Here is a 57,671-nt window from a genome sequence, read left to right as displayed (position 1 = left end):
TGACACCGGAGCGTTTTTTAAGACAGATGCTGGACTCTCTCCTTGCACAGACATATGAGAACTGGGAGCTGTGTCTGGCAAACGGAAGCCCGGAGGATCCGGACATGCAGACTGTGCTGAGATCCTATGCAGAGATGGACAGGAGGATCCGCTATCAGGATCTGAAAGAGAATCTTGGCATTGCAGAAAATACAAACGCAGCTTTTGCCATGGCAGAGGGTGATTTTATCGCACTTCTGGATCATGATGATCTGCTGGCACCTAATGCATTGTATGAGATCGCGGCGGCACTGGAGGAGCATCCGGAGGCGGATGTGATCTATACAGATGAGGATAAGGTCACGACAGATCTTTCTGAACATTTTCAGCCCCATCTGAAACCGGACTTTAACCTGGATCTTTTAAGATCCAATAATTATATCTGCCATTTTCTGGTGGTAAGACGTTCCGTAGTGCAGACAGTGGGCGGATTTCGCCGGGAATTTGACGGCGCCCAGGATTATGATTTCATTTTCCGCTGTGTGGAGCAGGCAAGGAAAGTGGTCCATGTACCGGAGATCCTTTATCACTGGAGGACCCACAAATCCTCCACAGCAGATAATCCGGCAAGCAAGATGTATGCTTTTGAAGCCGGCAGACGTGCCATTGAGGGGAATCTCAAACGGACCGGAACTCCGGGAACCGTGGAGCATACTCCGGATTTTGGATTTTACCGTGTGAAGTATCCGGTGCAGGGAGAACCTCTGGTTTCTGTTATCATTCCGAACCGTGAGGAGAAAGAAACGCTTCAGGCCTGCGTGGAATCCATTTTTGAAAAAACTGCCTACAAAAATTACGAGATCATCATTGTGGAGAATAACAGCAGCTCCGAAGAGATCTTCCGGTATTACAGAAAGCTTTCGGAGGATCCCAGGGTCCATCTGATCCGCTGGAAAAAAGGCTTCAACTATTCTGCCATCAACAATTTCGGGGTGCGCCATGCCAAGGGAGATTATCTGCTTTTTCTGAATAATGACGTAAAGGTCATCGATCCGGACTGGATGTCAGAGATGCTGAGCGTGTGCCAGCGTAAGGAAACAGGTGCAGTTGGCGTCAAGCTGATCTATCCGGATAACACCATTCAGCATGCAGGCTGCGTGGTGGGAATGGGCGGAATTGCCGGGAACATGTTTGTGAATATGCCGGCAGAGCGTACCGGATATCTCCATAAGGCCTCTCTTCTGCAGGATATGAGCTGTGTGACTGCAGCATGTATGATGATGAAGAAGGAAGTTTTTCTGGAGGCAGGAGGCTTTACGGAAGAGCTTGCAGTTGCGTTTAATGATGTGGATCTCTGTCTGAAGGTGCGAAGCCACGGCCATCTGATCGTCTATGATCCGTATGTGAAGCTCTATCATTACGAATCCAAGTCAAGAGGCACTGAGGACAGCGAGGAAAAGGTCCGCCGTTTCCAGACGGAGATCGAATACATGCGCTGTCACTGGCTGGATATCCTGAAAAAAGGAGATCCATACTATAACAAAAATCTTTCTTTAACCAAATGGAATTATTCCCTGAAGCCCCTTCCGGGAATGGGAAAGAAGAAGGGATAAAGCAATGCAGGAAGTATCAGTAGTCATACCAAACTTTAACGGAATGGCATATCTGGATGGTGTTCTTTCCAGTCTTGAAAGACAGACTATCCGTAATTTTGAGGTTATACTAGTGGATAATGGTTCCACTGATGGCAGCTGTGCATTTGTTTCAGCGGAATATCCATGGGTACACATGATACAGCTTCCGGAGAATTACGGTTTCAGCAGAGCCGTCAATGAAGGGATCCATGCGGCACGTTCCCCATATGTGTTGCTTCTGAACAATGATACGGAAGCGGAACCGGATTTCCTGGAGGAGATGGTTGCTGCCCTGCGCAGACATAAGAAGGCATTTTCCTGTCAGGCAAAGATGATCCAGCTTCATGACAGGGACAAGATGGATGATGCCGGAAATTATTACTGTGCCCTTGGCTGGGCTTTTGCCAGGGGAAAAGGCAAGGACATCCGCCATTATGACCGAGAGCAGAAGATTTTTTCCACCTGTGCGGGAGCTGCGATCTACCGGAAGAAATTTATTGACAGGATCGGAGATTTTGATGAGGAGCATTTTGCTTATCTGGAGGATCTGGATATCGGTTATCGGGCCAGAATCTGCGGTTATCAGAACTGGTATGCTCCAAAAGCGAAAGTTTATCATGTAGGAAGCGGTACTAGCGGATCCAGATATAATCAGTTTAAGATCCGGTATTCTTCCAGAAACAATATTTATCTTATCTATAAGAATATGCCGTTTCTCCAGATCGTGCTGAACCTTCCGTTTTTTCTGGTGGGATTCGGTGCGAAGATCCTGTTTTTTGCGTCCAAGGGATTCGGACGTGAGTACCTTGCAGGCATCAAAAACGGCTTTCAGATCAGCCGCAAAAACAAAAAAGTCAGATTTTCCATGAGGAATCTTCCGCGTTATATACAGCTCCAGTTTGAACTCTGGATCAACATTTTTAGGCGTTTTGCCGGTTAAGACACCATATTTTCACAGAATTTTTATATTTCGGAGGGAAGATTTTATTGCTTTTGGTTTTCATCTATTATAAGATAAAAGCAATGAACTTAAATGAGGTGGCGGAAATTGATTAAAGACAACCAGAAAAATTTCAGTCGTCTCCATATGCTGATCGATGTATTTGTGATCGCGGCCTCCTATGCCCTGGCCTGGCTGATCCGTTTTCAGGGAATTTTTGAGCATTCGGCGGTCCAGTCCAAGACCGTCCAGGAATATATGTTTATGCTGATATTCATTATTCCGGGATATTTACTTCTTTATCAGGCCTTTGATCTTTATACACCGATGCGAATGCAGGGGCGTCGTCTCGTACTTGCCGGAATTGTGAAGGCAAATGCGTTAGGGCTCCTTATCATCATGTTTGCACTTTACAATTTTAAAGAGCTGGACTATTCCCGTCTTACTCTGGTTTCTTTCTGTGTGATCAATATCGTCCTGGAATGGTTTGTGCGTATGGTTATATTTTACATTCTCCGGGATATGCGCAAAAAAGGAATGAACCAGAAACAGGTGCTGCTGGTAGGATACAGCCGTGCTGCCGAGGAATATGTAGACAGGATCCTGCAGAATCCGCAATGGGGATACGTGATCAGGGGCATACTGGATGACAATGTGCCGGCAGGCACTACTTATAAGGGCGTTAAGGTGATCGGTCGAATCGCCAATCTGATGATCATCCTTCCATCCAGTCGTCTGGATGAGATAGCCATTACCCTGGGCTTAAGTGAGTATTATCGTCTGGAAGAGATCGTTGCACTCTGTGAAAAATCCGGCGTGCACACAAAATTTATTCCGGATTATAATAATATTATTCCGACCAAACCATATACAGAAGATATTCTCGGGCTTCCGGTGATCAATATCCGGTATGTGCCCCTGAGCAACACGTTTAATGCACTGATCAAGAGATCTATGGATATTGCAGGCGCGATCGTTGCGATCATTGTGTCCTCACCAGTGATGCTGGTGTTGTGTATGCTGATCAAGCTGACTTCGCCGGGCCCGCTGATCTATAAGCAGGAACGTGTCGGGCTTCACAATCAGACTTTCCGGATGTATAAATTCCGTTCCATGGAGATCCAGAAAGAATCAGAAGAAAAAAAGGCGTGGACAGTAAAGAACGATCCAAGAGTTACCGGAATCGGTAAATTTATGCGTCATACCAGTCTGGATGAGCTTCCACAGCTTTTTAACATTCTGAAGGGTGAGATGAGTCTTGTGGGACCAAGACCGGAGCGGCCGTTTTTTGTAGAAAAGTTTAGGGAGGAGATACCACGTTATATGGTCAAGCATCAGGTGCGGCCGGGTCTTACCGGGTGGGCACAGGTAAATGGCTATCGTGGAGATACTTCTATCAGAAAAAGGATAGAGTGTGATCTGTATTATATCGAAAACTGGTCTGTGGGATTTGATATAAAGATCATGTTTCTTACCATATTCAAAGGATTTATTAATAAGAACGCATACTAAAAAGGGGAAAAGGAAAAGATGTCAAAACCTCGGAAAAAAAGCAAGAAGATTTTATTTATCCTGGAGATCGTCGTACTGCTCCTGTTTATCGGAGGTCTGTTCGTTTATGGTCAGATCTCAGCCAAACTGGATAAGATCGACATCCAGGAAACAGATCTTGCAGACCAGGATATTGTAACTAATGATCAGGCACCGCAGATGACGGGATATACCACCTATGCACTGTTCGGACTGGACCACAGAAGCAAGAATGAGAAGCTGAATACAGAGAACAGTGATACCATCATCATTGCGAGTATCAACAATGATACGAAGGCAGTCAAACTTGTGTCTGTCTATAGAGATACCCTTCTCAATGTAAAGGATGATACCTATTCCAAAGCCAATTCGGCATATGCATTTGGCGGACCGACCAACGCGGTTTCCATGCTGAATACGAATCTGGATCTGAATATCACAGATTATGTTGCCATTGATTTTAATGCGCTGGTAACTGTGGTAGACTGCCTCGGAGGATTGGACATCCCTCTTTCCTATGCGGAGATCGTTCATATGAACAATTACTGTGTGGAGACATCAGAGGAAACCGGAAAGAGCTACACACCGATCGAACTGCCGGATCCGAAGCCGGAGGATGAGGAAGCAATCGTAGATACCTATCATCTTAATGGTGTACAGGCTACCTCCTACTGCCGTATCCGTTATACTGCAAGTCTTGATATGGGACGTACCGAGAGACAGAGACGAGTGATCCAGATGATCGTAGATAAGGCGAAAAAGGCAGGACTTTCCACTATCTTTGATATTATGGATCAAGTATTCCCGATGGTCAAAACTTCTGTTTCCAAAACAGAGATCCTGAAGATGATCCCGGCTATGATCGGCTACAGTATTGATGAAACTACAGGCTTCCCCAATGATTATAAATTTGCCCAGGTAAAGGGCAGCGTTATCGTACCTACCACACTGGAATCCAATGTTCTGAAGATGCATCAGTTTCTGTATGGAGACACCAGTTACACTCCGACGCAGGATGTACTCAACAGAAGTGCCCAGATCACAAATATCGCAGGCGGAGGCGACGTGCAGGACACTGCACCTGCGGTGACAGATACACCGAATGACGCAACGGATGATTCGTACACGTGGCAGGGAGATACATCCACAGATTACAGCAGTACGGACACAAGTGATGATGCTGATTACAGCACAGACACAGATTATGATTCGGATTACTCCGGAGACGATTACAGCACAGATACGGATTATTCCGGAGACGATTACAGCACAGATACGGACGATTCCGATACGGATTATAGCGATTATACCGACGGAGAAGATTATTCGGAGAATGAATAAAACATCAAAATAAGCAACCAGCAGAAGGGACCATCCAGTAACGGGTGGTCCTTTCTGGACAGGAGACAAATATGAAAACATTAAAAACAGACGTGATCATCCCGGCATACCGTCCGGGAGAAGAATTTGAAAAACTGCTGGAAAGACTCAGCGCACAGAAATATCCTATCAATAAGATCCTTGTCATGAATACAGAAAAGAAATTCTGGAAAGAGACCTGGGAACAGGAATATCCGCTTGTGGAAGTCCGGCATCTTACAAAAGAAGAATTTGACCATGGCGGTACCAGAAGGCAGGCGGCAGAGCTTTCGGATGCGGAGATCCTTGTATTTATGACACAGGATGCAATGCCGGCAGACAGGGAACTGATCGGAGCACTGGTAGGAGCTCTTGCAGAGAATCCACAGGCAGGAGCCGCTTATGCGCGTCAGCTTCCAAAAAAGGACTGCAGATTTCTGGAAAAATATACCCGTTCCTTTAATTATCCGGAACAGTCCTGTCTGAAAACGGAAAAAGATGTACAGACCTACGGGATCAAAACATATTTCTGCTCCAACGTCTGTGCTGCTTATGATCACAGGATCTATGATGAGATTGGTGGATTTCCGGAGCATGCTATTTTTAATGAAGATATGATCTATGCAGGCTGGATGGTAAAAAAAGGCTATGGAGTTGCCTATGTATCAGAAGCGCGTGTATATCATTCTCACAATTACACCTGTATGCAGCAGTTCCACAGGAATTTTGATCTGGGAGTTTCCCAGGCGGAGCATCCGGAGGTTTTTGAAGGAGTGCCTTCCGAAGGTGAGGGCATCCGGCTGGTAAAAAAAAGCATGGCATATCTTCTGAAAACAGGCCACATATGGCTGATCCCCGGACTGTTTTTGCAGAGCGCTTCCAAATACGCCGGATATTTTCTCGGAAAACGATACAAAAAGCTCCCTGAAAAAATGATCCGATCCTGCACCATGAATCCGGAATACTGGAAAAAGAACAAATAAGAGCAGGTCACGGTTTTTTAAAAGAGATATCACAGTTTAAACACAATTCCCTGTTAAACTGTCTTTTATAAGAGAAATAAATGTTACTGAGAACGGAGTGAGCAGTAACAGATACATGCATCAGATAACATAGAAGGGAGCACCAGAGGCATGAGTGAAGAGAATAAATGGGGGACAGGCTTGCCGGATGAGGATAAGAATGCTTCGGCAGAACAGAAACCGCTGACGCATCCTTATTCTGAGGGACGCAGGATGCAGGAGAGCGGACAGGACAGTTATGCAGGTGCCGGACAGAGTGAAGGCACTTCGCAGGAGAAACCAAAATACGGACATTATGAGGTGCATCAGCCTCAGGCCGGTAATTATGCCGGTGGAAATATACCGCCCAAAAAGCCGCGGAAAAAGAGAGATTTTTCAGGCAACAACAGCTTTGGAAAGAAAGCAGCCACTGCGGTGGCACTGGCTGTGATCTTTGGGCTGGTAGCCGGAGTGGTTTTTCAGGGCGTGAATATTGCAGCAGATAAATACAGAGGAAATGACAGCAGTACAACAATCGGAAAGACAGAAACAGTTACCGGGACAGAGGACAGTACTGACAGTAGCTCTGCGGATTCTACTGTGAAGGATATTGTGGCAGAGAGTGGTACAGTGGCCGGTGTAGCCCAGGCAACCATGTCTTCTATCGTTGCCATTACATCTGTCAGTGTGCAGGAGATCCCAAGCTTTTTCGGATATGGAACGAGGCAGTATCAGAGTGCAGGAAGTGGTTCCGGTATTATTGTAGGAGAAAATGACAGCGAGCTTCTCATTGCGACTAACAACCATGTGGTATCTGGAGCGACTACACTTACTGTGTGCTTTGCAGGCAGTGATGTGGTAGGAGCGGAAGAAGAAACCCAGGCTATGGCAAGCAGCTCCGATGGAGATGCGGATGTGGATAACGCAGTTTCTGCCAAGATCAAAGGTACCGATGAAGAGAATGATCTGGCAGTGGTGGCAGTGGAGAAATCCGATATTCCGGATGAGACCATGGATGAGATCAAGATCGCACAGATGGGAAGCTCGGACGATCTTGTAGTCGGTGAGCAGGTGGTTGCCATTGGCAATGCACTGGGCTATGGACAGTCAGTTACCTCCGGATGGATAAGTGCCCTTAACAGAAGCATCGGTACAGAGGACGGAGAAGCCAGCGGACTGATCCAGACTGATGCAGCGATCAATCCCGGAAACAGTGGCGGTGCACTTCTGAACATGAACGGTGAAGTGATCGGTATCAATGCGGCCAAGTATGCAGACAGTCAGGTGGAAGGCATGGGATATGCCATTCCGATCTCCAAGGCAGAGCCGATCCTGGAAGAACTGATGAACCGCGAAACCAGAGATAAGGTGGAAGATTCTTCCAAGGTAGGATATATGGGAGTCAAGGCTGCCGATCTTACAACAGAAGCCATCCAGATGTATAATATGCCGGCAGGTGCTTTTATTACTGAGGTAACGGAAGGCGGCGCAGCAGATAATGCAGGGATCAAAAAAGGCGATATCATTGTGAAGCTGGATGGACAGAAGGTAAGCGGCAAGGATGACCTTGTTGATAAGCTGCAGTATTATGAGGCAGGAGAAACCATCGAAGTGGTGATCTCCAGAGCGAACAGCGGAGAGTACAAGGAACAGACGGTTGAAGTGACCCTCGGAAGCAAACCCTCTTCTGACAAATAAAAGAAAATACAGGATAACCATTTATAAACCGGGGAGCTGCATAAGAACATGCAGCTCCCCGGTTTATAAAAACTTAATTTGATACAGCCGGATTATGTGCTATAATATGCATAATAAAAACCAGAAAGGAAATGTTATGGCAGATCAGTTTGATAATAATAAAGACAATGACCAGGAGCAGAAATACGAGAAATTCTGTTTTTTATGTCGCAGACCGGAGAGTCAGGCAGGGAAGATGATCGACCTTCCTAATCATATACATATCTGTGCGGATTGCATGCAGAAAAGCTTTGATACTATGAACACCCAGATGAACAATGGAAATTATTCCGATCTTTTTAACATGCCGAATGTGAGCATGATCGATCTCAGCAGTTTCCAGAATCCCGGAAACCAGGCGAAGAAGATCAAGAAAAAATCAGAGACTCCGAAGCCGGTGATCGATCTCAAAGATATTCCTGCACCACATAAGATCAAAGCAACTCTGGATGAATATGTGATCGGACAGGAATATGCCAAGAAGGTAATGTCTGTAGGTGTATACAACCATTATAAAAGAGTTGCCACAGATACCATGGATGATATTGAGATCGAGAAATCCAATATGCTGATGATCGGACCTACAGGCTGCGGTAAGACTTATCTGGTGAAGATGCTTGCCAGACTTCTTCAGGTACCGCTTGCCATTGCAGATGCCACATCTCTTACAGAGGCTGGTTATATCGGTGATGATATCGAGAGCGTAGTATCCAAGCTCCTTGCGGCTGCAGATAATGATGTGGAGAAGGCAGAGCACGGGATCATTTTCATCGATGAGATCGATAAGATCGCAAAGAAGAAGAATACCAACCAGAGAGATGTCAGCGGAGAGGCTGTCCAGCAGGGACTTCTGAAACTTCTGGAGGGAAGTGAAGTGGAAGTTCCGGTGGGTGCTACCAGCAAGAATGCCATGGTACCTATGGTGACTGTAAATACAAGGAACATTCTGTTTATCTGTGGCGGTGCGTTCCCGGATCTTGAGAATATCATCAAAGAAAGACTGAATAAACAGGCGTCTATCGGATTTTATGCAGATCTGAAGGACAAATATGATGATGATCCGCATGTGCTGGAGAAAGTAACGGTAGATGATCTCCGTGCATTTGGAATGATTCCGGAATTTATCGGTCGTCTTCCGATCATCTTTACCCTGAACGGGCTGACGGAAGATATGCTTGTGAAGATCCTCAAGGAGCCGAAGAACGCCATTCTGAAACAGTACAAGAAGCTTTTGGCACTGGATGAAGTAAAACTGGAGTTTGAGGACGGTGCCTTACATGCCATTGCCCGTAAGGCATTGGAACGCCATACAGGAGCCAGAGCTCTCCGGGCTATCCTGGAGGAATATATGCTGGATATCATGTATGAGATCCCGAAGGACGACAATATCGGTGAGGTCGTGATCACAGAGGGATACATTCAGGGCAACGGAGGTCCGAAGATCCTTATGCGTGGACAGGAGATCCCGGCACTGGAAGGATAAGAAACAAGAAGATTCTTTAATATATAAAGGAGCGTGACAGATATGGCAAAAAGCAGTTTTTGGGATGATCTGGGAAACACACTGACAAGAAAGGCAAAGGGCTTAAGTTCCAGAGCAGAGAATCTCTATGAGATCCAGAAGATCCGTAACAAGCTCTCTGCACAGGAGCGTATGACCGAAAAGCTGATGATGGATATCGGAAAGATGATCTATACACGTTATGAGCAGGGAGAAGCCGTTGACGGTGAGACGGGAGCTATCTGCGAGGAAATCAGCCAGCACATGCTGGAGGCGGATCACTACAGAGATGCGATCGCTGCCAGTAAAGGGGAGAAGTTCTGCCCGGCCTGCCATAAGGCGGTGATGCGGGAGGCCAGCTTCTGTCCGTATTGCGGAGCGGCGTGTCCTACAGCGGAGCTGGAAGAGAAAGCTGCCGATGTGATCGAGCAGGCAGATGAGGAGCTTGAAGAGGCTGCTGAGGCAGAGGTGACAGAAGTACCGGAGACAGAAGCGGAAGAAAACGCAGAAGCTACAGAAGCGGCAGCAGATCCGGAAGAGACAGTAGAAGCGTCAGAAGTAGTAGAAACAGAAGAAGCTACAGAAGTGGCAGCAAAAACCGCAGAAGCGTCAGAAACAGAAACATCAGGATCAGATCCGGAATTGGAAGAGGAAAGAACGGAAGTGGGATCTGCAGAAACAGAGGAGCCTGCGGCTGATCCGGAAAATACAGAAACAATAGAAGAAAAAACAGAATAACCATAAGCATATAAGGCAGGCTTTCCCCAGTGGGAGCCTGCCTGAATATTATGCAGACCACAGAAATAAGGAGGGGGAATAATGTTGTGGAATTTACTGACGGCGGGAATCTTTGGTACAGACTATTATATAAAGAAAAAAATCAACACATCGGAAAAGAAAGATCTGAAGGAAAAGTGCCTGGGAGGCAGACTGATCGTAAGAAATTGCCATAATCATGGGATGATGCTTGGAATATTAAAAAACAAAGATAAAGAATTCCTGAGAGATCTTGCATCTATGGTGCTGGGCGGTGCAATCTGGGAGTATATACGTACTTTCGGAGAAAAAGGCACACGCATATCCAAGCTTGGGCTTTCCATGATCCTGGGCGGCGGTCTGAATAATTATACGGAACGTCGCAGAAAGGGATACGTCACGGATTATGTGAGCCTGAATGTGGAAAATCCGAAGCTTAAGAAGGTCGTATTTAATATTTCGGATCTTTTCATATTTACAGGTGCGCTTCTCTGGGGCGGGAGCGAGATCTTTTCTGAAAAAGAAAAATAAATAAAAAAACAGAAGTGCCGGTGTTGGGCGCTTCTGTTTTTTTGATTTTGGATAAAATAAAAAAGAATGCAGGAAATGGGACTTGAACCCACACGATCTTGCGACCACAGGCACCTGAAGCCTGCGCGTCTGCCAATTCCGCCATTCCTGCATTTTTTCAACCGGCTTGCTTCGCTTTGTTTGCTCCGCTCGTCGACTGCTCACTTATAATAACTCAGGAATGGGATAATGTCAATAGAAAAATTCAAAAAAATTAAAAAAATTCAAAAAAAATATTTTAAGTTAGTTTTATACATTTTTTTTGCATATGGTGTTGAAAAATGACGATTCCTGTGATACAATCTTGAAGATTTAGGATAAAATAAGAGAACAAAGAAAGGGAGATTGTATGAAAGCATTTCTGATATTGGAAGATGGCCATGTATTTACAGGAACCAGCATTGGTTCTGCAAGGGAAGTCATCAGTGAAATTGTCTTTAACACTTCCATGACCGGTTATCTGGAAGTAATGACAGATCCTTCTTACGCAGGACAGGCGGTGTGTATGACATATCCGCTGATCGGAAACTACGGAATCTGTTATGATGACCAGGAATCAAGGAAGCCGTGGATTGACGGATTTATTGTACGCGAATTATCACGAGTTCCCAGCAACTTCAGAAGCGTAGACACCATTCAGCATTTTCTGAGCAAAAACGACATTCCGGGAATCGCAGGAATTGATACCAGAGCACTGACTAAGATCCTTCGTGAGAAGGGAACCATGAACGGAATGATCACAGTTGATGAGAACTATGACCTGGATACAATCATCCCCAGATTAAAAGCATATACAACAGGAAAAGTGGTAGAGAAGGTTTCCTGCCGCGAAAAGGAAGTGCTTAAGGGGAACGGACCGAAGGTTGCCCTTCTTGATCTGGGCGCCAAGAAAAACATTGCACGCTCACTGAATGAGAGAGGATGCCAGGTTACTATTTACCCGGCTCTGACATCTGCAGAAGAAATCCTTGGAGACAATCCGGACGGCATCATGCTCAGCAACGGACCTGGAGATCCGAAGGAATGTACTTCTATTATTAAAGAAATCAAAAAACTTTACGACTCTGATGTACCGATCTTTGCCATCTGTCTTGGACATCAGCTTATGGCTCTTGCAACGGGCGGAGACACCCATAAGATGAAATACGGTCACAGAGGCGGAAATCATCCGGTTAAAGACCTTGAGACAGGAAGAGTATATATTTCCTCCCAGAACCATGGCTACGTTGTAGACGCAGAGGGACTTGAGGAGAAAAATATCGCACATCCTGCATTTGTAAACGTCAACGACGGAACAAACGAGGGTATGGCATATAACGGAAAGAACATCTTTACTGTACAGTTCCATCCGGAAGCATGCCCGGGACCACAGGATTCCAGTTACCTTTTTGACAGATTCATGAAGATGATGGGAGGAGAGAAATAATGCCAAGGAATAAGGACATAAAAAAAGTACTTGTAATCGGCTCAGGCCCGATCATAATCGGCCAGGCAGCAGAGTTTGACTATGCAGGAACCCAGGCATGCCGCTCCCTGAAGGAAGAGGGCATGGAGGTTGTACTTTTAAACTCCAATCCTGCTACCATCATGACAGATAAAGACATCGCAGACAGAGTTTACATCGAGCCTCTGACTGTTGAAGTCGTAGAGCAGCTGATCCTCAAAGAGAAACCGGACAGTGTACTTCCTACACTGGGCGGACAGGCAGGTCTGAACCTTGCCATGGAGCTTGAGGAAAAGGGCTTCCTGAAAGAGCACAATGTACGTCTCATCGGTACCACAGCAGCAACGATCCGTAAAGCTGAGGACCGTCAGGAATTTAAGGATACAATGGAAAAGATCGGCGAGCCGGTTGCAGCATCCAAGGTCGTAACAACTGTAGAAGACGGTGTTGCGTTTACTCAGACTATCGGTTATCCGGTTGTTCTCCGTCCTGCATATACACTTGGCGGAAGCGGCGGCGGTATCGCGCATAATGAGCCGGAGCTTCGTGAGATCCTTGAGAATGGTCTCCGTCTTTCCCGTGTAGGCGAGGTTCTTGTAGAGAGATGTATCGCCGGATGGAAAGAGATCGAGTACGAGGTAATGCGAGACAGCGCAGGAAACTGCATCACAGTCTGCAACATGGAGAACATTGACCCGGTTGGTGTCCATACCGGTGACTCCATCGTAGTTGCTCCTTCCCAGACCTTAGGAGATAAAGAGTATCAGATGCTCCGTACATCTGCACTTAACATCATCACAGAGCTTGGCATCACAGGTGGATGTAACGTACAGTACGCTCTTCATCCGGAGAGCTTTGAGTACTGCGTTATCGAGGTTAACCCTCGTGTAAGCCGTTCCTCCGCACTTGCAAGTAAGGCTACCGGTTATCCGATCGCCAAGGTTGCAGCCAAGATCGCACTGGGTTACACACTGGATGAGATCCCGAACGCCATCACAGGCAAAACATACGCAAGCTTCGAGCCGATGTTGGATTACTGTGTTGTTAAGATCCCGCGTCTGCCATTTGACAAATTCATCACAGCAAAACGTACACTGACTACACAGATGAAGGCTACCGGTGAGGTTATGAGTATCTGCCATAACTTTGAGGGTGCTTTAATGAAGGCTATCCGTTCCCTGGAGCAGCATGTAGACAGTCTGATGTCCTATGATTTCTCACATCTTTCTGATGAAGAACTGATGGACGAGCTGAACATTGTGGATGACCGCCGTATCTGGAAAATCGCAGAAGCCCTGAGACGAAATGTTTCCCAGGAGAAGCTTCATGATATCACAAAGATCGACATCTGGTTCATCGATAAGCTGGCTATCCTTGTTGAGATGGAGCAGGCTCTGAAAACTCAGAAGCTGGACAAAGACCTTCTTCTGGAAGCAAAACGTCTGGAGTTCCCGGACTACATCATCGCAGACCTGACAGGAAAGACAGAAGCTGAGATCAAAGACCTGCGTAAAGAGTACGGCATCCGTGCAGCATACAAGATGGTTGATACCTGTGCAGCAGAGTTTGCGGCAGCGACACCATATTACTATTCTGTATACGGCGATGAGCAGACAGAGAATGAAGCTGTAGAAACAAAAGATAAGAAAAAGATCCTGGTACTTGGTTCCGGCCCGATCCGTATCGGTCAGGGTATCGAGTTCGACTTCTGCTCTGTACACTGTACATGGGCATTTGCGAAAGAAGGATATGAGACGATCATCATCAACAATAACCCGGAGACAGTAAGTACAGACTTCGATATTGCAGATAAGCTGTATTTTGAGCCGCTGACACCGGAAGATGTTGAGAATGTTGTAAATATCGAGAAACCGGACGGAGCTGTTGTTCAGTTCGGTGGACAGACAGCTATCAAGCTTACAGAGGCACTGATCAAGATGGGCGTTAAGATCCTCGGAACATCTGCTGAGAACGTAGATGCTGCAGAGGATAGAGAGCTCTTTGATGCCATCCTTGAGAAATGTGAGATCCCGAGACCGAAGGGACATACCGTATTCACAGCAGAAGAGGCGAAAAAAGCAGCCAATGAGCTGGGTTATCCGGTACTTGTCCGCCCGTCCTATGTACTTGGAGGACAGGGAATGCGTATCGCTGTCAGCGATGAGGACGTGGAAGAGTACATCGGAATCATCAACCAGATCGCACAGGAGCATCCGATCCTTGTTGATAAGTACCTGATGGGTAAAGAAATCGAGGTCGATGCAGTATGCGACGGTGAGGACATCCTGATCCCTGGAATCATGGAGCACATCGAGCGTGCAGGTATCCATTCCGGAGACAGTATTTCCGTATATCCGGCACAGACCATCAGCCAGAAAGCAAAAGATACCATCGCCGAGTACACACGCCGTCTTGCACAGGCACTTCATGTAATCGGTATGATCAATATTCAGTTCATCGTTGTAGGCGAGGATGTATATGTCATCGAGGTTAACCCGCGTTCCAGCCGTACAGTACCGTACATCAGCAAGGTAACAGGAATCCCGATCGTTCCGCTTGCAACAAGAGTTATCCTTGGACATAAGATCAAAGAGCTTGGTTACACACCGGGACTTCAGAAAGAAGCAGAGTACTTCGCAATCAAGATGCCGGTATTCTCCTTCGAGAAGATCAGAGGCGCAGATATCAGCCTCGGACCTGAGATGAAATCCACAGGTGAGTGCCTTGGTATTGCAAAAACCTTTAACGAGGCTCTTTACAAAGCCTTCATCGGAGCCGGAATCCGTCTTCCGAAGCACAAACAGATGATCATCACTGTAAAAGATGAGGATAAGAAGGACATCATTCCGATCGCAAAACGTTTCGAAGCTCAGGGATACCGTATCTTTGCAACAAGAGGTACTGCAAGCGTACTGACTGAAAACGGAATCAAGGTAACACGTACCAACAAGCTGGAGCAGCCGTCTCCGAACCTGATGGACCTGATCCTTGGCCACAAGATCGATGTTGTTATCGACACACCGCCACAGGGTGTTGAGCACCAGAAGGATGGTTTCGTGATCCGTCGTAATGCTATCGAGACAGGTGTCAATGTGCTTACAAGTCTTGATACTGCAGAGGCTCTGGTCACAAGTCTTGAGAATACAGACCTGAACCACCTGACTCTGGTAGATATCGCCACCATCGACAATCGATAAAAAATTGTAAATTTTGTGAAATAAAAAATTAAAAGTTTACGAATTGTCAAATATGTAATATACTGATAAGGACGGGGCCGTCGTTCACATACCGGCCCTGTCCTTATCTTGCTTTTAGAAAGGAGTTAACATGATTTTTATAGAATTACTGAAGGTTATCCTTCTCGGTATTGTGGAGGGAATCACCGAGTGGCTTCCGATCAGTAGTACCGGACATATGATCCTTGTGGATGAGTTTATCAAGCTGAATGTATCCGAGGCATTTATGGAATTTTTCCTGGTGGTGATCCAGCTTGGCGCGATCCTGGCAGTTGTTGTACTGTACTGGAACAAGCTGTGGCCTTTTTACATAAGAAAAATCCCGAAGAAAACACAGATGGCACTGCGTAAACAGCCGGCAGTACCCAGAACTGTCCTTACTTTTGTAGAAAAATACTGTGATAAGGATAAGTGGATCCTCTGGTTTAAGATCCTGGTAGCATGTCTGCCGACGATCATCATCGCTCTTCCTTTTAATGACATTATTGAAAAGAAATTTTACAACTATGTGGTCGTTGCCATCATGCTGATCGTTTATGGTGTGCTTTTTATCGTTATCGAGAACTACAACAAACGCCGCAGACCAACCTGCACCAGACTGGATGAGCTTTCCTTTAAGACAGCGCTGATCATCGGCTGCTTCCAGGTGCTTTCCGTGATTCCGGGAACATCCCGTTCCGGATCTACCATTATCGGAGGAATCCTTGCAGGAACATCCCGTACAGTTGCAGCAGAATTTACCTTTTTCCTGGCAATTCCGGTTATGTTCGGAGCAAGTCTTCTGAAACTGGTCAAATTCGGTTTTGCCTTCAGCTCCACAGAGCTGATCATCCTGATCGTAGGTGTTGTGGTATCCTTTGTGGTATCTGTTCTTGCCATCAAATTCCTGATGGGATATATCAAGAAACACGATTTTAAAGTATTCGGCTGGTACAGGATCATTCTTGGTATCCTGGTGCTCGGATACTTCGTTGGAAAAACATTTTTAGCATAAAACTGCAATCTGGAGGTAATCATTATGAAATATAAGAAGCTTTTGATCGTACTGACAGCAGTGACGGCGCTTGGTATTGCCGGCTGTGGAAAATCATCAAAGGAAACAGCAGAGGTGACACCAACACCGGTTCCTACAGCCGCACCTACGGCTGCACCGGCTACATCCACACCGCTTCCCACATCTACACCTGCACCGAAGCTGATCGGTGTAAAGACCAGTACTGCAAAATTTGTTTATCTTACCAACAGCACGAAGGGAGAGATCCGTGAGATCTATCTCCGCGCGGCAGGAGGGGAAGAATGGGGCAAAAGTCTTGTTCCTGCAGAAGCTACCATCAAAGATGCGGAGCAGGTGCAGATGTATTACACCCCGGATTCTGCAAGAGATGCCATCTATGATATGAAGATCGTAGACGGAGACGGAAATGCCTATGAGATCTACAGTGTACAGCTGAGCGATATGGAAAAGGCAAAACTGATGATCGATAACGGAGAAGCATACCTGACCTATACAAGCCTCAGTGACAAGAGTGAGAAGAGCACTATTGGCAATGTGGAAACGGATAACAGTGAGGCGGACAGCAGTGATTCCGCAGACAGCACAGATGCTTCAGATCTGACAGACAGTTCTTCCGGTATCACGGATACTTCTTCTGACAGCAGCGATGGAAGCTATGACAACAGTGATGATGGAAGCTATGATAACAGTGATGACGGAAACTATGACAGCAGTAATGACGGAAGCTACGACGGCAGCGATGACGGAAGCTACGACAACAGCAGTGATGATGGAAACTATGACAGCAGTGATGATAGCGGCGACTATGTAGATGACAGCAGCAACAGTGGAAGCGGTGACGATTCTCTTGACAACAGTACAGATACAGATGACAGCGGAGACGGAGAGATTGTCTGGGATGATAACGGAGACTGGTCAGAGGAATAAACCGGGATCCTGTAAACAGAGGGAAACATGGAACAGACATTTCTTGAAAAACTGAAACGAGTAAAACCTGGGGATCTGCTTCACATCATCAAGTTTATCCTGGCATTTCCCATTGCGATGGTCTACAGACTTTTTCGCAGGGATCTCTGGCTTCTCTGTGATACAGAGAATGAATGCCGGGATAACGGATTCTGGCTGTACAAATATCTGAGAGAAAATACCAGTGAGGATGCAGTGTACGCCATCAATAGAAAATCTCCGGATTATGCCCGGGTAAAAAATCTGGGACCTGTGATCCAGTATGGAAGCTTCCGCCACTGGATCTACTATCTGGCTGCATCAAAAAATATCAGCTCCCAGAAAATGGGAAAACCAAACGCAGCCATCTGCTATGTGCTGGAGGTTTACGGAATCCTACGGAACAAGCGGGCGTTCCTGCAGCATGGGATCATTACGGCAGATCTTAGTTTTCTGTATTATCCCCATACAAAAATGAGTCTTTTTGTTACCAGTACCTATGATGAGTGGAAATATGTCAATGACCGGTACGGATATCCGGAAGGCTATGTGCAGGAGCTGGGACTGTGTCGTTTTGACCAGCTTCATGATATGAAGGTAAAAAAGAACCAGATCCTGATCATGCCGACCTGGCGTATGTATATCCGCAATGAGATCTCAGCCTCTGATCACGAGCTGGAAGCACAGAAATTCATGGAAACCGATTATTACCGGTACTGGGATGCACTTCTCAAGGATGAGAGACTGATCCGCTATATTGAGGAGAACGATCTTCAGATCATCTTTTATCCGCACAGGGAAATGCATCGGTTCCTGAAATATTTTCATGTGGATCATCCGAAGATCACAGTGGCGTCCTGGCCTGAGTACGATGTGCAGACACTCCTTAAAGAGTCCGCAGTGCTGGTGACTGATTTTTCCAGTGTGGCCATGGACTTTGCCTACATGAAAAAGCCACTGGTCTACTACCAGTTTGACAATGAAAAATTCCGGCAAAGTCATCATCAGATCGGGTATTTTGATTTCCGGAAAGATGGCTTCGGTCCGGTATGTGTAACGGAACAGGAAGTAACGGACTGGCTGATCCGCCTGCATAAGCAGGGATTTGCCAATGAAGAGATCTATCTGGAAAGACACGGAAAATATTTTGATCTGTGGGATACAAAGAATTGTGAAAGAAATTACAAAGCGATCAAAGAAATGTAACAGGTGGTGAAAAATTGCAGCAGTTAATGGAAGCTCCGGCGGAGATCAAGGTAAAAACCAGGAAATTTTCGCTGACAAAAGGAACCATAAAGATCAGTTTTGAGCTGGAAGGATCCAGAGGAAGGATCCGTTCCCTGAAGCTGAAACAGCGAAATGCAGTGTTGGATACAAGTTTTCCTTTTGAAATGCAGACAGCAAAAAAAGGAAATACGATCGTGTATCATGCACAGATCAATGTAGATCAGTATCCGATGGAAACCGCATTCTGGGATGTGGTGGCATCTGTGGATAAAGAAGGAAAAGGAAATTATGAGGATGCGATCCTGGGAGGCTTAAGTTCAAAACTTAAACTTAAGCTGATCCTTTTTCCAAGATGGACCAGAACCGGGGATGGGCATATGGTTTATCCCTTTGTCAACGGAGCAAGGCAGTTTACCATTCAATACCGGAAATATGATCCGAAATATGACAGCTATGCATTTATAGCAAAAGAATTTCTTGCATTATTCTGCTATTTTATCCTGAAACCTTACTGGGATCATAAGAAATTATGGCTGATCTGCGAGAAATACTGTACAATGGCACAGGACAACGGCCTCTATTTTTTCCGGTACTGTATGGAGCATGCATCGGAGAAGGACAGAAGTCGGATTTTTTATGTAATAGATAAAAAATGTCCGGATTATCAGGCTGTAAAAGAGTATGATGCCAATGTGATCCAGTTCATGTCATTTAAGTACATGATCTATCTCAGCGCTGCACGGTATCTGATATCTACCGATGCAATCCGGCATTTTTATATCTGGGATTCGCCCAACAGCATCTACAAGGTTCTGTATCAGGCACGGAAGAACATTGTATTTCTCCAGCATGGAGTGATGGGCTTCAAGCAATGCCACAGGACCTTTCATAAAGGCGGAGGCAATCAGATGGCACTGTTTGTGGTGTCTTCGGGTTATGAACAGAAGATCATCCATGATTATTTCGGATACGATAATGAAGAGATCATCATCACTGGTTTGGCCAGATGGGATGTGCTGGAGGACAAGTCGGATCCGGCTCATAAAGAGATCCTGCTGATGCCTACATGGAGAAGCTGGCTGGAGGATATCAGCGAGGAGCAGTTCAAAAAAAGTGAATACTATCAGCGTTATAAAGCATTTCTGCAGGATGAGAGGCTTAAGACTCTTCTGGAAAAGGAAAATATCACGCTGAATTTTTATATCCATCCGAAATTCCGGGAACATATCCGGAGCTTTCAGGTGGAAGACAGGCATATCCGTCTGATCCCATTTGGGACTATGCCGCTGAATCAGCTTCTGATGAGCTGTCATATGCTGATCACCGATTATTCTTCTGTTTCCTGGGATGTCTACTATCAGGAAAAACCGGTGGTATTTTATCCCTTTGATCTGGAAACCTATGAGAAAGTCCAGGGAAGCTATATGGACTACAAAAAAGATGTTTTCGGAGATCTGGCATGGGATCAGAACCAGCTGGTAGACCTTATCGGAGAATATGCGAGGAACGGATTCCGTGAAAAACCGGAATTTTCAGGAAGAAGAGATGAGCTTCTTCCCTACAGGGACAATGACAACAGCAAACGAATTTATGAATATATAGCCAATGCTCAAATACCGGACAAACTGAAAAGAAGGCTGAAAGAGAAAAAATTTTAATGTAAGGATACAAAAGGAGCAATATGAACAGGGAGTATGAATTTTCAGTAGTTGTTTTTGCAAAAGATACCGCAAAGCTTTACAGAACCTTTAAAAATGTACGTGAGGTCACACCGGAAGGAACGGTACAGATCCTTGCAGTATGCATTGCAGGAGATATGGATATTCCTGATGAACGGGACATGCGGGAGCTGGAGGAAGCCGGAGAAAAGGAGAAAGAGCTCAAGGACGAAGAGCTGGATAAGATCTACGGAGAGTTCAATCCGGAGGATCCTCGTTTCCGGGAGATGCTGGATGACCGGGATCTTTTATATATTGACGGACTGGAATGCGGGGATCTTGTGGCGGAGCTGAAGGATAAGATAGCCGGAAGCTATGTTGTTTTTGCAAAAGCCGGAATCCGTTTTTCCCCAAAATCCAGTGCAGAGATCAGACGCTGCTTTGAGGAAGAAAACAGAGATGTTGTCCTAACAAAGATCCGTGGAAAAGGAAATATCTATGTGCGGGAGCATAATAATTACTGTAACCGTTTCACCGAAAAAACAACGCTGGATAACAATGTATATCTTCTGCATCAGCTGTATACCGCTTACACATTTGCCGCAGATCAGGTGAAATGGGTATCCGAGATCCGTCCGGAGATCTGGTATCTGGATGTGATGACCATGGTATATCAGTCCGTTGTAAGCTGCCGGAGTCTGGGAGTGGCTTCAGGGGAAGATATCTATGTGCAGATCCTTGCGGACCATCTCATGGTGGATGATTGGAAGAATATGCTGCAGGATCCGGACCAGCTGGAGGTATTTTATCAGGAATTTTTCCGAAAGATCGCAGACTGCAGAATAAAAGAAAATCCTGTTCATGAAAAAAATGCAGATTATGTGCTGCTGTATTACAGCGCAAAAATAGCTGATATCATATTTGATAACGAGAAGCTTGATGAAGAGAAAAAGTGCAGATATGAGGAAGGTATCGAAAGCTTCCTGAAGCAGATGGAGTTTCCGGAGATCGTGATGTCCAATCAGCATATCAGCAGGGCAAACAAAGTATATCTTCTCCGGAAATATTATCCGGATATATGCAAAAAATTTCCGGATCAGGCAGACACGATCCTGAATCCCATATATGACAATCTCCGTGTCAAGATATTCCAGCCGGAAAAAGACCAGCTTCACTGTGAATTTTCCATTGTGGAGCCTGTGAGCAGGACAAACCGTGCATATATGATGACTGGTGGCAACACCTATGAAGCCAGATGGAAATATACACTGGAAAGAACCGGCTGGTGCAGAGAAGAAAGTGCCGTTGAGAAGCTGTATATCGTGGACATTCCGCTTTCCGAGATCCGGGAGTTTATCAGCTGGGGCACAGGCACAGATGGACATATAAATAAAATGTACAATATTTCCTACGGAAAATATGTGCCATTTACAAAGAAGCTGCCGCTTTTCCTGCATATAGAGGATAAGCTTCTGTATCTTAACGAAAAAGTCCGGATGATCCGTGGAGAGGATCAGGAAGATGCAAAGGTTCTGGGCCATCAGTATGAAGTAACGGTAGAGCCATACAGTCAGAGTAGGGAGAAACAGCTGAAGAAAAAACGCACCAAAGCAATATTTTCTCAGGGAAAGGCCGGAAAAAAGGCAGTTCTCGTACGTAAGCTCTACGAGATGCAGAAGGCAAAGCAGAAAAAGCAGATCTGGCTGATCTCCGATCGTACAACACGCGGAGATGACAACGGCGAAGTGATGTTCCGCTATCTCTGCGCCAATCCGGACCCTACGGTGGAGCCGTACTTTGTAGTCAACAAGGATACACAGGATTATGTGGAAATGAAGAAGCTTGGAAAGGTTGTGGAGCCTTTCTCCTGGAAGCATAAGCTTCTGTTCCTGCTGAATGAATTTTCACTGTCCTCCCAGGCTAACAAACCGGTGATCAATCCTTTTGGAAAGCTGGAGTATCTGTACCGCGATATCATCTATGACAAAAAGCTGGTATTTTTACAGCATGGTGTGACCAAAGACAACCAGTCCAAGTGGCTGAACAAATACAACCGTAATCTTTTCGGATTTATCGTCAGCACAAAGCCGGAATATGATTCTGCCTTTACCTATGACTATTTTTATCCGGAAAAAAATATCTGGCTTACGGGAATGCCGCGTTATGACCGTCTGGTCCATGATGAGCGTAAGTATGTGACGGTGATGCCTACCTGGCGCAAAAGCCTTTCCTCAGGAACCGATGCCAGAGGGGTATGGCAGCTTGGAAAAGAATTTCAGGAAAGCGAATATTTCCATTTTTATGATGATCTTCTCAACAGCGAAAGACTTCTGGGAGCGGCAGAGAAGTACGGATATACCATCTGCTTCATGCCTCACCCAAATACCATTGACGGTCTGCATATGTTCCGTCATGATCCACGGGTAAAATTTATGGATTCGTCTTATTCCTACAAGGACATTTTTGCCCAGACAGATCTGATGATCACGGACTATTCTTCGGTTGCCTTTGATTTTGCATATTTGAGAAAACCCATCGTATACTCCCAGTTTGACAGAGACAGCTTTTTCAGTGGCGCGCATTCCTACACAGAGGGATACTTTGACTATGAGAGAGATGGCTTCGGAGAGGTGGAGCATACACTGGACGGAACTGTGGACCGGATCATCGAATATATGGCAGACGGCTGTCAGATGAAAGAGGAATATCGGAAACGAATGGATGAGACCTTTGCATTTAATGACCGTAACTGTTCCAAACGAGTTTATGAGAGGATCATCGAGAATCGGTAATATGGAGGTTGGATTTTGGAAGGAAAGCAGGCAATAAAGTTTGATAAATATAATTCTCAGGCGATGAAGGGCATTGCCATTGTTATAATGCTGTTCCATCATATGTATCTGAGTCAAGACAGATTTGAGGGGCTGAATGTTGTTTTCACTCCGTTTTCAGCAGATCGGATCATGTATCTGTGCAGAACATTTAAGATCTGTGTACCGATCTATGCATTTATTTCCGGATACGGACTGTATCTCAGTTACAGAAAAAATAATTCTACACCTGGCAAGTGGACAGCCAAAAGACTGATAAAAACAATGGGAGGGTTCTGGATTATATGGGGGCTTTCTGTTGTGAGCTCACAGCTTTATAACGGCTATGCCGTGGCCAGATATTTCGGAAACGGGAATATTGCCAAAGGTGTTAGCGCAATGGTGCTGGATTTTTTTGGTCTGGCGAAACTTTTCGGAACTTCGACTCTGAACGGAACCTGGTGGTATATGAGTGCGGCGATCATTTTTATCATCTGTGTGCCACTGTTTATGATAAAGGAAGAATATCTGGTATTTATTCTTGTGGCTGTTGCGGCATTTCCACGGATAATTTCCCTGGAGGTTATGGGAATTACGGGTATTTATGCATTTTTACCGGTATTTCTCATGGGAATGTGTGTAGCCAAGTATGATCTGTTTAACCGATGGTTTAAGATATGGAATGCTGGAATGAAGCATGTTTTCAAATTTCTTCTGGAGCTTCTTGCGGTGTTTATTTTGTATAAAGCGTACAGAACTTTGCCGCTGACGGTATACAGTGAGATCCACTGGGGTGTGTATCCAATTGTATTTATGGCATTTTGCTGCGAATTTATTAATGTCATTCCGGGAGTGCGACAGATTTTATTGTTCCTCGGAAAACATTCCATGAATATATTTCTGATACATACATTTATAAGAAAATATTCTTTTGTGTATGTGAGTGGATATTTTCTGACCAATACACTGACGCTTCTGCTGGCTTCACTGGCAGTGTCCATAGCGCTGGAATGGCTGAAAAAGGTAACCGGCTACAACCGCCTGATCCAGAACATCTGCATGAAAATAGGATAATAAAGATAAAGGAGAAAGACCTGTCATTGTCTGTGGCAGGTCTTGTTAAAGTATGAAAGCAAAAAAAACAGTTTGTATATATTGGTTGATATTAATAGTGGTTTTTGGAGGAATTATTGGTATCAGAAGTACAGAGATAAAGGTCGAGGCTGCTGAAAGAACGGTACGATTTTGGGATAACAGTGGAAATTATCTTCAGAAATCTGGCGGGAACTGGTATTTGAAAGATTCTAAGAAGCGAAAACTTACCGGATTACGTTATTTGTCAATTCCAAAGACAGAGTTTTTAAAAACAGGATTTTATATGTTTGATAAAAACGGAAAACTTTTGAGAAAACAATCCGTGTATTATTTTGATAAAAAGACAGTTTCTGGTGTCCGCTTTGATAAATACCACATCACAGACTCCAATGGAAGAATTTCAAAGGGAGAGCGTGGCTTTGTAAACGTAGCTGAACAGAAGGTACGGGGCAAAAAAATTATCGCAGGCATTTATTATGTGGAAGCGTACGGAAAACTGGCTGATCGTGGAACAGTACGCTATATAAGACAGAGAAGATTCGGTGGGCGTAATTTTAAAAGTGGTTATTATTATTTCTATGGAACCGGAAGAATCTGCATGCGTCCGTCTTTTCATAAAGTGAACAAAACAGTTCAGGGAAAAAAGTTTAACGGAATCTATTATTTTGGCAATGATAATGGGAGAATGGTACAGAAGGCAGGGTGGGTAACCTGTGAGGGCCAGCAATATTATGTAGACCAAAATGGAAAAATGCTGGTGAACCGGTGGAAAGATGGTTATTACCTGAAATCGAACGGAACCATTGCGAAAAATATGAAAACACCGGATGGTCAGTATGTGGACTGGCAGGGAAGAAAAAGTACAAGATCAGAGTATGCTCTAAGTGCATTTAAATCGGAATTGGAGAGCTTTGTTTCTGCCTACGGTGGAAACTGGTCTGTTTATATAAAAGATCTGAAAACAGGAAATGTTGTAAACATAAATGATCGGGAAATGTATCCGGCAAGTACGATCAAGGCATTTGTGATGGCGTCGGTCTATGATCAGATCCGTCAGGGAAAAATGCAATACAGCTCCGGTGTGTACAGCTTGCTGTGGGATATGATCACTGTCAGTGATAATGAATGTTATAATGAACTGGTAAGGCGTCAGGGAGGCGGAAGCTTTGTAGGAGGAACGGCTGTAGTGAACCAGTATCTTCGAAAGAACGGTTACAAAAATACCGGTTGTCACAGTTCCCTGCATCCATCTTCTTCTGCCTGGAGCAGTGATGGCTGGCGTAACACGGCATCTGCAAAAGATTGTGGGAGACTCTTAGAAAAAATCTATCGAGGTCAGTGTGTTTCTCAACAGTATTCCAGAGAAATGCTAAATCTTTTACTGCATCAGACGAAACGATACAAAATTCCATCAGGTCTTCCGACAGGTATAGTATGCGCGAACAAAACTGGTGAGACAAGCTCAGTTCAGCATGATATGGCAATCGTCTATGGAAAGAAAACAAATTATGTATTATGTATATTTTCAGAAGGCGCTTCCGAAGATCATTTACTGTACGGAATCCGTTCGATTTCTTCAAGAGTATATCAATATTTGAATAAATAAAGATCAGTCAGCAGTCATAGGATCAAGAAACTTCCTTAATTGGGCAAAAATAAGGAGTGATCATTGACGTGCTGGCTGATTTTGTATTATCAAAGAAATGGTTGTGGAAGAATTTTTTACATAAGCGTTTTTCTTAGCCCTAAATATGCCGGATATTTCCGGTGTCAGTAGTATCGTATCCGGTTTGAAGAGCTAAAAACCGGCGGAAAGGTTCGGATGCAATGGTTTCCGCTACGGCCTGAAAGCCGGGGGTGCTCAGATTTTTGGTCTGCATAACCAGGAAGAGTGATTCCTGGCAAACAGGAAGAAAATCCAGCTCCGGAAAGCTTCTCGCTACACAGGCCTCGCCAAGAGCTATGTCTGCCTGTCCGCCAGCCACTGCAGCAGCCGTGGAGTGATCGGTAACAAGCTCATTTCGATATCCGGATATGGAATCCGGTGAAATTTCGGAAGACAGAAGTGTACGGTCAAGAAGGATACGACGGCTGCTTCCTTTTTCGCGGTTCACAAAAATAATATCTGCCCGTGTAAGATCAGAAAATCCCCGGATATTCTTGGGATTTTCTTTTTTTACATAGAAGCCGACAGGATATTGACACAGAGAGATCACAGTCAGTGGGATACCGGGTATAAGGCTATGGATATCTTCCGGTGAGGCGGATGCACAGGCAATGTGGACTTTTTCAAAATAGAGAGAATACAGTCCGTTGTAGGTGTTCATGTGAGACTGCAGAACCGGCAGATTGTCCGGGTGTGTGGGAAGCTGATTCAGGAGAAGATCCAGAGCCGGAGAACACTGTCCGCTGATGATCAGTCCACTGGAATGCAGAAGATAATCCCTTTTCAAAAGAGAGCTCTCCGGCTGGTGATCATAAGACTGAGCAGAAGACGCAGAACATTCCGAACCCTTAAGATACTGAGACAGCTGTTCCTCGCTGACCCGCAGCTGTTTGCCGACTTTGGAGGAGGAAAGCTCTCCGCGTTTGATCAGGTCATATACTGTGGATTTTTTGATCTTTAGTTTATCTGCAACTTCCTGTGCTGTGTAGACTTTATTCATCGATACCTACCATAACATTGGTTGCCTTAATCACTGCGTAAGCATCAGAGCCTACTTTCAGTCCAAGTTCTTCCACCGCCGCACAGGAGATGGTAGCAGTGATGATATTTCCACCACCGATATCGATGGAAACGATGGAATTTACAGCTCCCTGGTTGATGTTGATGATTTTTCCTTTTAACTGATTACGTGCACTGAGTTTCATAAGTAATTCTCCTTTTCTTGAATATTGAATGAACCGGATCAGGCAAGTTCTCTGCTTACGTTGTGCAGAGCAATGAACCTTGTGTGGGATTTGTCTGTATCAGGAGTGCTGTAAGCCACTCATGATAAGATAAGAAACGAAGCGGATCGTGAACATCCGCCTGGCTTGTCAACTATGTATTTATGATAGCACTTGTAGAGAAAAACAGCAATGCCTTATAGCTTGACAAGAAACTTTCCTTTCGGTAAAATTAAACAAAACCATTCAAAACTAAACAAAACTGAACGAAACGGAAAAGGAGAGAAACAAAAGATGAAGAAAAAAATCTTAGCAGCCCTTACCGCGGGAATTTTAACAACAGGCCTTATGACCGGAACTGTTTTTGCGGCGGACACAGAAGTGAAAGGTGATGAGAACCTGAAGGGAGAGGTTTATGCATTTATTGCTGCCAGCCTCAGCAATTCCATGGAGGAGATCCAGAAGGATTTCAATGAGCTTTATCCGAATGTAACGATCTATTACAGTGCAGACAGTTCAGGTACACTGCAGACACAGATCGAGGAAGGTGCACGCTGTGATCTTTTTTTTTCAGCAGCAGATAAACAGATGGATGCCCTCACAGAGGAAAAACTGACAAAGGAAGACACCGTTAAGGATCTTCTTGAGAACAAAGTCGTTCTGATCAGACCAAAGGACGGAGAGACAAAGGTAACAGGATTCGAGAATATCACAGACGCTGAGAATATGGCGCTTGCAGGAGAGGATGTTCCGGTGGGACAGTACGCCCGTGAGATCTTTAACAATCTTGGAATCATGGACGATGTAAACAAAATGGAGATCAACGAGTGCAAGAATGTAACGGATGTACTTGCAGCAGTCAGTGAAGGAAGTAATGAGGTTGGTGTTGTATATGCGACAGATGCTGCATCTGTTACTGATAAAGTAGATATCATCGCAGAGGCGCCGACAGACAGCCTTAAGACGCCGGTTCTTTATCCTGTGGGACTTATCGAGGACAAGGAAGCATCGGAAGACGATACCAGGGCAGCAGAGGCTTTTCTTGATTATGTGGAGTCTGACGCAGCAATCAAGGTATTTGAGGACTATGGATTTACAGCATATGAGGCTGAGGATTCCGAGGATGCCACAGAAGCTTCTGCAGACAACACGGAGGCTGAGGACAGCACATCCAAATGAGTATGATGTAGAAAACCGGCAGGCAGTAAATACTGAAACACAGTAAATGCCGGCACAGGAATGAAATATGACAGAACTTTTGAGAGAAATAAACTGGAGTCCTCTGTGGATTTCCTTAAAAACAGGTCTGGCAGCCACAGTGATCGCTTTTTTTCTGGGAATATTTTGCGCCCGAAAGATCATGAAGCTGAAGCCGGGAGCCAGAGCAGTACTGGATGGGATCCTTACTCTTCCGCTGGTACTTCCTCCTACAGTGGCTGGATTTTTTCTGCTACTGATCTTCAGTCTGAAAAGGCCCTTCGGAAGCTTTCTTCTGGATAATTTTGATATTAAGATCGTGCAGACCTGGAAGGGCTGTGTGATCGCAGCGGCAGTGATCGCATTTCCGCTGATGTACCGCAATGCACGGGCTGCTTTTGAACAGGTGGATATAAATCTTATCCATGCAGGCCAGACTCTGGGGATGAGCGACAGCCGGATCTTCTGGCGGGTAGTCATGCCTGCGGCAGGACCGGGGATCGCATCCGGAACAGTGCTGGCATTTGCACGTGCAATCGGAGAATATGGCGCAACCTCCATGCTTGCCGGAAATATCCTTGGAAAAACCAGAACAGTTTCTGTTGCCATTGCATCAGAGACAGCAGCCGGAAATTACGGAACTGCAGGATTCTGGGTCGTTGTGATCGTGCTGATCTCCTTTGTGATCGTAGCGCTGATCAATATCGTATCCGGAAGAGGAATGAAAACAAGAAGGTGGATCTGATGGCAGTCAAAGTAAATATCGAAAAAAACTTCCGTGATTTTTCCCTGAAGGTAGATTTTGAAGGCAGTTCGGCAGCCATTGGGCTTCTTGGTGCTTCCGGCAGCGGAAAAAGCATGACCTTACGCTGTATTGCAGGAATCGAAACACCGGATAAGGGAAGGATCGTCATCAATGGAAAAACAGTGTTTGATTCTGAAAAAGGGATCAATTTGAAACCGCAGAAGCGTCGGATCGGATATCTGTTTCAGAATTATGCGCTGTTCCCAACCATGACAGTGGAACAGAACATCCGCTGCGGTTATCGTGGGGAAAAATCCTCCGCCAGAGAAAAAGTGGCAGATCTGATCCGGCGATATCATCTGGAGGGGCTGGAGAAGCGCCTGCCCTCACAGCTTTCCGGCGGACAGCAGCAGAGAGTGGCACTGGCCAGAATGATGATCGGAGAGCCGGAAGCTATTCTTCTGGATGAGCCGTTTTCCGCACTGGACGGTTACTTGAAGGATGTGCTCCAGCGGGAGATGCAGGATTTCCTCAAGGACTATCCGGGAGATATGATCCTTGTGACACACAGCAGAGATGAGGCCTATAAATTCTGCAGGGAGCTTTCCATTGTACATGAAGGCAGGATCCTTGTGACCGGGGAGACAAAGCAGCTGTTTGAGAGACCGGGACTTCTGGAGGCAGCAAAGCTTACCGGCTGTAAGAATTTTTCCAGAGCGGAGAGGCTGGGACCTCACGAAATCTATGCGGCGGACTGGAAAATGAAGCTCCATACCGAAGAAAACGTAGATATGGATATTACCCATGTAGGGATCCGCGGCCACTGGATCCGCCCGGAATCAAAGCCGGGTGAGAACTGTATGGCAGTACGGGTAGACCAATACATAGAAACTACATTTGAACATCAGTATATGATCCGAAACAAAGCGGAAGAGAATGCTGCCGGATTATGGTGGATGCGTCCCAAAAACAGCTTTACGGAGGATCCGGATAAAGATCTTCCGGAATATCTGTATCTTCCACCGGAGCATCTGATGCTGCTGAAATAAAGAACCCCCGGAAACAGACATTATCTGCTGTTTCCGGGGATTTTTTGTGTTCCTGCATTTTTGATGGATTTTTACGAGCAGAATCTATTTTCCATGATTTCCGGAATAGGTGATGTAATCGGACACCATCATGGCAAGCTTGAAGGCCAGTGCATCCTCAAAGGTACGGATATCCAGGCCAAATCGCTTCTGCAGCTTTTCAAAACGGTACACCAGAGTATTCCGGTGCACATAGAGCTGTCTGGAGGTTTCAGAAAGGTTCAGGTTATTTTCAAAGAAGGTCCGGATGATATTGAGGGTTTCGTCGTCAATAGATTCCAGGGATTCTTCTCCGAAGATCTCGCCTACAAACATGTTGCAGACCTGAGTGGGAAGCTGATAGATCAGACGTCCGATGCCCAGACGGTTGTAACCGAAAACGTTTTTGTCAGCATAAAAGATCTTGCCGACCTCGAGAGCAGTGCGGGCTTCCTTGTAGGCATCGGAAAGCTCCATGATATCATCTGCAACATTGCTGTAGGAAACCCAGGCAGAGGTCATGGCCTCTGTATTGAGCATATCCACCAGCATGCAGGCGATACCATCCAGCTCTTCGTAGCTTTCGGTGCTCTGAAGCTCACGTACTACGATGATGCCGGAATCATCCAGTGCAGTGATAAAATCCCGTGTACGGGCAGAAAAGATGTTGCGGATGGTAGCCAGGGCATTTTCGTCCTTGTGCTGCTTGGTTTCCACAAGAAATACCGCACGGCGGGCGGAAGGTGTGATATGAAGACGGGCAGCCTTGTTAAAAGCTTCTACCTGGGAATAACGGTCCAGGAGAAGATTTTGCATAAAGGAGTTCTTGTCTGTTTTTTCCGTATAGGCAGTGAGGAGACTTTCTACCTGGCAGACAGCAAGCTCTCCGATGGTAGAAGCCTGCTCTCCGGAGCCCCATACGATCAGAAGCATATTGCTCTGAGGTATGTTGTTCAGCTTGTACAGACTGCAGCTGCGGTTGGAGATGCATAAGGCAGGATCCTCCCGGAACTGAGCAAGCTTTTCAGAAGAAGGAAGTCGACGGTCCCCTGTGGAAATGTATATCTGGTCATTTTCATCCAGAATACAGAAATCAAGACCGCTGATCCGGGTCCAGTCATCCAGACATTTTTGAATTGTTTGCTGTATTTTCATAAAAAGCGTCCTTTCTGATGTGAAATAAAACTAGTGAAATAAAAAGAAACCCCGGGAAATCATATCCCCCGGGGTTACATTCTGTTTTTATGATTCGACGAGAATTAGTTTGTGATAGTAAGCTCTGTCTCTTTGTCGAAGAAGTGAGCTTTCTCCATATCGAATGCAAATCTGATCGGATCACCGGTCTTAGCTGTTGTACGAGGATCAACTCGTGCTGTAACCTGAGTTCCGTCAACATCGAAGTACAGGAATACTTCAGCACCAAGAAGCTCGTAAACTTTAACTACGGAGTTCATTGGTTTGCTTGGAGATGTCTCAAGGAACATCTGAGAATCATGAATATCCTCAGGACGGATACCAAGAACAACTTTCTTTCCAACATAGCCTTTGTCTTTCAGGACTTTAGCCTTAGCTGCCGGAACGATAATCTCATGCTCACCACCGATTGTAGCAATTACATTGCCGCCTTTCTCGGAGATAACAGCATCAAGGAAGTTCATCTGCGGAGATCCCATGAATCCTGCAACGAAGAGGTTGCCTGGTTTCTGATACAGGTTCTGTGGTGTATCAACCTGCTGAACAACACCGTCTTTCATAACAACGATTCTGGTACCAAGTGTCATAGCCTCTGTCTGGTCATGTGTTACATAGATGATAGTAGCGCCAAGTCTCTGATGGATCTTGGAGATCTCGATACGCATCTGTACACGAAGCTTAGCATCCAGGTTGGAAAGAGGCTCATCCATAAGGAATACCTTAGGATTACGAACGATAGCACGTCCCATAGCAACTCGCTGTCTCTGACCACCGGAAAGAGCCTTCGGTTTACGATCAAGAAGCTTGTCAAGGTCAAGGATTCTTGCTGCTTCACGAACAGCCTTGTCGATCTGGTCCTTCGGAACTTTACGAAGTTTAAGTCCGAATGCCATGTTATCATAAACTGTCATATGAGGATACAGAGCGTAGTTCTGGAATACCATTGCGATATCACGGTCCTTAGGCTCAACATCGTTCATGACTTTGTCACCGATCTTAAGTGTACCACCGCTGATCTCCTCAAGACCTGCGATCATACGAAGTGTTGTAGATTTTCCACATCCGGATGGTCCTACGAAGATGATGAATTCTTTGTCTTCGATCTCCAGGTTGAAATCTTTAACTGCCTGGAAGCCGTTCGGATAAGTTTTATTAATGTGAGATAATGATAAACTTGCCATTGTTGTTTCCCTCCAAAATTAATATATTGTTTTACGTAATTTCCTTTGCTGGTTAACAGTATATCGAAAATGAGAGAAAAGGGCTAGAGCTGAATCTTACAAAGTTTCCGGCAGTTTCTTGTCATTCTGACGAAAAAACGAAAGGGGATTTTTCGTCATTTTGTCAAAACGACGGTTTCCTATGTACAGGTTCACGAAACATTATACGGTATTCAGGCAGAATCCTCAATATGTAAAAAAAGTTCAAAGGAGTTATTTACAACTAACCTAAGTTGGAGTATACTAACTTATTAGATAAAAGAAAAGTTTTCTCAATAAAGGAGGGATCAGAATGCATATTGCAGAAGCCGAAACAGAAGAGAAAAAAACAGGATGCTACCGACATACAGAGATGCAGAGGGATCTTATTATAGAGAAACTGAAGGAGAAGGGGCTCCGCATCACCAGACAGAGAAAGATTCTTCTGGACATTATCCTGGAGGGAGAGTGCTCCTGTTGTAAGGAAATCTATTACAGGGCTTCCGCACTGGATCCGAAGATCGGTGTAGCTACAGTATACCGTATGGTCAATACGCTGGAATCCATCGGTGCTATCAGCCGAAAGAATATGTATCGCGTGGCATGCAGCACAAAAGGCGTCTGCACAGTAGAACTGGATGATGATACGATATGCCATCTGTCCGGACAGAAGCTTAATGAAGTGATCCTTGCAGGACTTCGGGCCTGCGGGGAGATCAGTGAACAGAATATCCGTACCCTGGCGCTGCTGCCTGTTCATGAGGTTGGGTGAGTATGGAAAAGCTATGGCACAATATAATAGGAAAGAAGAGGTTTGTACAGACTAAGAATTAGATAGATTAAACTATTAGCAAAAATTAACTGTTAGGCAAAAATAACTGAAAATTTAACGAATTGTGTTGAATTCACACAAAAAACACTGGACTTTTTTTTACAGACATTTTATAATAATGAAAATATCGGGACGGACATGAAAAATCCTCACCGGGAATCAGAAAAAAATAAAAATCATATATCAGGAGGAAATTATTATGGCAGACTTTAAATTCAAGAAATCAGGACTTTTTGCAGCAGGCGTTCTTTTCGGTACAGCAGGAATCAAGATCCTCACAAGCAAGGATGCGAAGAAGCTTTACACAGGATGCACAGCAGCCGTTTTAAGAGCTAAGGACTGCATCATGAAAACAGCTACGAATCTTCAGGAGAATGCTGAAGATATTTATGCTGAAGCTAAGGAGATCAATGAGGAAAGAGCAGCAGCTGAAGAGGCTGTAGAGGATGTTGAGACAGAAGCAGAGGAAACTGCAGATGAGGATGCATTCAAAGAAACAGCAGAAGAGACAGAAGAAGCAGCAGAAGAGACAGCTGAGTAAAGAGGCGATTTTCCGTGAAATTTTATATCAAACATGAGATAAGAGGCCGGCTTCGTATCCATCTTGCTCAGAAGAGGATGAGCTACGGGCAGGCAGATACGCTGTTGTATTATCTCGAGAATCTTGATGGAGTGGCTTCTGCCAAGGTATACGAGAGAACCTGTGACGCAGTTGTAAATTATCGGGGCAGTAGAGCTGCGGTTATCCGTGGTATCAGCGAATTTCATTATCAGGATGTAGAGGTTCCTTCACAGGTGCTGCAGAGCTCAGGGAGAGCACTGAATGCAGAATATCAGGAGAAGCTGATCTCCAAGGTGATCTGCCATTACGGAAGAAGGCTTTTTCTGCCATATCCGCTGAATGCCATTTATACAACAGCTACTTCCCTGAAATATATCTGGAAGGGAATCGATACACTTCTTCACCGTAAGATCGAGGTGCCGGTCCTGGATGCCACTGCAATTGGAGTGTCTGTATTACGTCAGGACTTTGGTACTGCAGGCTCCATCATGTTCCTGCTTGGAATCGGAGAGATCCTGGAAGAGTGGACGCATAAGAAATCCGTAGGTGATCTTGCAAGAACCATGTCCCTGAATGTTGGCAGGGTATGGCTGAAGAGAGAGGATCAGGAAATCCTGGTAGAGTCCGGAGAGGTCCAGCCGGGAGATGAGGTTGTTGTACGTATGGGTACCGTAATTCCTTTTGACGGAAGTGTTACAGATGGAGAGGCTATGGTCAACCAGGCTTCTCTTACCGGTGAGTCTGTACCTGTATGCAAGAAAGAGGGTAGCGTTGCCTATGCAGGCACTGTTGTGGAGGAAGGTGAGATCACCATCCGCGTAAAGACGGTAGGTGGTTCCAGCCGCTATGACAAGATCGTTACCATGATCGAGGAGTCTGAGAAGCTGAAATCTTCTTTGGAGGGAAAGGCAGAGCATCTGGCAGATAAGCTGGTTCCCTATACTCTTGGAGGAACAGCACTTACATATCTCCTCACCAGAAATGCCACCAAGGCCCTTGCGATCCTGATGGTGGATTTCTCCTGCGCGCTTAAGCTTGCAATGCCGATCTCTGTATTGTCTGCGATCCGTGAGGCCGGTACACATAAGGCTACAGTTAAGGGCGGTAAATATCTGGAAGCAATGGCTGAGGCAGATACCATCGTATTTGATAAGACAGGAACTCTGACAAAGGCGAAGCCAACCGTTGTGGATGTGGTTCCTTTTGACAACAATGATCCAGAGGAGATGCTGCGTATCGCCGCATGTATGGAAGAGCATTTCCCACACTCCATGGCCAAGGCTGTTGTCAGTGCTGCCAGGAAGAAGCATCTGGCCCATGAGGAGATGCATTCAAAGGTTGAATATGTAGTAGCGCATGGAATTTCCACTACGATCGAAGAACATAAGGCCGTGATCGGAAGCTATCACTTTGTATTTGAAGATGAGAAATGTCTGATCCCGGAGGATGGCAAGGAGAAATTCGACAATATTCCGGAAGAGTATTCCCATCTGTATCTTGCCATTGACGGACGTCTTGCAGCCGTGATCTGTATTGAAGATCCTCTTCGTGAGGAGGCGAAAGCTTCTGTAGAAGCACTGCGTGGGGCAGGGATTTCCAAGATCGTTATGATGACAGGGGACAGTGAGCGTACAGCAGCAGCCATTGCCAGACGTGTGGGAGTGGACGAATATTATTCCGAGGTACTTCCGGAGGATAAGGCCAACTTCATCGAAAAAGAAAAGGCAGCCGGAAGAAAGGTTATCATGGTAGGTGACGGAATCAATGATTCTCCGGCACTTTCCGCAGCCAATGTCGGTATCGCCATCAGTGATGGTGCTGAAATTGCCCGGGAGATTGCAGATATTACTGTAGGTGCAGATGATCTTCAGGAGCTTGTTGTTCTGAAAGAGATCAGCAATGCACTGATGAAGCGTATCAGACGCAATTACCGTTTTATTATTATCTTTAACGCAGGTCTTATCGCCTGTGGCGTTGCAGGTATCCTGCAGCCGACTTCATCCGCACTTCTGCATAATACCTCCACACTGGCGATCAGCCTGAAGAGTATGCAGAATCTGCTTCCATAGAAAATTTTTAACCGAATCAAGTAAGTCCCCTGCAGGATTGCGAATATCTGCTTGACAATAAATATAAAAAACCGGCCAGGTTATCGAAGAGATAAGAGCTTCGTACCTGGCCGCTTTTTTAGGCTACTCAGACGTGGATCGCAGGTATCAGCCTGAAGGTGTATGAAGTAAGTTTTATTCCTGAGGAAAGGGTTCGCTTTCCAACGTCAGTCCGTCAGTCATATGATAGCGTTTCTTTTGGGTATCCGAACGGAGAGGCCGGGTATGAAGGCTTCGGTACCTGGAGGGGCTCATATGATAAAATTTTTCGAAGGTATGTGCAAAATGCTGCCGGCTGTTGTATCCGGAAGAAAAGGCAATATCCGTAATGTGCAGAGTACTGTTGCACAGAAGAAAGGCGGCCTGTTCCATACGCTTGCGGTTGATATAGGTATTGATGGTGCAGCCGTTTTTTTCTGTAAAGAGCGCCTGCAGGTAGGATTTGTTGATCCCTGCATATGCGGAGATGGCAGGAATATCAATGTCTTCCAGATAATGCTCGTCAATATAGCGGAGCGCTTTTTTCAGATAGACGATTCCCTGGGTGCTCCGGCTGGAGCGGGCGCAGAATGCAAGCTCTGTAAGCATGCGGCTGAAAAGAAGAAAGAAGAGAAATTCTTCCTTTTGTATCTGACCGGAATTTTGTTGTAAAAAGGTGAGCAGATCCTTCAGGCTGTATCCGAAGCTGCGGGAATCCGTGCCGGAGCAAAAGCCCTGGGAGGCTTCCATAAAATTCCAGAACCGGGAAAATCCGGGATCCTTTTTCAGGAGAAGCTCCAGAGCAACCGGACTTTTTTCGGGAGTAAGGGAAAATTCCAGATTCAGGATCGAGCAGGGAAAACCATCCGGAATTTCCAGCCTGTGAGGTACATCCGGCCGGATAAAGATAAATTGCCCGGATTTCAGTGGGGATTCCGTGTCCTGTGTGCCATCCAGGCAGAAAACCCGGCAGGAACCGGAGGTGATATACATGATCTCATAGCTGGAATGTGTGTGATGCTCCATATGATAATAAGGCAGGGAGAGAGCATAAAAAGCAGAAATATGGAAATATCGGGAAGAGTCCTGGAAAATATCTGGCATGAAAAAACCTCCTGAGTATGCTGCGAAGCGGAATGTAAATATTTCAGCTGTAAATTGCGAGTCGGACAGATGCAGATATTCGATTAAATCGCCCTACATGTCTGATTGACTGTACTCTTTACTGTCAGAAAACAGTATATCACGCAAAAATAAATACGACAATATATTGCATTTTTACATTCAGGGGATGATACCTGTCACCTTATAAAAAAACAGATATTATACTGTGATCAGAATCAGAAAAACGGAGGGTATTTTCTATGAGCTATAAAAATGAAAACATGAAAATGATCGAATTACATGAGAATGGCCTGGATATCCAGTTTCGTATCCGGGAAAACGGCGTGGTAGAGCTGGCAGATTTTTCTTCACAGGAAGTAAAAAAAGCAGTCATGGAGCCGAAGGAGGATATCTGTTATCCGGCTGTTGAGATCCACAGAAGCGGCACAGGAAGCTTAAACATGCATGCCTACAAAAACAACATCAATCAGTCCTCTGTGGATTTTGTTTATGAGAACCATGAGCTGAAGGCACAGGCCGGCGGAAAAGAGCTGGAGATCGTAATGATTTCCCCGGAAAAGCTGAAGGCAGTATATCATATGCGCCTGTTTGACGGAGTGCCGGCAGTACAGACCTGGACAGAGATCATCAACGAGGGAAGCGAGGATCAGGGGCTGACCTATGTTTCTTCTTTTATGTATCAGGGAATCTCCAGAGGCGGCGAAAAGCCTTATTATAAAAAAACAGATATCTATGTGCCGTTTAACAGCTGGTGCTGTGAGGCACAGTGGCAGAAATACGATGCAGAAACGCTGAATTTAAACGGAATGGTCGTAGATGGCTTCAATCATCAGGGATATGGCCTGAACCGTTATTGTTACAGTGGAAAGGGCACCTGGTCTACCTGTGAGTATCTTCCCATGGGAATTGCCGAGGACAGAGAAACAGGGGAGACGTATATTTTCCAGATTGAAAGCTCCGGACAGTGGCTGGCAGAATATGGCTCTGCACAGGGCGGAAATCTGTATCTTGCCTTAAGCGGCGCCACAGAGCAGGAGCATGGCTGGTATAAGAATCTGAAACCGGGAGAAAGCTTTACAACCGTTCCGGCAGGGGCAGCTGTTGTAAAAGGTGGCCTGAATCCGGCAGCAGCGGCACTGACCAGATATCGGAGAAAAGTACGCAGACCGAATACGGACGATGAGAAGCTGAACGTGGTATTTAATGATTACATGAATTGCCTGATGGGAGACCCTACAACGGAGCGGGAGCTTTCCATCATTGACAAGGCAGCAGAGCTCGGATGCGAATATTACTGCCTGGATGCAGGCTGGTATGACGACGGATTCTGGTGGGACCGTGTCGGGGAATGGAAAGAAGCATCCGGAAGATTCCCCAATGGTCTGAAAGAAGTCTGCGATCATGCACACAGTAAAGGCCTGAAAATGGGACTCTGGCTGGAAATCGAGGTTATGGGAGTTGCCTGCGAACTGGCAAACAAGCTTCCGGATGACTGGTTTGTCTGCCGTCATGGAAAACGCCACATTGACAATAAACGCTATATGCTGGATTTCCGCAATCCGGAGGTACGGAAATATTGCCGTGATGTAGTAGACAGGCTGATCAATGATTACGGTGTAGAGTACTTTAAAGTGGACTATAACGTAACCATGGGATATGGAAGTGATCTGAACAGTGACAGCTGTGCAGATGCCATCCGTGAGCATTATGAATGTCTTCACCAGTGGTATGAGGAAATCTTCCGGGATCATCCGGAGCTTGTTGTGGAGAACTGCGGTTCCGGCGGACAGCGTATGGATTATGGTATGCTGAAGATCTTAAGCCTGCAGTCTACCAGTGATCAGACAGATTATCTCTACAATGCCAATATCGCTGCCAATGTAGCCAGTGCGGTAACTCCGGAGCAGGGTGGTATGTGGGTATATCCGTATGAGGATGAAGAAGAGCATGTGATCTACAATGTAGTAAATGGTATGCTTCTCCGCCCATATATCAGCGGTATGGTATGGAAGCTGGGCGAAAATTCCATGAACCGTATGAAGGAGGGAATCTCCCTGTATAAGGAGATCCGTGAGGAAGTCCGTGACGGCGTGCCGTTCTTCCCGCTTGGTTTTGGAACTCTGAAATCTGAAGTTCTTGCTTACGGAGTGAAAGCAGAGAAGAATACCTATCTTTCGGTATGGACACCGGGAACAACAGAAGCAGTGATCCCGCTGGAAAATGCAGAGCAGGTCCGCAGAGTATCCGTGATCTATCCGAAGGAAGAGATGTGCGGATATAAGATCGAAAATGGAAATCTTGTAGTGAAGATGCCACAGGAAAAAGTGGCCAGACTGTTTAAGATCGAGATGAAATAGAAAAGCGTGAAAGACCGTAAGTTTGACGAAGAGGCGTGGGCAAAAATAAATGGAAAATAAAAGAGCGCCGGCATTTTTACCAGAAAGCTCATCAGTCTGGATGAAGTTGTAAAGATCCCGGCTGTGTACCTGAATTATAAGAAATACAGATGGGTGAAGGATCTGACAGTGAAAAGCGAATAGAAACAGAAAACAGCAGAGCTGTATGTCCCGTGATTACAGGGAATATACAATTCTGCTGTTTTATTTTATGAGATTATCTGTTTTCCGCAAGATATTCTTCTGTAAGAGCAACCGCATCGGTGATACACTGCGGGCAGCTGCAGAGAACCTTGCCTGTCTCCACACCTTTTAATTCACGGCAGATACAGGAACCGTTTTTTTCTTTGAATTTCTGGATATAGGTGCGGAGCTTTTTGTAAGTGTCACCTTTGGAGCCGGAACCTTCTTCGGTATTTCCGCGGCTGTTGGAAAGTCCGATGATCATAGCCATACCGGAAAGAGCACCGCACATTTCCATAACACCCATTCCAAGGCCGAAGCCCTCGGCAATACGGAACATCTCGTTTTCATCGATGCCAAATTCCTGGCAGAAAGAACAGGCAACTGCCTGTGCACAGTTACAGCCATTCTCGTGTAATTTTGTAGCGTGTTCAGCTTTTGTACTCATGATTTCTTATCCTCCTGATTTCAGATCGCAAGCATATTTTTGATCGCTTCCATATAGATCAGTACTGCTTCTTCCATGCCGGAGACCAGGATAAATTCATCGGCTCCGTGGATACGGTAGTCAATTCCCTCTTTTTCAGGTCCGAAGGCTATGATGTTTTTGAGGGATTTTGCGTAAGTGCCGCCTCCGATGACCATTGGTTTGTGTTCGGTATCGCCGGTCACATCTGTGTAAGCTTTGTAAAGAGCATTTACCAGCGGAGATTCTCTTGGGAAGAATAACGGAGCAACAACCTTTATGATCTCAATACGACCGTTTTTATCTTCCAGTCTGTCCTGGCACATTTTGCGGATATCGGTCTCATTAAGAGTTACCGGAACACGGATATCGATGGTACAGGAAATGACACCGTTTTCTGTTTTTACGATTCCGTTGCATAACGTCAGATCGCCGTATTCATCTGCAAATTTCAGACCAATGCCGGAGCCGTCACATGCAGTGCCGATATGGGAGTTATAGAATTCCACAAAGTCATCTTCAAAGCCTGCTTTTGCCAGACATTCAAAGGTTACTCCTGCAGCATTGACACCGAGATGGGGAGTGCTGGCATGAGCCGGAATACCTTTGGCGTAGATGGTGAGCTCACCATTTTCTTCGGTTACCTTATATTCCTGGAGCTTCGTCCGGGAAAGTGCGGATTCCAGCTTTTCCTTCAGACCGTCCTCATCGGGAACAATGGTTGTACAGGTGTCACACATTGCATTGGATACAAAACCGCCGTTCATGGAGATAATCCGGGTGTTTTTGGAGCAGGCGATCATGGCAAGCTGACCTTTTTCACCGTGGATACACGGGAAGCTGGCATCCGGTGTGAAACCGCAGGAAAGCTCTTCTGCTACCTGATTGTAGTGATCCATACATTTGGAACCTGTTTCCTCGTTGCAGCCCATGATCAGGCGGACTCTTTTGTTCAGCTTCACGCCGTGGTCGCGGAGAAGCTTCATGGCATAGAGCGCTTCTAGGATAGGGCCTTTGTCATCAGTGGTCCCGCGGCCGTATACATGATCGTCTTCACGGGTAAGGCGGAACGGATCGTAGGTCCAGTCTCCGCCTACAGGAACGATATCCAGATGACCGGCGATGCCGACGATCTCATCGCCCTCACCCATTTCGGCATAACCGCAGTAGTTATCCAGGTTTACGGTTTTAAAGCCAAGTTCTTCGGCAATCTTCAGTCCCTCTTCCAGGGCTTTTGCAGGACCCTCACCAAATGGTTTTCCCTCGGAAGGGGTACCGAGCTGGGAGTCAATGGCAACCAGTCTGCCAAGATTTGTGAGCATTTCTTCTGATAATGCGTGGATTTCCTCTTTAATATCCATATTGATTTCCTCCTGTTTACAGCGTTCCGGAAAGTGACAGGATGGAACGCTGATGTTATGAGCTCTATTATAGCATAGATTGTAATGAATGGCAGAGTGGATTTTTACCTGTTGAAGACGTACCGATCCATTCGGCGGAAGGCTTCTTCTATGCGGGAACGGGGTGAGGCCAGATTCATTCTTAGGTGACAGGGACCGAAAAACATCCTGCCGTCCTGGACAGCAACGCCGACATCCCAGCAGGCTTTTTCCACATCTTCGATTGTTTTGCCATGGGCAGTACACCAGCCGGTGCAGTCGGCAAAGAGCATGTAGGTGCCTTCCGGTCTGGAAACGTTGACACCCTTAAAGTGCCGGTCAATGTAATCACAGGCAAAGCTTACATTTCCGCTTAGTACTTCGCATAGTTCATCGGTCCATTCATAGCCTTCAGGCTGATAAGCGCCAAGCAGAGCGTGCATGGACAGAACATTCATCATATTATAATGGCTCAGACTGGACTCCTTCAAAATACGATCCCGCCACCAGCTGTTGTATACAATGTGATAGCTGCCAACAAGTCCTGCCAGATTAAAGGTTTTGGATGGAGCGTAGAAGGCCGCTGTACGCTGGCGGGCATCTTCGCTGACGGACTGGCTGGGGATATGCTTATGGCCATTCAGGATGAGGTCAGACCAGATCTCGTCTGAGATGACGTAGACATCATATTTTCGGTACAGCTCCATGGCTTTTTCCAGCTCCCAACGTTCCCACACGCGTCCGCAGGGATTGTGTGGATTGCAGAGAATGGCAGCGTGGATCTTCTTTTCACGGAGTTGTTTTTCCATGTCTGCATAATCCATTCTCCATATGCTGTTTTCATCCTTTATCAGAGGAGAGTGTACGGCCTCGTAGCCGTTGTTTTTCAGACTTTTGGTGAAGCCTATGTATGTCGGACTGTGAACCAGGACGTTATCACCGCGGGAGCAGACGCAGTTCAGTGCACTGATAACTCCGCCCAGAACGCCATTTTCGTAGCCAATGTGTCTGGGCTTCAGACCGGTGACACCGTGGCGTGTTTCCTGCCAGCGGATGATGGCTTTATAATATTCCGGCGGGGCTTCGAAGTAACCGAAGGCCGGGTGACTGGCCCGTTCGATGATCGCCTGCTGTATGGTAGGTACAGTAGGAAAGTTCATGTCTGCTACCCACATCGGGATGGCATCGAAGCCCTCCTTCGGCGGGGCAGGAGAGAAACCATCGCCCTTCAGGCCGTCTACTGCGATGGAATCTCTGCCATGTCGGTCAATGATGGAAGTGAAGTCGTATTTCATATGAATGCTCCGTTACTGAAAACTTATAAAAAGTTATAAACTTCTATGTTTCATTCCTACTTCAACGAGTATGCTTTTGATGATATAAATATCTATCTACTCACAAGTTCTTGTACTCTCCATAGGCGTAAATTCCGAATTAACGTACCCGTACATATTTGCACTAACGTTTTAGTGTTAGCTTGCAACTCTTTCTCCATAAGCCTTGAGATTTATAGATGCCTGAAAATCTCTATCAATGACATTTCCACAATCACATTTATAAATTCTGTCAGATAATTTCAAGTCTTTTTTAATGTTTCCACAGCAACTGCAAAGCTTTGATGATGGATAAAACCAATCAGCCACAATAAGCTGAATCCCTTTATCGCTGCACTTGTATTCAAGCTGCTTTCTAAACTCAAAAAACCCCTGATTCTGAACTGCTTTTGATAAATGTCTATTTTTCATCATTCCACTAACATTCAAATCTTCAATACAAATAAATCTTGGTTTTCGACTTACAATTTCAGATGTAGTCTGATTCAAATAGTTCTTACGGATATTTGTTAATCTGTGATTTCGTTTTAATAAAAGTTTTTCCTTTTTGATTACATTATTTGTTTTGCAGTAACTTTCTCCTTTCTTATTTTTCTCGTAAGAGCGAGAGATACTACGCTGTAATCTGCGTTTCTGTTTTTCTAGTTTCTTTACTTTCTGACTTTTATTGATGTTCTTATACTTAGCTCCATCAGAGCAAATAGCCAGATCTTTGATTCCTAGATCTATACCAATCCCATCATCATTAAGTTTTTCTATGCAATCAGGAAATTCCACACATACGCTGATCCACCAGTTCAACCCATCAAAAGATATTCTCGGATTCATGTATTTAGCATCTGTAGGAATACGACCATGCTCTGCAAGTCTTACCCAATTTAGTTTTTGTTTATTTCTTTTCCTGCTCGAAGAAAATCCTTCAAACTTAACATGAGTATTGCTGAATTGTATCTTAATATTATCCTGATAGAACTTCGGTATTGATCTCTTTTTTGGCTTGAATCTTGGGAATTTCTGCAAACCTTTGAAAAAGTTCTTATAAGCGGTGCAGGCATCTTTGATCGCCTGTTTGGTTACATTATTTGAAATACTCAATAACCATGCGTATTCATCAGAATGTCTAAGCTTTGTAAATTCTTTTCTGAGTTCTGCATCTGAAATGAATTTTCCGCCTTTTTCATAGTTTTCTATTTCCCTTGCCAAAGCCCAGTTATAAGCAAATCTTGAAGCACCTGCGTACTGAAACATCTTAGTTTTCTGTATATTATTTGGTATTAACATTACTTTTATGGCTTTTACCATCTACTTTCTCCTGTATCAATTCCCGGATAAGTTTCTTGGCTTTATTCGCTCGTTTTCCTTGTAATTTGCAACTGAATACTGTGATCATCTGAACCAGATCTTCAACAAGTTCCTGCTGTTCGGATTTTTCAGTATTATCAATAATCTCAATCTCACAATTATAAAGCGAAGCGATATATTCTATCAATTCAAAACCAAATCGCAATAGCCGATCTTTATATAAAACAACAACCTTTTCAACCTGATTTTGAGATATTCGCCTGATCAATTCCTGGAGTCCTTTTTTCTTATAATTAATTCCGGAACCGATATCACTTATCATCTCAAATGGCTGTCCTTTTGCCAGAAGATATGTCTTAACATTATCAATCTGTCGTTCCAGATCATCTTTCTGTTTATGGCTGGAAACGCGACAATATCCAATTGTAATGCGAGTTTTAGGCTTTACATTTATTACCTGGTTGAGTTGCTCGTCAGAATAATATCTATAGCCGCTTACTGTAGTATGATGCGGATGAAGTTTTCCATTGGCATCCCAATTTCGTAATGTCTGGGCGGATACGCTTATAATTTTTGAAAATTCATGTATAGAATAATATTTACTCAAAGCATCAACTCCTTTCAATAATATTCTGCTCTAATATCTTATAAAACTCAACATGTACTTATATGATTTTATAATTTTATAATTTCAATAAACTGTTAATAACCTCCTGAAAAATTCTATTTGCTTCACCTTATCATATTTTGGGGGTGGCGTACATATATTAATGTAAATTATGAGACGATTTGATTTTGCGTAATTGAGTGGATGGGTTGAATAGTGCGAATAATCTATAAAAGAAGTGGCGGAAATACCAGCAATGATATTTCCGCCGTTTTACAACTCCGAATATCCTATCCAGAGCTACTTTGTGATCATAGTATATGTTATAAAATCAAATTTTATGAAATGTAAAAAGGAACTCGTCCAGAGCCCCTTTCCTTTGAATAAGTAATAATATCTTTCTCACTCCGGAAAAAGACTTCTTTGTACTTATATAATACTGGTTCAATTACTCCTTGTCAATATTTATTTTTATCTTTGTAATGTGTTCTGTCAAAGAAATATCATCTGACAATTCAAGAATTTTCCTTAGTTCAGCAAGTTCGTCCTGTGCCTTATTACGTTCTTCTTTTATTTTTGAAATATATTGCAATTTATCATCCATTGAGGTGGTAAATTTCGTTGCAATCACGCACCCTATGGGTTAAAAGAGATGCAGGAGCCGCGACGCCTGCATCTCTTTCATCTATAAATGTGATCTATTGCGAATGAATAGGTTTTTTATTTTGCAATAAACATAAGCAGGATCAATACTTTGCTAATAATTTTTTCCAGGGTTTATAGCCTTTCATATAAGCAAAGTCTTCTTCATTTTGGAAGCCTGCAATCAGTTCTTTTTTCATTTCTTCAGCATATGGATTTTCTACATCTTGGAATTTTATATGTTTATATAATCTTGATTTCTGAAAATCACAGATTGTATCGACATTCTCCAGCAGTTGTTTTATTACCTTAAAAGTATCTTCTACATTTTGTTCTGCCACCACAACATTAAACATGGTTGCACATTCATTGTATTTTCCCATCTCAAAAATACCTGCTAATGCATACATTTTCTCGGCCAGGAATCTTGCGGATTTATGATCTTTATTGTCAAGAGCTTTTGTGATCATCATGCCAAAGGCAAGATTCAAAGTAGTATACTCTGAAAGAATTATATTTTCCAGTTTTTCATATGCTTCTTCTGTTTTTTCCTGTTCCATGTATAATTGCCCAAGTCTTAGTTTTTTCATGGGATCATAGTCGGAAAAATAGTTCAGATATTTTTCTGCCATTTCATAATTCCCTTTTCGCAAGTAGAATCCGAACAGAGAATCTGCCGCATGGTGCTGGATTTTTTCGTCCTTGTCATTTAGTGCCATTTCGTACCAGGAATTAATCTGTTCGTCGTACTTATCGGGATGCTCACACTGACCTATGATTCTTCGCGAGTCAAGCATCACCGCCACCTGCCAGATAAGCATGTTGCAGTTAGGGTAATCTTTTATGATATTTACTGCCCATTGATAGGTCTTTTCGTAACCTTCTGCTGAAAACATTTTGTCCATTTCCTGAATAAGTTCTGTAATTTCAACGTCTGTCAGATTTTCATGAAAAGACAACAGGGTATCAAGGGAAATATGTAGCAGTCTTGCAATTGGTGCTAACAGTTCAATATCTGGATTGGAGTTCCCCGTTTCCCTTAATTAAAGATATTGTTTGGTAAAAAAGAAAGGTCAGTCGATTTTGCCGATGAAGCGGTAGTAGATTTCTACTTCCTGCTCACGGCTTCCGTCCTCGCCCTTGACAGCTTCGTGGACGGTTATTTTTTCAATTAGAGTGTTCAGAAGTTCGGCGGTCAGCTCCACAGGGTTGACATACTGTTTCATCAGGGCAATCCACTTTTCAGCATCCGCTGCGGTCTGTACGGCGGCTTCCATCGTTTCGTGAAGCTGCCTTATTTTTGTTTCAAGCTCCCTTTGCTCGTTCTGGTACTTCTCGGACAGCATATTGAAGTTATACTCGGTTATGCGTCCGGCAGACCAGTCCTCATACATTTTAGCAAACAGCCCGTCAACCTCGGCTTTACGCTTTTCCGCCTTTTTCAGCTCCGCAGCCTGCTTTTTCTTCGCAGAGTTTCTTTCTCTGTCGCTGGCATTGAGCAGCCGTTTCAGCAGCTTGTCCTCGTCTTTCTGTGCCAGCATAGACCAGTATTGCAGTCTTGCAAGCACATAGGCATACAGCACATCATAGCGGATATAGTGCATGGAACACTGGCGTAATCCCTGTCCGTACTTACTGCAATGGTAGTGTGCATAGGGATTTTTGTTCTGGCTGTTTACACCATAAGCCAATGACCATCCGCAGTCCGCACATTTTACCAGCCCGGAAAATATCTGCGTTGTGCCATTCTTCTGTCGTCTGCGTCTGCTTGCAATCAGCTCCTGAACTTTTTGGAACACTTCTTCGGAAATGATGGCTTCGTGGGTATTTTCCACACGATACCATTCTTCCTGCGGCTTCCGCACCTTTTTCTTGTTCTTGAATGAAATGTTGCTTTGCTTGTTGTGAACGCTGTGACCGATGTAGGTTTCCTCTTTCAAAATGCTCTTGACCTGTGCAATCGTCCACGCATAGGCTTTTTCTGGAGGCGCACCGGCGTAGATATTGGCGAAAGTCCCGTATCTTTCATAGTTCAGCCAGCCGGGGGTAGGTACTTTCTCCTCCACCAGAATCCGTGTAATGCTGGCGGCTCCCCTCCCGTGTACGGCAAGATCAAAAATCTTCTCTACAATCCAGCGTGTTTCCGGGTCGATCAGAAGATGACCTTTTTTGTCCGGGTCTTTTACATAGCCCAGCGGTGCATAGGCTCCATAGTGTGCGCCATTGGCAAATCTTGTGTGCATGGCAGCCTTGACCTTTTTGCTGGTCTGTCGGGCGTGCATTTCATTCAGGATGTTTAAGAACGGGGCAAGCTCGCTTTCTCCGTTGATGGTGTCCACATTATCATTGATGGCAATGTAGCGTACTCCCTTGCTGGGGAAATAGATTTCCGTGTACTGACCGGTCAGGATATAGTTTCTTCCCAGACGGGATAAGTCCTTTGTGACAACGCAGTTGATTTTCCCGTCCTCGATGTCATCAATCATCCTTTGGAAGCTTGGACGCTCGAAATTTGTCCCGCTCCATCCGTCGTCAATGTACTCGTCTACAACGGTCAGCCCATGCTCTGCGGCATACTGCCTAAGCATCATGCGCTGGGTCTGGATACTGCCGCTTTCCCCCTGTAATTCATCGTCACGGCTCAATCTCAAATATAGTGCAGTGTTATAAATCGTTGTATTGTATGGTTGTTTCACGGTTAAAAATCCTCCTTCTAAAAGAAACAACCCACGCTTATACAATACTCGCTGGTACAAGTATATCATAAGCGTGGGCTGATTGACAGTCGTTATTCCGTATTTTTTCAGGAAGCGGCGGCAGCGTGCTGGATCACATCTTCCAGCAGACTGTCAAGCGGCTTCCCATCCTGTGCGAAATGCTCCGATACCTTGATACGGACTTTCCCCATGACAAAATACTGGGTGCCGTCTTTTTCGGTAAGCAGGGTGCCGCTGTTTTTGTTATTGCTCTCGTTTTTGCTTTTTGCCATAGGCAGTTACCTCCATAAATGAAATATGCCCGACAAGGGAATGTCAGGCAGGTTTACAGCCGCAGACTGTCTTCATGTCAACCAAACCGTGTCAACCGGCAGAAAAGACTTTGAAAACAATCCACAGGCGCTCTATTATTACTTTTTACTTTTTCTTTGATTTCTTGGTTGACATGGTTGACAAAGGAGAGAAATGCCCCAAATATCAGGCTTTTCCCCGTCAACCGGCTGTCAACCGAAGCGTCAACCAAACTGTTAACCGGTGGCTTTTCAGAATGGTAGTTCCATTTGCCGGGCTTCTTCTTCCGTGATTTCCTGAAAACCGTCCCCCTCCGGCGGGTCTTGGTTGACACGCTCCCAGCCTTTTTGAGAACCGTATTTCTTATACCGCTTCGGGCTTTTGTAGGCTGCCCAGCCCTGTATAATGCCGCCCGCAATGCCGGTATTCATAATCTCGCAGATTGCCCGTGTCTCCCAGTCTGCCGGGGAATTTAAGTTCCCCAGCGCTTCCTCATAAAGCTGCTTGGAGCATACCCTGTCACCGGTGTAGTCCTCCAAATAGGCGTAGATCATGCCAGCCTGTGTGTCCTCCTGCATGAAGTCCTGCTGATGGGCGTTCAGGTATCGGTTCATTTCTATGCTGAATGACAGCTTATACTTCCCACTGCGATAAATCGTCATGGCTTCCGCCCACATCTGTTCGATATACGCCCTCGCCGCCGCTTCATCGTCCAGTATGTGAACCTCCGCCCGTTCCGGGTACACCGTCACGGGGAGAAAGCGCCGGTTGCCGGTGCGGTCACGGGGTAAAAAGTCCTGCCGGTTGGTCGTCCCTCCGAATACACATTGCCGCAGCCGGTCTGCCGGGTGTGTCTCATACGGCACTTTGTAGGTTTCTTTCTGGCGGCTTAAGAATGACTTGATTTCCTCAATACTCTTGGCGTTGGCTGTGGCAATCATCTCCGACATCTCGATAATCCAATGCCCTTGCAGCTTGCGGTACACATTTTCATCGTCCAGCTTCTTCAAATCGTCTGAAAACCATTCGTCCCTACCTGCCAGCAGCCGGAAAAAGGTAGATTTCCCGGCTCCCTGACCACCAACCAGACAGAGCATGACCTCAAACTTGCTCCCCGGTCTGAATACCCGCCGGATGGCTCCTATCAGGAACAGTTTCAAGGCTTCATAGGTGTATTCGTCCGTATCGGCTCCCAGAAAGTGATGCAGGGCGTAACGGATGCGCTCTGTGCCGTCCCATTGCAGGCTGTTCAGGTAATCCCTGACCGGATGGTAGCGGTTTTCATTGGCAACAATCTTGATGGCGCTCTGCACCTTTTTCTCGCTGGTAAGCCCGTAATTTTCTTCCAGATACAAAAGCAGGTAGTTCATGTCCATGTCGGTCAGCGTGGTACTGGTGCGCTCCCAGCCCAGCGGCTTCACAATGTCAATCTGCTCCGTCAAAAGGTTCAGGCGCAGCGCCCCACGAAACAGCGGGTCACGCTGGAACACCGTCAGGCAGTTTCGGATGCTGTTCTTCACGCCGCCTTTCTGCGTCCCCTCTAATGTCTCCCGGATTTCTGCTGGTGTCTGCGCCGGTTCCATTGTGTCCATCGTCTTTTTGACCGCTTCCTGCGTTTCCAGCGGCAATCTCTGAAATTCGCTGTTCAAGCCGCAGCACCTCCTTTCCCTGTGCGGCGATCAACGCCGCTTTTTCTTCTATTTCTCCGTATAACAAAATATCCAAAAGGTATTCTGTGTAGCTTATCCTCTGCAACGCTTCCACAAAAAGAGGATGCCAGATGGCATCCTGCGGCTGTGGGGCGTATGCTGTTTTCCAATGCTCCAACAGGCGCAGATAATCGCATAGCACCCGGAAACAATACCGTTCCGTTTCCTGAAATCTCTGCTCCGCTGATTTTTGTCGGGGCTGTGACCTGTTGTGACGCTTCCTATCTGGCGGCGCATTGCCGGATTTCTCATAGGAAACGCCGAAGTCCTCCGCAAGCCTGACCGCAGCTTCCCGTTTCCCCAATCCATGCAGCAAAGCGGAAAAGTCGATCACATCCCCGGAAGCCCCGCAGCCGAAGCAGTAAAAGCGGCTGTCCACTTTCATGCTGGGCGTGCGGTCATTGTGGAATGGACAGCAGACCATGCCGTTTCTCCCCACCCGGATTCCATAGAATGAAGCAGCCTGCCGGGTGGTAACAGACTGTTTCACCGCTTCAAATACATTCAAATGCTCCCTCCATAAAAATGCCGGCAGCGGTAAAGCTGCCGATTATATCATAATTCCATCTCGTGTTTCTTTCTCTGTACTTCCTGTGGCTGCTCCCTCCGGCGCAGTGCGGTATCTACGGCGTTCTGCACCTGCCGCAGCCGTATGACTTCCTCCCGGAGCGGCTTGTGCTGCGGAGACAGTTCGGCATACTCTGTTTTTAACTGTGCGTATTCCTGTTTCCATGCTTTCAGGGCAATGGGTTTTCCGTCCAGTTTTTCTTTCAGAATACGGCGGGCGGCATAAAACAGCCGTAACTCCGCATCGTGGGATGTTTCAAATTTCTCCCTCTGTTTCTTAAACTTGATATTGTTCAATTCCGTATGAATAGGTTTTAGCCGCTGGTAATTCTCGCCCTCCCGTATCAATTCCTGCAATTCCTTTATCCGGGCAGATTTCTTTTTCATGGAGCCGCTTAATGCTTCAAATTCTTCACTGACAGAGGAAAGACGCTCCTGCAAATCCTCTAATGTGAGCAGCTTGTTTTCCGTCAGATAATTGACGGCTTCGGCAAACTGCTTTAAGTTTCCGGTTCTGGCTTTATTGCTCCATGCCCCTGCGTTGCGCTGGTTGTAATAAGCGATCAGCAGGTCGGCAAGGCTCGGTGTCTGGGGTTTGGAAAGTTCTTCTTTTACCTCTGCCATCCAGACAAACAGGGCTTTGATCTTCTTCCTCACATCCTGTATAAGCCGGTTGGTGGCTTTAATCCAGCGGTTCAGTTCCCCTTTCTCGGTGCGGATGCCCTTTGCTTCCATCTGCCGGACATTAGCTCCCTCGTGGACAGTAGGTATCAGGTCAAGCCCCTGCCGCACATAGGAACGGTGGTCGATACGCACATCCAGCCCTTTTTCCTCAAATTTTGTATTAACGGCAGCCGCCCACTGCTCCCGCCAGTGTTCCAGCGTTTCCGGCTCATGCCAGTCTGTTGTATGGACAGCGTTAAACATATAATCGCCGTTTTTATCCCGGATTCGGTTTCCATCTTCATCAAGAAGATATTCCCGCCGCTGTTTTTGTCCCCATGTGCCATCCGGGTTCAAAGGGCGCATGGTTGTCATCACATGGAAATGCGGGTTAGGGATGCCGCCGTCCTCTTTCTCCGGGTTGTGAAAAGCAAGATCGGCAATCATGCCTTTTGCCACAAACTGCTCCTGCACGAACTTCCTTGCCAGCTCCATGTTTTCTTCCAGCGTCAATTCATTCTGCATGGCAATATCAAAGGAATAGGCAAGCTGTGCTTTTGGATGTTTCTCGCAGCTCTCCACAGCATTCCAGAGGGTCGCCCGGTCAAGATATATTTCCGGCGCATGGGGCGGCAGCATGATTTCCGAAGCAATCACGCCGCCCTTTTTGGTGTAATCGCTGACTTCTCCATAGTAGCTGCTGTAAAGACGCTCCCCGGATCGGTAGGCTGCGCTTGCAATGGCGCTCTGACCGGCGCTACGCTTTATCTGTGCGATTGAAAAATGATAAAGTGCTATCCTTAGTCACCGCCTTTCTCCTGCCCGGAAATACGGGCGTGGTTCTCAGTGGCAGACCGGATGAAATGCTCCGCCTGCGGCAGATTCAAAATGTTTTCCATGAGGGAATAAAATTCCGCTTCGGATAGCTCCTTTGTCTGTGGCGCAATGCTCTCAACGGCTGCCCCACGGGTAATTAGCCGGTGCGTCCTCTGTTTCCGGGAACCGCTTTCCAGATACGCCTGCCGGTTTTTCAAACGCTGCATTTTCCGTTTTTCCCGTTCCAGCAGGACAGTGGTTTTTTCATATTCCTGCTTCAACTGTTCCAAAGATTTTTCCATGTTCTCACATCCTTTGCTGATAAGATAAAGAAAGACCATCCGCAGACAGTCCGTGTGTCAGTGCTTCTATAAAACCCGATGAAAAGGGAAAACCGCAAAGCGGATTTCTCTTTGCGGCGGGTACACAGGGGATAGCCGCTTTAGCGGCGCAAGGGGGTGTAGCCACCTTGTCGGAGCAAAGCGAACGCAGACCTCGGATTGCTGATTTTATCAGCGGCAGAGGTAAGCTCCGCAGGACGCACGATACATGGTCTTTAGACTATGTATAGAAGTGCGCCCTTAGTTCCTAAGGGATTTTGCCGTTTCCGGCAGTTTTGTCCTTTTTCTTGGAACGCTTGGAAAGATACTTCGGGCAGTCAACCACAACCGCCCGGAAGCTCTGTTTACATTCGTGCTGGCATTTCCGGCACAGTTCGTTGTAAGTGATACGGCTGCGGTCATTTAAGAAGAAAGACCATTCCAGCCGCCGCTTGTTGCTCATTCTTGCCATAACCGGCTCCTTTCTCCATTTCTACCTGATGTACACAGATAGGCTGTTTTGGTGTAGCGTTTCGGTATCATTTTTAAGTTTTTTTCCCTCTGTATGCTCCTTTGGAAAGTGCGGCAGTATTGCAGTCAGGGAATGATACCTCACGCTTATTTGTCGCTTCTCGGTACGGTTTCGGAGCCTTTTGCCATCCATTCAAAGAAAGCAATTTTGCTGACCTTGATAAGCCTACCCCTGCGGAACGCCGGAAAGCCGGGTGTGTGTACTAGCTCATAGGCGCTCGCTCTTGAAATTCCCATAATCCGCTGAATGTCCGCTACATCCAGAACCAGCGGTAAATCCTCATAGCTGTTCAATCTCTTTTTATCGTTCATTCTGTTCCTCCCATAAATCAAATAGGTTAAAATGCTTCCTGTTGCCGTTCTCCCCAAAATCCGTTTTCCTGCCCCATTCCTGCGGTGTTTCCCTGCATTGGTGCGCCGGATGCGTCACTTCTCCTGCCGGTCATATCCCTTTTGGACGGTCATTCACTTGTCAAGGTACTGTGTGGCACGAAATTACCAACTGCAATCATCATAGCGGACTATCCTTGACAAAACAATGCTTCTGCGATACCATGAGTGTAACGGATATAACTAAATTATATAATTACCATAGACAAAGGCAGGGGATAGGGATGGAGAATCAGTTTATACGGCATGAGCCATGTTTTGAGAGGATTTTGTTTGTCCTGACGCTGGACAGGAAGAAAATGAAAGAGCGGATTTTGATTGGGGAAGAACAGCAGATCCGCTTCCGGCTGAACGGGAGCCAAAACGCAGAGGTGCTTTGTGATATGACACGCCCGCTGGGAACTTTTTTGATAAACTTTGAGCGTGACACGGACAGAGACTGGAACTTATACGGGCTTTCTCCGCTGCGGCAAGCCCTCCACTCCAACCGATGGAAACAGCCGGAGCTGGAACAGGCGGCAAGCGAATTTCTCTGGGGAAAATATCTTAGCAATGACCCTCTGAAAATGTATGTGGCGTTCCGTATCTGGAACAGCTATCTGCTTGCCAGAGAACCCCGTGACCGTAACACTGCCTGTGACCGCTTCATGGATAAAATGAGCAGACTGACCGGGGTATTCCAAAACGAATCCATGAGCTTTGACAGGGAGACAGGAAAACCGAAACATTTTCAAGCTGGCAGCCTTTATTTCAAAGGCGCACCATCAGAAGATACCCGACTTGACCTCTGGTTTCCGGACAACCGGCGCACAGAAGAATGTGTGTCTGCCTATGCGTCCCTCTACCCGTTGATTACCTATTATCTGAACCGGCTGAATGACTGGGGGCTTTGCTTCCGGCAGTGCAAGGTCTGTGGGAAATATTTTCTGGCAAAGAGCCAGCGGTATGAACTGTGCAGCGACAAGTGCCGAAAAGCACAGGCGCTTCAAAACAAGCGGGAATTTGACGAAAGGGCAAGAGAAAATAACTATGACCTGCTTTATAAAAATGAATGCCAGAACTGGCGCAACAAAATAAACCGGGTAAAAAATACCGCAGGCTTTCCGGCTGACCGTCTGGAAAAAATACAGGCTGCCTTTTCCGACTTTAAGAAAGAAGCCTTGCAGAGAAAAAAGGCTGTAAAAACAGGAACAGCCAGCCCGAAAGAATTTACGGACTGGCTGTATCAGCAGAGTAATGTAATTGTGGAGCTGACGGATTATTAAAACTTAGCCTATCGTTCTAATGCGCTCTATAATTGAGTGCTGTTGCAAAGATTTCTTTTGATATACTGATACTACATGATAGACCATCACAACCGCAGCAAAGTATAAAAGCACAAAAAGAACTGGGAAGTGATATTCAAAGTATGAAAGTCCGGGAATTTTTGATATTTGGGTACAAAGCAGCAATCCGATTGGTATGCCTAAAATGCAGCTTCCTATAAAACTTCCAACCAGATAGATGAAACTTTCCGACTGCTGTACTTTTCGCAACTGCAATTTTGTCATACCTGTAGCTTCCAGTAGTGCATAGTCGTGTCTTCTGGCAATGGCATTTGTAATGCTGGTATTCAGCATATTTATAAATGAAAACAGACTAATAAGCACCACCAAAACTGTAATGATGACTTTCGCATTATGGAAGTAATCTTCCAATGCCATAACATCATCAGCCAAAACAGACACATCAACTCTGTCGTCATCTATAAAAATTTCTTTGATTATCTCTGTTGCTACGTCTTTTCCGTTATCATCCAAACAAATATACCATGCAAGCGTACAATTCATTTCTGACAGTGATTTCATATTTTCACCACTTGTATAAATAACAAGCCCAGTATCGCTGTTTTCTACAAATCCGCTTACAACTAACTCCACTTCTTTTTGACCATATCCTGTATCTATGATATACGGCAGATAATCTCCAACTTGAAGCTGCATATTCAGTTTCTGATAATAAGGAGACTGTCTATTGATAGCAACAGGAATTGCTCCATTCTGTAATTCATGACTTGGTTGCATACCCTCAACAATTTCATTTTTAAATGTTTCTGGATTTACAGCATTTTCAATGGACAGTTCAAATTTTTCCCCCTCTGAATTTGTCAGAATGCCGTCCAGCATATACAATTCATAAACATCTTTTACACCTGAAATGTTATACAATTTTTGCTTTTTTTCTTCTGTAAATGGTGTAGATTTCATTAAATCATAGGTGGATTCTTCATCAGCCGTTGAATTTAGTAGTACAAATACATCACTATTTCCCTGGTAAGGTTGTGACGCAAGTCTTTCGGGATTTATCGCATTCAATATTGAAAAAACACCGAACATTAAAATCCCACTCATAATGAGAGATAAAAATGTATAGGCAGCTTTCTTTCTATTGGCTCTACAATACATCCACCCGATTCTTATAGGCGTAAGTTTACGCTTTGCCCCAACACTTCTAAAATAGTTTGTTGCCTGTGTATGTTGTGCTTCTATTGGTGATGTAGATGCAGCCATTTTCGCTGGTGCTTGAAAAGCCAAAGCTGTGATAATCCAAATAAATATGCCGGAGATTACCGCACATACAATGCTTGGTATCCAGTAAAAATGAAGTGGTAAAACTATGTTTACCAGAAAACCGATGACTGTTCCCAACACAATGCAAGGTTTTGCTATTTTGTCACGTTCTTTCTTGACCACTGATTTAATTTGCTGGTATGTTGCGCCGATTGCCCGTAATTGTGCAAATTCATGTACTCGTTGCAGTACAGATACATAAAGAATATTTTTGACAGCCAGCCCTGCCGTACAAAGAAGTACAATAACAATTCCTAAAACAGTTCCTACTGCTTCAGTTGTATTATTTACATGGGCGATCTGCTGCGTACTAAGCGTTGCATTGCACAAAAGAATACCAGAAAAGCTCAACAGAAATGCCGCAATCAAGATGATAACTCTGATTAGAAATGTCCTATTCTTTTCAGAGAATACACTCTTTTCAGCAATCCTTTTCTCTATTCTCTCTGTATCATTTTCAAAAGGATAATTCATAATTCCCACCTCCTTTAACCTACAATTTTGCCATCCTCAATCCGCACAATGCGGTCTGCGAGCTGGGCAATCTCGTTATTGTGAGTAATCATTACAATGGTCTGATTAAATTCTCCGCTGGTACGTTTCAAAAGCCCTAACACATCTGCACTGGTCTTGCTGTCGAGATTTCCAGTCGGTTCGTCAGCAAGGACAATCGCCGGCTTTGTAATTAAAGCTCGTGCAATCGCTACACGCTGCTGTTGACCGCCTGAAAGATTGTTTGGCATATTTTCCAGCTTATCTTCTAAAGCCAGCATATACACAACTTCGTCCATAAATTTCTTATCTACGGTATCACCATCCAATTCCACAGGCAGGGCGATGTTTTCATATACATTCAAAATCGGAACCAGATTGTAGTTTTGGAAAATAAACCCTATGTTACGACGGCGGAAAATTGTCAATTCATCATCATTCTTTTTCGCAAGTTCTTCCCCCCGTACAATCACGCTGCCGGAAGTGGGGGTATCAAGTCCTCCCATCATGTGGAGTAACGTAGACTTGCCGCTGCCGGAAGTTCCAACTACGGCAACAAATTCTCCCTGTTCCACAGTAAAATTTACACCATCAAGGGCACGAGTGATGTTTGGTTCTGTGCCGTAATACTTCTTTAAGTCGATTGTTTGTAAAATGCTCATATTCAAATGCTCCTTTCAAGGCTTTCTACCTGTTGATGAAGTCATTGTAAACCACAAATGTTACACAAATGTCCGAGGTAGGAAAAATTTTTATCGAAAATCGAGATGAAATGTTACAACGCTCGGACATTTCAAAAAAAGTGGCTGTATCTTACCTTACAGGAAGCATAATAGAAAATTCTGAGCCTTGCCCCAGCTCTGAAACGACCTTGATATAGCCCCCTTGCCTTGTTACAATCTCACGAGCCAAATACAAACCTA

At 45.3% G+C, this 57,671-nt stretch carries 47 protein-coding genes, 1 tRNA gene and 1 pseudogene (1 of these 49 running past the window's edge); 26 read left to right on the top strand and 23 right to left on the bottom strand.

All coding sequences use genetic code 11. The features are described 5' to 3' along the window. From NE638_RS06840 to NE638_RS06800, 9 genes are all read left to right on the top strand, one after another. Positions 1-1,592, top strand: the 3' portion of a protein-coding gene (locus NE638_RS06840; RefSeq protein ID WP_022426968.1) for a glycosyltransferase family 2 protein. It extends 268 nt beyond the left edge of the window; the window shows 1,592 of its 1,860 coding nt (coding positions 269-1,860); the start codon falls outside the window, past its left edge; it ends in the stop codon at positions 1,590-1,592. A 4-nt stretch (positions 1,593-1,596) separates the two neighbouring features. Next, a complete protein-coding gene (locus NE638_RS06835; RefSeq protein WP_021651911.1) occupies positions 1,597-2,553 on the top strand; it encodes a glycosyltransferase family 2 protein in 957 nt (318 codons plus the stop codon). 108 nt (positions 2,554-2,661) lie between these two features. Then, complete coding sequence (locus tag NE638_RS06830; protein WP_022426969.1) at positions 2,662-4,065, top strand: undecaprenyl-phosphate glucose phosphotransferase; 1,404 nt, start codon at positions 2,662-2,664, stop codon at positions 4,063-4,065. Positions 4,066-4,083: 18 nt separating this feature from the next. Next, positions 4,084-5,424, top strand: coding sequence for an LCP family protein (locus tag NE638_RS06825; protein ID WP_022426970.1), 1,341 nt, complete (start codon positions 4,084-4,086; stop codon positions 5,422-5,424). A 71-nt stretch (positions 5,425-5,495) separates the two neighbouring features. Beyond that, entirely contained in the window at positions 5,496-6,425 is a 930-nt protein-coding gene (locus NE638_RS06820; protein WP_022426971.1) for a glycosyltransferase family 2 protein, read from the top strand. Positions 6,426-6,575: 150 nt separating this feature from the next. Then, positions 6,576-8,141: a S1C family serine protease gene (locus NE638_RS06815; RefSeq protein WP_022426972.1), complete on the top strand. Its 1,566-nt coding sequence runs from the start codon at positions 6,576-6,578 to the stop codon at positions 8,139-8,141. A 136-nt stretch (positions 8,142-8,277) separates the two neighbouring features. Then, positions 8,278-9,663 carry an ATP-dependent Clp protease ATP-binding subunit ClpX gene (gene clpX / locus NE638_RS06810; RefSeq protein WP_022426973.1) on the top strand — a complete coding sequence of 462 codons (1,386 nt, stop codon included), beginning with the start codon at positions 8,278-8,280 and terminating at the stop codon, positions 9,661-9,663. A 42-nt stretch (positions 9,664-9,705) separates the two neighbouring features. After that, on the top strand, positions 9,706-10,419 hold the full coding sequence (locus tag NE638_RS06805; protein WP_022426974.1) for a zinc ribbon domain-containing protein: 714 nt from the start codon (positions 9,706-9,708) through the stop codon (positions 10,417-10,419). Between the two features lie 81 nt (positions 10,420-10,500). Beyond that, entirely contained in the window at positions 10,501-10,968 is a 468-nt protein-coding gene (locus NE638_RS06800; protein ID WP_022426975.1) for a signal peptidase II, read from the top strand. Positions 10,969-11,035: 67 nt separating this feature from the next. On the opposite strand, the gene NE638_RS06795 is transcribed toward NE638_RS06800, so the two are convergent. Then, positions 11,036-11,119, bottom strand: a tRNA-Leu gene (locus tag NE638_RS06795). A 237-nt stretch (positions 11,120-11,356) separates the two neighbouring features. Between NE638_RS06795 and NE638_RS06790 the strand changes: the two genes are divergently transcribed. From NE638_RS06790 to NE638_RS06750, 9 genes are all read left to right on the top strand, one after another. Next, positions 11,357-12,433: a carbamoyl phosphate synthase small subunit gene (locus NE638_RS06790; protein WP_015527400.1), complete on the top strand. Its 1,077-nt coding sequence runs from the start codon at positions 11,357-11,359 to the stop codon at positions 12,431-12,433. Continuing rightward, positions 12,433-15,648 (top strand): carbamoyl-phosphate synthase large subunit, encoded by a 3,216-nt coding sequence (carB, locus tag NE638_RS06785; RefSeq protein WP_022426976.1) that lies wholly within the window; start codon positions 12,433-12,435, stop codon positions 15,646-15,648. Before NE638_RS06790 ends, carB begins: the two co-directional genes overlap by 1 nt. A 130-nt stretch (positions 15,649-15,778) precedes the next feature. Then, a complete protein-coding gene (locus tag NE638_RS06780; RefSeq protein WP_021651920.1) occupies positions 15,779-16,681 on the top strand; it encodes an undecaprenyl-diphosphate phosphatase in 903 nt (300 codons plus the stop codon). Between the two features lie 24 nt (positions 16,682-16,705). After that, positions 16,706-17,629, top strand: coding sequence for a hypothetical protein (locus NE638_RS06775; protein ID WP_114002047.1), 924 nt, complete (start codon positions 16,706-16,708; stop codon positions 17,627-17,629). A 27-nt stretch (positions 17,630-17,656) separates the two neighbouring features. Then, a complete protein-coding gene (locus NE638_RS06770; protein ID WP_021651922.1) occupies positions 17,657-18,853 on the top strand; it encodes a CDP-glycerol--poly(glycerophosphate) glycerophosphotransferase in 1,197 nt (398 codons plus the stop codon). A gap of 14 nt (positions 18,854-18,867) precedes the next feature. Continuing rightward, a complete protein-coding gene (locus NE638_RS06765) occupies positions 18,868-20,532 on the top strand; it encodes a CDP-glycerol glycerophosphotransferase family protein (RefSeq protein WP_059086129.1) in 1,665 nt (554 codons plus the stop codon). 23 nt (positions 20,533-20,555) lie between these two features. After that, positions 20,556-23,324 (top strand): CDP-glycerol glycerophosphotransferase family protein, encoded by a 2,769-nt coding sequence (locus tag NE638_RS06760; protein WP_059086128.1) that lies wholly within the window; start codon positions 20,556-20,558, stop codon positions 23,322-23,324. 15 nt (positions 23,325-23,339) lie between these two features. Then, on the top strand, positions 23,340-24,416 hold the full coding sequence (locus tag NE638_RS06755; protein ID WP_110102795.1) for an acyltransferase family protein: 1,077 nt from the start codon (positions 23,340-23,342) through the stop codon (positions 24,414-24,416). Between the two features lie 52 nt (positions 24,417-24,468). Then, complete coding sequence (locus NE638_RS06750; protein ID WP_110102794.1) at positions 24,469-26,043, top strand: serine hydrolase; 1,575 nt, start codon at positions 24,469-24,471, stop codon at positions 26,041-26,043. 139 nt (positions 26,044-26,182) lie between these two features. On the opposite strand, the gene NE638_RS06745 is transcribed toward NE638_RS06750, so the two are convergent. Next, on the bottom strand, positions 26,183-27,103 hold the full coding sequence (locus NE638_RS06745) for a substrate-binding domain-containing protein (RefSeq protein ID WP_118608662.1): 921 nt from the start codon (positions 27,101-27,103) through the stop codon (positions 26,183-26,185). Further along, positions 27,096-27,308 carry a TOBE domain-containing protein gene (locus NE638_RS06740; RefSeq protein WP_015527392.1) on the bottom strand — a complete coding sequence of 71 codons (213 nt, stop codon included), beginning with the start codon at positions 27,306-27,308 and terminating at the stop codon, positions 27,096-27,098. Before NE638_RS06740 ends, NE638_RS06745 begins: the two co-directional genes overlap by 8 nt. Positions 27,309-27,620: 312 nt before the next feature. Here NE638_RS06740 and modA point away from each other — a divergent pair, with 312 nt between their 5' ends. The 3 genes from modA (at position 27,621) to NE638_RS06725 (ending at position 30,317) form a co-directional block, all read left to right on the top strand. Then, the gene (gene modA / locus NE638_RS06735) at positions 27,621-28,505 is read left to right on the top strand and encodes a molybdate ABC transporter substrate-binding protein (RefSeq protein WP_118608663.1); all 885 of its coding nucleotides are present in this window, start codon (positions 27,621-27,623) and stop codon (positions 28,503-28,505) included. 67 nt (positions 28,506-28,572) lie between these two features. Continuing rightward, entirely contained in the window at positions 28,573-29,268 is a 696-nt protein-coding gene (modB, locus tag NE638_RS06730) for a molybdate ABC transporter permease subunit (protein ID WP_118608664.1), read from the top strand. Next, a complete protein-coding gene (locus NE638_RS06725) occupies positions 29,268-30,317 on the top strand; it encodes a sulfate/molybdate ABC transporter ATP-binding protein (protein ID WP_118608665.1) in 1,050 nt (349 codons plus the stop codon). Before modB ends, NE638_RS06725 begins: the two co-directional genes overlap by 1 nt. 84 nt (positions 30,318-30,401) lie before the next feature. On the opposite strand, the gene NE638_RS06720 is transcribed toward NE638_RS06725, so the two are convergent. Both NE638_RS06720 and NE638_RS06715 read right to left on the bottom strand, forming a co-directional pair. Continuing rightward, the gene (locus tag NE638_RS06720) at positions 30,402-31,490 is read right to left on the bottom strand and encodes a PucR family transcriptional regulator (RefSeq protein WP_022426073.1); all 1,089 of its coding nucleotides are present in this window, start codon (positions 31,488-31,490) and stop codon (positions 30,402-30,404) included. Positions 31,491-31,594: 104 nt separating this feature from the next. Then, the gene (locus NE638_RS06715; RefSeq protein WP_118608666.1) at positions 31,595-32,710 is read right to left on the bottom strand and encodes an ABC transporter ATP-binding protein; all 1,116 of its coding nucleotides are present in this window, start codon (positions 32,708-32,710) and stop codon (positions 31,595-31,597) included. A gap of 331 nt (positions 32,711-33,041) precedes the next feature. Between NE638_RS06715 and NE638_RS06710 the strand changes: the two genes are divergently transcribed. The 3 genes from NE638_RS06710 to NE638_RS06700 all read left to right on the top strand — a co-directional run bounded on the left by NE638_RS06710 (position 33,042) and on the right by NE638_RS06700 (position 36,191). Further along, the gene (locus NE638_RS06710; RefSeq protein WP_021651932.1) at positions 33,042-33,500 is read left to right on the top strand and encodes a transcriptional repressor; all 459 of its coding nucleotides are present in this window, start codon (positions 33,042-33,044) and stop codon (positions 33,498-33,500) included. Between the two features lie 259 nt (positions 33,501-33,759). Next, positions 33,760-34,101 (top strand): DUF6110 family protein, encoded by a 342-nt coding sequence (locus NE638_RS06705; RefSeq protein WP_110102788.1) that lies wholly within the window; start codon positions 33,760-33,762, stop codon positions 34,099-34,101. 14 nt (positions 34,102-34,115) lie between these two features. Further along, positions 34,116-36,191 (top strand): heavy metal translocating P-type ATPase, encoded by a 2,076-nt coding sequence (locus tag NE638_RS06700; RefSeq protein WP_256137131.1) that lies wholly within the window; start codon positions 34,116-34,118, stop codon positions 36,189-36,191. A gap of 174 nt (positions 36,192-36,365) precedes the next feature. On the opposite strand, the gene NE638_RS06695 is transcribed toward NE638_RS06700, so the two are convergent. Continuing rightward, positions 36,366-37,313 (bottom strand): AraC family transcriptional regulator, encoded by a 948-nt coding sequence (locus NE638_RS06695; protein WP_173745934.1) that lies wholly within the window; start codon positions 37,311-37,313, stop codon positions 36,366-36,368. Between the two features lie 260 nt (positions 37,314-37,573). Between NE638_RS06695 and NE638_RS06690 the strand changes: the two genes are divergently transcribed. Beyond that, entirely contained in the window at positions 37,574-39,691 is a 2,118-nt protein-coding gene (locus tag NE638_RS06690) for a glycoside hydrolase family 36 protein (RefSeq protein ID WP_173745933.1), read from the top strand. Positions 39,692-39,947: 256 nt separating this feature from the next. Here the strand turns inward: NE638_RS06690 and NE638_RS06685 are convergent, their stop codons facing one another. The 14 genes from NE638_RS06685 to NE638_RS06620 form a co-directional block, all read right to left on the bottom strand. Next, entirely contained in the window at positions 39,948-40,361 is a 414-nt protein-coding gene (locus tag NE638_RS06685; protein WP_022426236.1) for a C-GCAxxG-C-C family protein, read from the bottom strand. A gap of 20 nt (positions 40,362-40,381) precedes the next feature. Then, positions 40,382-41,740, bottom strand: coding sequence for a M20 family metallopeptidase (locus tag NE638_RS06680; RefSeq protein ID WP_022426237.1), 1,359 nt, complete (start codon positions 41,738-41,740; stop codon positions 40,382-40,384). A gap of 104 nt (positions 41,741-41,844) precedes the next feature. Next, a complete protein-coding gene (locus NE638_RS06675) occupies positions 41,845-43,053 on the bottom strand; it encodes a MalY/PatB family protein (RefSeq protein ID WP_118608670.1) in 1,209 nt (402 codons plus the stop codon). A 177-nt stretch (positions 43,054-43,230) separates the two neighbouring features. Continuing rightward, entirely contained in the window at positions 43,231-44,394 is a 1,164-nt protein-coding gene (locus tag NE638_RS06670) for an RNA-guided endonuclease InsQ/TnpB family protein (RefSeq protein WP_118608671.1), read from the bottom strand. Then, positions 44,357-45,001, bottom strand: coding sequence for an IS607 family transposase (locus NE638_RS06665; protein WP_118608691.1), 645 nt, complete (start codon positions 44,999-45,001; stop codon positions 44,357-44,359). Before NE638_RS06665 ends, NE638_RS06670 begins: the two co-directional genes overlap by 38 nt. 746 nt (positions 45,002-45,747) lie before the next feature. Continuing rightward, on the bottom strand, positions 45,748-46,539 hold the full coding sequence (locus tag NE638_RS06660) for a transcriptional regulator (protein ID WP_243148618.1): 792 nt from the start codon (positions 46,537-46,539) through the stop codon (positions 45,748-45,750). Between the two features lie 177 nt (positions 46,540-46,716). Beyond that, the gene (locus NE638_RS06655; RefSeq protein WP_024730556.1) at positions 46,717-48,339 is read right to left on the bottom strand and encodes a recombinase family protein; all 1,623 of its coding nucleotides are present in this window, start codon (positions 48,337-48,339) and stop codon (positions 46,717-46,719) included. A gap of 107 nt (positions 48,340-48,446) precedes the next feature. Beyond that, positions 48,447-48,632 (bottom strand): hypothetical protein, encoded by a 186-nt coding sequence (locus NE638_RS06650; RefSeq protein ID WP_004849804.1) that lies wholly within the window; start codon positions 48,630-48,632, stop codon positions 48,447-48,449. A 270-nt stretch (positions 48,633-48,902) separates the two neighbouring features. After that, positions 48,903-50,243 (bottom strand): virulence-associated E family protein, encoded by a 1,341-nt coding sequence (locus tag NE638_RS06645; protein ID WP_055270962.1) that lies wholly within the window; start codon positions 50,241-50,243, stop codon positions 48,903-48,905. Beyond that, complete coding sequence (locus tag NE638_RS06640) at positions 50,128-50,868, bottom strand: CHC2 zinc finger domain-containing protein (RefSeq protein WP_024730557.1); 741 nt, start codon at positions 50,866-50,868, stop codon at positions 50,128-50,130. The genes NE638_RS06645 and NE638_RS06640 overlap by 116 nt, the downstream gene beginning before the upstream one ends. A gap of 47 nt (positions 50,869-50,915) precedes the next feature. Continuing rightward, positions 50,916-52,331, bottom strand: coding sequence for a MobQ family relaxase (mobQ, locus tag NE638_RS06635; RefSeq protein ID WP_334293463.1), 1,416 nt, complete (start codon positions 52,329-52,331; stop codon positions 50,916-50,918). 59 nt (positions 52,332-52,390) lie between these two features. Then, complete coding sequence (locus tag NE638_RS06630) at positions 52,391-52,708, bottom strand: DUF3847 domain-containing protein (RefSeq protein ID WP_009260053.1); 318 nt, start codon at positions 52,706-52,708, stop codon at positions 52,391-52,393. 286 nt (positions 52,709-52,994) lie between these two features. Then, complete coding sequence (locus NE638_RS06625; protein ID WP_004614949.1) at positions 52,995-53,198, bottom strand: hypothetical protein; 204 nt, start codon at positions 53,196-53,198, stop codon at positions 52,995-52,997. 146 nt (positions 53,199-53,344) lie between these two features. Then, on the bottom strand, positions 53,345-53,569 hold the full coding sequence (locus NE638_RS06620; protein ID WP_008368839.1) for a helix-turn-helix domain-containing protein: 225 nt from the start codon (positions 53,567-53,569) through the stop codon (positions 53,345-53,347). Between the two features lie 302 nt (positions 53,570-53,871). Here NE638_RS06620 and NE638_RS06615 point away from each other — a divergent pair, with 302 nt between their 5' ends. After that, positions 53,872-54,912, top strand: coding sequence for a DUF6076 domain-containing protein (locus NE638_RS06615; protein WP_009260052.1), 1,041 nt, complete (start codon positions 53,872-53,874; stop codon positions 54,910-54,912). A 3-nt stretch (positions 54,913-54,915) separates the two neighbouring features. Here the strand turns inward: NE638_RS06615 and NE638_RS06610 are convergent, their stop codons facing one another. From NE638_RS06610 to NE638_RS06600, 3 genes and pseudogenes are all read right to left on the bottom strand, one after another. Then, positions 54,916-56,730 carry an ABC transporter permease gene (locus NE638_RS06610; RefSeq protein WP_029732304.1) on the bottom strand — a complete coding sequence of 605 codons (1,815 nt, stop codon included), beginning with the start codon at positions 56,728-56,730 and terminating at the stop codon, positions 54,916-54,918. Between the two features lie 14 nt (positions 56,731-56,744). Further along, entirely contained in the window at positions 56,745-57,410 is a 666-nt protein-coding gene (locus tag NE638_RS06605; RefSeq protein ID WP_009260049.1) for an ABC transporter ATP-binding protein, read from the bottom strand. A 151-nt stretch (positions 57,411-57,561) separates the two neighbouring features. Then, positions 57,562-57,671: pseudogene (locus NE638_RS06600) on the bottom strand (ATP-binding protein); the annotation flags it as partial.

The sequence above is a fragment of the Blautia sp. MSK.18.38 genome (assembly GCF_024460535.1).
GTDB classification, from domain to species: Bacteria; Bacillota; Clostridia; order Lachnospirales; family Lachnospiraceae; genus Blautia_A; species Blautia_A fusiformis.
Note: the sequence above shows the minus strand (reverse complement) of the source record. Positions and strands in the feature narration are given on the sequence as shown.

What these genes read in the sequence shown, in the direction of transcription:
- NE638_RS06740 (WP_015527392.1), bottom strand. Translation starts at nt 27,308, where the DNA reads ATGAAACTCAGTGCACGTAATCAGTTAAAAGGAAAAATCATCAACATC.
- NE638_RS06670 (WP_118608671.1), bottom strand. Translation starts at nt 44,394, where the DNA reads ATGGTAAAAGCCATAAAAGTAATGTTAATACCAAATAATATACAGAAA.
- NE638_RS06725 (WP_118608665.1), top strand. Translation starts at nt 29,268, where the DNA reads ATGGCAGTCAAAGTAAATATCGAAAAAAACTTCCGTGATTTTTCCCTG.
- carB (WP_022426976.1), top strand. Translation starts at nt 12,433, where the DNA reads ATGCCAAGGAATAAGGACATAAAAAAAGTACTTGTAATCGGCTCAGGC.
- NE638_RS06625 (WP_004614949.1), bottom strand. Translation starts at nt 53,198, where the DNA reads ATGGCAAGAATGAGCAACAAGCGGCGGCTGGAATGGTCTTTCTTCTTA.
- NE638_RS06780 (WP_021651920.1), top strand. Translation starts at nt 15,779, where the DNA reads ATGATTTTTATAGAATTACTGAAGGTTATCCTTCTCGGTATTGTGGAG.
- NE638_RS06745 (WP_118608662.1), bottom strand. Translation starts at nt 27,103, where the DNA reads ATGAATAAAGTCTACACAGCACAGGAAGTTGCAGATAAACTAAAGATC.
- NE638_RS06815 (WP_022426972.1), top strand. Translation starts at nt 6,576, where the DNA reads ATGAGTGAAGAGAATAAATGGGGGACAGGCTTGCCGGATGAGGATAAG.
- NE638_RS06760 (WP_059086128.1), top strand. Translation starts at nt 20,556, where the DNA reads ATGAACAGGGAGTATGAATTTTCAGTAGTTGTTTTTGCAAAAGATACC.
- NE638_RS06680 (WP_022426237.1), bottom strand. Translation starts at nt 41,740, where the DNA reads ATGGATATTAAAGAGGAAATCCACGCATTATCAGAAGAAATGCTCACA.
- modA (WP_118608663.1), top strand. Translation starts at nt 27,621, where the DNA reads ATGAAGAAAAAAATCTTAGCAGCCCTTACCGCGGGAATTTTAACAACA.
- NE638_RS06675 (WP_118608670.1), bottom strand. Translation starts at nt 43,053, where the DNA reads ATGAAATACGACTTCACTTCCATCATTGACCGACATGGCAGAGATTCC.
- NE638_RS06705 (WP_110102788.1), top strand. Translation starts at nt 33,760, where the DNA reads ATGGCAGACTTTAAATTCAAGAAATCAGGACTTTTTGCAGCAGGCGTT.
- NE638_RS06835 (WP_021651911.1), top strand. Translation starts at nt 1,597, where the DNA reads ATGCAGGAAGTATCAGTAGTCATACCAAACTTTAACGGAATGGCATAT.
- NE638_RS06605 (WP_009260049.1), bottom strand. Translation starts at nt 57,410, where the DNA reads ATGAGCATTTTACAAACAATCGACTTAAAGAAGTATTACGGCACAGAA.
- NE638_RS06790 (WP_015527400.1), top strand. Translation starts at nt 11,357, where the DNA reads ATGAAAGCATTTCTGATATTGGAAGATGGCCATGTATTTACAGGAACC.
- NE638_RS06650 (WP_004849804.1), bottom strand. Translation starts at nt 48,632, where the DNA reads ATGGCAAAAAGCAAAAACGAGAGCAATAACAAAAACAGCGGCACCCTG.
- NE638_RS06750 (WP_110102794.1), top strand. Translation starts at nt 24,469, where the DNA reads ATGAAAGCAAAAAAAACAGTTTGTATATATTGGTTGATATTAATAGTG.
- NE638_RS06695 (WP_173745934.1), bottom strand. Translation starts at nt 37,313, where the DNA reads ATGCCAGATATTTTCCAGGACTCTTCCCGATATTTCCATATTTCTGCT.
- NE638_RS06715 (WP_118608666.1), bottom strand. Translation starts at nt 32,710, where the DNA reads ATGGCAAGTTTATCATTATCTCACATTAATAAAACTTATCCGAACGGC.
- NE638_RS06800 (WP_022426975.1), top strand. Translation starts at nt 10,501, where the DNA reads ATGTTGTGGAATTTACTGACGGCGGGAATCTTTGGTACAGACTATTAT.
- NE638_RS06825 (WP_022426970.1), top strand. Translation starts at nt 4,084, where the DNA reads ATGTCAAAACCTCGGAAAAAAAGCAAGAAGATTTTATTTATCCTGGAG.
- NE638_RS06775 (WP_114002047.1), top strand. Translation starts at nt 16,706, where the DNA reads ATGAAATATAAGAAGCTTTTGATCGTACTGACAGCAGTGACGGCGCTT.
- NE638_RS06645 (WP_055270962.1), bottom strand. Translation starts at nt 50,243, where the DNA reads ATGGACACAATGGAACCGGCGCAGACACCAGCAGAAATCCGGGAGACA.
- NE638_RS06660 (WP_243148618.1), bottom strand. Translation starts at nt 46,539, where the DNA reads ATGTTTTCAGCAGAAGGTTACGAAAAGACCTATCAATGGGCAGTAAAT.
- NE638_RS06820 (WP_022426971.1), top strand. Translation starts at nt 5,496, where the DNA reads ATGAAAACATTAAAAACAGACGTGATCATCCCGGCATACCGTCCGGGA.
- NE638_RS06720 (WP_022426073.1), bottom strand. Translation starts at nt 31,490, where the DNA reads ATGAAAATACAGCAAACAATTCAAAAATGTCTGGATGACTGGACCCGG.
- NE638_RS06630 (WP_009260053.1), bottom strand. Translation starts at nt 52,708, where the DNA reads ATGGAAAAATCTTTGGAACAGTTGAAGCAGGAATATGAAAAAACCACT.
- NE638_RS06610 (WP_029732304.1), bottom strand. Translation starts at nt 56,730, where the DNA reads ATGAATTATCCTTTTGAAAATGATACAGAGAGAATAGAGAAAAGGATT.
- NE638_RS06805 (WP_022426974.1), top strand. Translation starts at nt 9,706, where the DNA reads ATGGCAAAAAGCAGTTTTTGGGATGATCTGGGAAACACACTGACAAGA.
- NE638_RS06710 (WP_021651932.1), top strand. Translation starts at nt 33,042, where the DNA reads ATGCATATTGCAGAAGCCGAAACAGAAGAGAAAAAAACAGGATGCTAC.
- NE638_RS06690 (WP_173745933.1), top strand. Translation starts at nt 37,574, where the DNA reads ATGAGCTATAAAAATGAAAACATGAAAATGATCGAATTACATGAGAAT.
- modB (WP_118608664.1), top strand. Translation starts at nt 28,573, where the DNA reads ATGACAGAACTTTTGAGAGAAATAAACTGGAGTCCTCTGTGGATTTCC.
- NE638_RS06615 (WP_009260052.1), top strand. Translation starts at nt 53,872, where the DNA reads ATGGAGAATCAGTTTATACGGCATGAGCCATGTTTTGAGAGGATTTTG.
- clpX (WP_022426973.1), top strand. Translation starts at nt 8,278, where the DNA reads ATGGCAGATCAGTTTGATAATAATAAAGACAATGACCAGGAGCAGAAA.
- NE638_RS06770 (WP_021651922.1), top strand. Translation starts at nt 17,657, where the DNA reads ATGGAACAGACATTTCTTGAAAAACTGAAACGAGTAAAACCTGGGGAT.
- NE638_RS06685 (WP_022426236.1), bottom strand. Translation starts at nt 40,361, where the DNA reads ATGAGTACAAAAGCTGAACACGCTACAAAATTACACGAGAATGGCTGT.
- NE638_RS06620 (WP_008368839.1), bottom strand. Translation starts at nt 53,569, where the DNA reads ATGAACGATAAAAAGAGATTGAACAGCTATGAGGATTTACCGCTGGTT.